Raw genomic sequence first — 56,992 nt, 5'->3', positions numbered from 1 at the left:
TGGACACTTTGGGCGCTGTTCTGATCCATGGCTCGTCTTGCTTACAGACACCCAGTGCAGATTGTTCGGATGGCCCGGGCACTGCGTTCCTGAGCCCGTCGTTCGATCTCGGTTTGAGGGCCAATTTTCGCGGTGCCTGGATTGGGAACCGTCGCGCCAGTCCGAGCGAAACTCCGCCCAGCCACTTCCACCATCCTCATTGGCTGGACCGATGGTGATGTTTGCTGGACATAAGACTGAGATTGTGCCTGAGCCGTTGTGATGGTGCCCGTCACCGCAGCGACAACAACGCTGACAGCGAGAATACTCCGGTTCAATCTAGCGAGTGTGTTGATTAACTTCATGATGAACTCTCCCGCTCTCGACAGCGAATGGCTGATCTCAGCAACACAACTCGAGCCCAGCCCCGATCCAAAAGATACAGATCTGTATCGTTAATCAGTGATGTAGACTGGTCTGTATCGTTTTGCAAGCCCCAGATTCAAAAAACGGTCTTGGCGGGAGAGTTCAGGCGGAGCTTGGTGGTTGTGCGCCCGTGGGCTCAGGCTCAAGCTTGGCTTCAAGCGCCGCCTGAACGTCAATCGCTCAGCAGGGCTGGCTTAACGCAGACGAATAGGCCGCTGCCCCTCCGAACCAAACTGCCCAGCCGCTATCTGGTGAGCGCCTGAGGCTCGATGCTCGGGCGGATGGTCGGCTTGTCTGGCTTTAAACCCCATGCGAATCGTGCCGTGTATTTGCGCACATACGGTTCAGAAAACACTGAGACAATTTCTGCTCAAATCTGTACCATTCCGTCCGAACTCAGCCCCAGGATGTAAGCCGGGAGACGCTGATGACAGTTCCATTGCGGCACGTACCAGTTCCCGGCACCTCGCCCGTGCAGGCGGGTGAAACCTGGTTCGTGCATTCCGAGCGGAGCCTCTTCATCATCGCGGTTGAGCCGGCGAACTCCGTCATCAAGGCCATCAATCTGGCGCATCAGGGTGCCACCGGCCTGGACCTCTGCACGGGGCAATCATGAGCCCGGACGACGCTGCGATCCTGCAGATTCACAACCATACCTTGCGGCTGAATCACCAATGGGACACCCTGATAGGCGAGCACGTGGTGCTGCCGCGCCCCAAGCCGCATGAGTTCACGCTGCATAGCAGCCGGCACTTCCTTGCCCTGGTGAACTTCCAGCGCAAGGACGGGGAAACCACCGCTGATGGGATTACGCGATCCACCTTGCGGGACGTTCGCGGCCGGCTGAGCTTCATTCCGGCCGGCTGCCGCATGCAGGGATGGACCCACCCCTCGACCAGGCCCATGGTCATTACGACCGCTTATCTCGATCCAGCCCTCTGCCCACCTCTGGATGGCGGGGAGCGCCAGCTCTACCCGATGCTGTATTTCGAGCATCCATTCTTGGCCCAACTGATGCTGCAGCTTGACCGGATCCTGGCGCACCCGGAGAATTACTCGCGCGTGTATGTCGAGTCATTTTCCATCGTTCTGCTCTTCGAGATCATGCATCTTCAGACGGTTGGCCCCCTGACGCCCCCTCGTGAAGCGAGCCGGGCGAAGGGCGGGCTCGCGGGTTGGCAGCGCAAGGCAGTGTGCGAGTACATTGAGGAGAACCTCCACCAGGATATTTCGCTCATCGAGCTGGCGGCAATCGCACGGCTCAGCCCGTACCATTTCTGCCGGGCCTTCAAGGAGACCGTCGGGCAGCCGCCGCACCACTACCAGATAAGCCGCCGCATCGAGCGGGCCAAGGCGCTGCTGGCCGAACCTACCCAGTCGGTCACTGATGCCGCAGCGGCGGTTGGCTACAGCAGCCCGAGCCGGTTCTCGGCCCTCTTCCGACAGATCACAGGCCTCTCGCCCCGGGAGTACAGGCGGACGATTATCTAGAGCATCGGACGAACAGGCGGATCCACGACATCCCACCCCTCTCCCCTGGGCAGAGGTGGAACCAAGCGGGTCGGACAAACCGTCAAATGCTCTAGTGGTTGGCTCAACGGTTTGAGAGACCCGTCAGGGTGCCTGGTGCAGAATGTCGGTGTAGAGCTCTGATGGATCGGGCTCCAGATCCTTCGTGGCGAACTCGGCCGCCTCGTTGACAATTTCGCGCACTTGGCTGTCGATGGCCTTGAGCTCGTCTTCCGACACCTTCCAGCGCTCAAGCAAGCGGCGGCGGGATTGCTCGATGGGGTCGCGCTCCTCGCGGATCTGGTCGACTTCCTCCCTCGTCCGGTACTTCGCCGGATCCGACATGGAGTGGCCACGATAGCGGTAGGATAGCATCTCGAGGATGTAGGGGCCCTTGCCGGTGCGGGCATGCTCGATGGCGCGCTGGCCGGCGGCGTAGACCGCACGGACATCCATGCCGTCCACCTGCTCGCCCGGGATCCCAAAGAACACGCCGCGTTTCGAGAAGTCCGTCTGCGCCGAGGCGCGGCTCATCTCCGTGCCCATGGCGTATCGGTTGTTCTCGATCACGTAGACCACCGGCAGCTTCCAGACTGCCGCCATGTTGAAGCTCTCCGAGACCTGGCCCTGGTTGGCCGCACCCTCGCCGAAGTAGGTCAGGCAGACATTGCCGTTCTCGCGATAGTGGTTGGCAAAAGCAATGCCGGTACCGAGCGACACCTGGGAGCCCACGATGCCGTGACCGCCGTAGAAATGCTTTTCCTTCGAGAACATGTGCATCGAGCCACCTTTTCCTTTTGACAGGCCGCCGCGGCGCCCCGTCAACTCGGCCATGACGCCCTTCGGATCCATGCCGCACGCCAGCATGTGACCGTGATCACGGTAGCCGGTGATCATCTGGTCGCCCTCTTTCGTCGCCATCCCCATGCCAACCACGATGGCTTCCTGGCCGATATAGAGGTGGCAGAAGCCGCGGATCAGGCCCATGCCGTACATTTGGCCAGTCTTTTCCTCGAAGCGCCGGATCAGCAGCATCTCGCGATACGCGTGCGCCTCCTGATCCTTAGTAAATTTCTGCTGATCCTTATTGGATTTTAGTGCCATGGTGCTCTCCCGACTCCTGGTGTCAGGCCAATGTGCTTCGCCCACGATTCACTCCGCTGCGAGAGGTGGCTGGTGCTCATGCTGGTACGCGACGATCCGCTCCAACAACAGCGGACGAAAGTGGCGGATCAGTCCCTGCACGGGCCAGGCGGCGGCGTCGCCAAACGCACAGATCGTATGGCCCTCCATCTGCCGCGTGACCTGCTCCATCAGGTTGATCTCATCCGGATCGGCACGGCCCTCGACCATCCGGTACACCACCCGCATCACCCAGCCGGAACCCTCCCTGCAAGGGGTGCACTGGCCGCAGCTTTCGCGCTTGAAGAACGCGCTCAGACGGGCGATGGCCGCAATCAGGTTCATCGATCGATCCATCACCACGATCGCGGCGGTGTCCAGTCCGCTTTTGGGCTCACTGAGGGTGTCGAAAACCATCAGCAAGGTATTACAGAGATGCTTTCGCACCAGCGGCATGGATCCACCTCCGGGGATCACGGCCAGAAGGTTGTTCCACCGTCCCCGCACGCCCGCCGCATAGGTGTCAATCAGCTCGCGCAACGGGATGCTCATGGCTTCCTCGACATTGCAGGGCCTGTTCACATGGCCTGAGATCGAATAGATCTTGGTGCCGGAGTTGTTCGGCCGGCCAAAGCCCGCAAACCAGGCCGCGCCACACAGCAAAATCGTCGGTACGACGGTAATGGTCTCGACGTTGTTTACAGTGGTCGGGCAGCCGTATAGGCCGATCGCCGCCGGGAACGGCGGCTTCATGCGGGGCATCGCCTTTTTGCCTTCGAGGCTCTCAAGGAGGACTGTCTCTTCCCGGGCGATATAGGCGCCAGCCCCACGGTGGAGATAAAGATCGAAGTCCCACCTGGAGTCACAGGCATCTCGGCCGATCAAGCCAGCACCGTAGGCGTCGTCAATCGCCTGCTGCGGATGAGCGGCTTCCTGGATAAACTCGCCGCGGATGTAGATATAACAGGCATGGGCGCCGATGGTGAACGACGCGAGCAGACAGCCTTCGATCAGTTTGTGCGGATTGTCGCGTAGGATTTTGCGGTCCTTGCAGGTTCCAGGCTCAGAGTCGTCGGCATTGACCACAAGGTAGCTGGGCAGCCGATCGGACGACTTCGGCGTGAACAACCATTTCAGGCCTGTCGCAAATCCCGCGCCCTCCCGCCCGCGGAGCCCCGATGCCCTGGTCTCATTGATAATCCAGTCCCGTCCCCGCGCCAGCAGCTCGGACGTTCCATCCCAGTCCCCGCGCATGCGGGCGCCGGCGAGCCGCCAATCGTGGAAGCCATAGGGGTTCGTGAAGATCCGGTCCCTGTCGCTGAGCATGACCAGGTCCCCTCGTGTTGTTCGAGGTCCCCATCGGCCCGTCCACCAGGGCAGCCGAGCAGGCGTTGCCATACCCTACTACAATCAGGGTCAAGGTTCAGGCCGGGCGCTCCAGATTGCCGCAATTTCCGATAACTCGGCGCAATTCTTGAACTGTCGTTGCTCCTCGCGGGCGGTACAATACTTCAGTATTGCGTCATGTTTTCTGCACCAAAGACGTAGGTGGGATGCGGACGCATCTCTTGCCGAGCATGACCTCTGCGTAATGGCGCAGACACCGGACGATCCCATCTGGTGGAGGCAGCGGAACCCATGACAATCCCTCAAGCCCCAAAGCAGGTTCATCGGAGCGGGCCCCTTCCATGGCAGCGGCGGGGCCGTGTTCGCGTATGCCGCGCCATGGCGGGGCTCCGGTACCAATGTGTGCTCACCGTGCTTGGATCATGGTTTGCGGCAGGAAGTCTGGCCTTTGCCCAGGGTGGTCCTGCTCCGCCGCCCGTGACGGTCGCCAAGCCTGTGGTGAAGGACATTGTCGAGCGGACCGACTTCATCGGGCGCTTCGAGGCGGTCGATCAGGTTGACATCCGCGCGCGGGTCTCAGGTTATCTCGACAAGGTTCATTTTCAGGACGGATCCCTCGTGAGGGCGGGGACCCTCCTCTTCACCATCGATCCACGCCCCTATCGCAATGCGCTCGAGCAGGCGCAGGCGGCCGTCACATCCGGCCAGGTCCGACTGGATTTTGCCCAGAGCGACCTGGCTCGGGCCGAGCAGTTGCGGATGACCGGCAACATCCCTGACCAGATCTTCGACCAGCGGCGACAGGCCTTCCTGACCGGGAAAGCGGAACTCGACCGAGCCCAGGCGGCCCTGCGGCAGGCGCAGCTCGATATTGAGTTTACAGAGATCAGGGCACCCCTGACCGGCCGGATCTCCCGCAAGCTCGTGTCCGAGGGCAACTTGGTCAACGCCAACGAGACACTCCTGACGAACATCGTTTCGCTCCACCCGATCCAGTTCTATTTCGACGTGGACGAGCGCTCCTTCCTGGCCTATGCACCCCAGCCCCAAGGGGGCGCGAGGACAGCCGCCAACGGATCGGCTAATGAGGCTCTGCTCACGCTGACGGATGAGCGCCTGGGGCAGCGCAAGGGACAGATCGATTTCGTCGACAACCGGCTGGATGAGGCCAGCGGCACGATCCGGGTGCGTGCGGTCTTCGACAACAAGGATATGCTGCTGACGCCCGGCTTGTTCGGCCGCGTGACGATCGGGGCTTCGGATCCTTATAAAGGCGTTCTCCTGCCCGATGAAGCCATCGGCAGCGATCAGGATCGGCGGGTGGTCTACGTGGTGGGCGAGAACAATGTCGTCAACCTTAAGCCCGTGCGCATCGGTCCTAGGATCGACGGCTACAGGGTTATTCGCAACGGGCTGACCGGCAACGAGACGGTGGTCGTGAACGGCCTCGTCCGGGTTCGGCCCGGGGCGCCGGTCACCCCCGAAATGACGACGCTTCCCCCGACGCGGGAGCGAAACGGCACCTGACCTCGCCATTGAGGACGCCTCCATGCGCATGGCCCATTTTTTCGTCGATCGTCCTATCTTCGCGACCGTCCTGTCAGCCCTTTTCTTGATCATTGGCGGCATTGCCTACACGGCCCTGCCGGTGGCTCAGTATCCGGACATCACGCCTCCCACCGTGGTGGTAAGAGCAAGTTACCCCGGGGCCGATGCCCAGACGGTCGCGGCCACCGTCGCCACCCCTCTGGAGCAGCAGATCAACGGCGTCGAGGACATGCTCTACATGTCCTCCTACTCCACCGGCGATGGCGCCATGGCGCTGACGATCACCTTCAAGCTCGGCACCGATCTCGACAAGGCGCAGGTGCTGGTTCAGAACAGGGTGGCGATTGCGACGCCGCGCCTGCCCGAGGAGGTGCGCCGCCTCGGGGTCACGACCCTCAAGAGCTCGCCCGACCTGATGATGGTCGTGCACATGCTCTCCCCGGACGACTCGTACGATCAGCTCTATGTCTCGAACTATGCCCGCAACTACGTCCGCGACATCCTGTTGCGGCTCGAAGGTGTAGGAGACCTCATCATCTGGGGCGAGCGGCAATATTCCATCCGCATCTGGCTTGATCCGGAGAAGCTTGCCTCCTACGGCATGTCGTCGAGCGAAGTCGTGCAGGCGATTCAGGAGCAGAACGTCCAGGTCTCCGGCGGAGCCCTGGGGCAGGAGCCGACACCGACGGACGCGGCCTTCCAGCTGACGGTGACGACGCAGGGCCGCTTCGAGGATCCGCGTGAGTTCCGGCAGATCATCGTCCAGGCGACGCCGCAGGGGCGCCTCGTGCGGCTGCAGGATGTGGCCCGCATCGAGTTAGCGGCCCAGGATTACGTGACGAACTCCTACCTCGACGGAAAGCCCGCGGTTGCGCTCGGGATCTTCAGCCGGCCCGGCACAAACGCCCTGGATGCAGCAGGTCAGATCATCGACAACATGGAGCGGCTCAAGGCCAAGTTCCCACCAGGCATCGAGTACCGGATTGTCTACAATCCCACAGAGTTCATCGCTGCGAGCGTGCACGAGGTCTATAAGACCCTGCTCGAGGCCACGGTGCTCGTGGTGATCGTCGTGTTCGTGTTCCTGCAGAGCTGGCGCTCAGCGATCATCCCCATCGTGGCGATCCCAATTTCGTTGGTCGGCACCTTCGCCTTCATGGCAGCCCTTGGCTTTTCCGTGAACACGCTGACCCTGTTCGGCATGGTGCTGGCCATCGGCATTGTGGTCGACGATGCCATTGTGGTGGTTGAGAACGTGGAGCGAAATATAGCCCTCGGGCTCTCTCCGCGCGATGCCGCCCATGTCACCATGGACGAGGTTGGCACGGCCCTTGTGGCCATCGCGCTGGTCTTGGCCGCAGTCTTCGTGCCGACAGCGTTCATTCCCGGCATCTCCGGCCAGTTCTACCGGCAGTTCGCGCTGACCATTGCCGTGTCGACCGTCATCTCGGCCTTCAACTCTCTCACCCTGTCGCCGGCTCTCGCCGCAATGCTGCTGAAGCCGCACAGCCACGAGCACTCCAGCAATCCGGTTTCCCGGTTCGGGCGAGCCCTCGCGGGCGGCTTCAACCGGGGCTTCGATGCCATGTCCAACAGCTATGCCAGAGCGGTTGGGGTGATCGCACGGCACAAGCTGATCGTGCTCTCAATCTATGTCGGCCTGCTCGCCGGGACCGCGTGGATTGTCAACCACGTGCCGCGTGGCTTCATCCCAACCCTGGACCAGGGCTATGCCATTGTCGTGGTGCAGCTGCCGGACGGCTCCTCCTTGTCCCGCACCGACGCAGTGGTGCAAAAGGCGTCCAAGATCATCCAGGAAGCGCCGGGTGTTCAGAGCGTGTCGGCCTTTGCCGGCTTCTCTGGTGCGACCTTTACCAACGCAACCAACGCTGCAGCGATCTTCGCTGTCTTCAAGCCGTTTAAGGAGCGGATCGAGACTGGGGATTTCGGCACCAAGATCGTTGAGGATCTCTTCGCCCGCATGCAGCCGATCCAGGAGGCGTTCATCATCGCCATCCCGCCCCCGCCCGTCCGCGGACTCGGCAGTTCGGGCGGCTTCAAGGTGCAGTTGCAGAACCAGACCGGCGATGACGTGCGCGGGATCCTCGCGGCCGCCTACCAGCTGATGGGACAGGCCCGGCAGAACCCGAACCTCTCTGGTGTGTTTACGACCTTCTCGGCCAACTCGCCTCAAGTGTACCTCGAGATCGACCGCCAGAAGGCGAGTATCTTGAACGTGCCGATCCCAAACATCTTCGAGGCGCTCCGGATCAACCTCGGCACCGCCTATGTCAACGACTTCAATGCCTTCGGCCGTGTCTATCAGGTGCGGGCGCAGGCCGATCAGCGATTCAGGGTGGACCAGGAGGACATCAACCGGCTGCGGGTTCGCTCCTCCACCGGCGCCCTCGTGCCCATGGGCACGCTGGTTGCGATGCGGGAAGTTTCAGGGCCCGATCTGATCCAGCGCTACAACATGTTCACTTCAGTGGCGCTGCAGGGTAACGCGGCTCCGGGCGTGTCCTCAGGGGATGCGCTCGATGCCATGGAGGAGCTCGTCCGGCAGAACCTCTCGCCCAGTATGGGCTTTGAGTGGACCGAGCTGGCTTTCCAGGAGCGGCAGACCGGCAACACAGCAGTGTTCATCTTTGCCTTGTCCGTGCTCTTTGTGTTCCTCGTGCTCGCGGCCCAGTATGAGAGTTGGTCCCTGCCGATCGCCATCATCCTGATCGTCCCCATGAGTGTGCTCTCCGCACTGATCGGCGTGATGATCCGGGGGCAGGACAACAACATCCTGACCCAGATCGGCCTTGTGGTTCTCGTCGGACTGGCGGCCAAGAACGCCATCCTGATCGTTGAATTCGCCAAGCAGGCGGAACAGGAGGGCAAGACACCCATGGCCGCGGTGGTGGAGGCCTGCCGCTTGAGGTTGCGCCCGATCCTGATGACGGCTTTCGCTTTCATCCTCGGCGTGGTGCCGCTGGTGATCGCCACTGGCCCCGGGGCCGAGATGCGGCAGGCCCTGGGCACGGCGGTGTTCGCCGGCATGCTGGGCGTGACCCTGTTCGGGCTGTTCCTGACGCCCGTCTTCTACGTAACAATGCGACTTGTGGCCCTGCGGCTGGACAGGAGGCGCCGCCCCAAACCTGCCCGGATCGCGGTTCCTGCGTCATCTCCAGCCGAATGACAGGCCAGAAATCCCGGGCCGCCCGCTCCATCTTGGGGATCGTCACCTGGGGCGACTTGAGCGAATGGAGAAGACCAATGGCAGAACCATCATCCCACCCAAGCCGGCGCAATCTCCTGGTTGCCGCGGGTGCATTGAGCCTGCTTCCGGCGGGCTTGGTCAAGGCAGCCGAAAGCGACGCCATTCGCCCCTTCACCGTCAACGTACCCGAAGCCGAGCTCGATGAGCTTCGGCGTCGTATCACCGCAACCCGCTGGCCCGACCGCGAGACGGTCAATGATCAGTCGCAGGGCATCCAGCTCGCCAAGATCAAGCCGCTCGTCGAGCATTGGGGCACCGGCTACGACTGGCGCCAGGCGGAAGCAAAGCTGAATGCCCTGCCGCAGTTCATGACTAGGATCGACGGCGTCGACATCCACCTCGTTCACGTCCGCTCGAAGCATCCCAACGCACTGCCGCTGATCATGACCCATGGCTGGCCGGGATCGGTGTTCGAGCTGCTCAAGACCGTCGGCCCGCTGACCGACCCACCATCCCACGGCGGACGGGCGGAGGACGCCTTCGACCTCGTTCTGCCCTCGATGCCGGGCTACGGCTTCTCCGGCAGGCCAACCGACACCGGCTGGGGCCCCGAGCGCATCGCGCGAGCCTGGGCGGAGCTGATGAAACGCCTCGGCTACAGCCGCTACGTCGCCCAGGGGGGCGACTGGGGCTCGCCCGTCTCCAGCGCCATGGCCCGCCAAGCGCCGGTTGGTCTGCTGGGCATTCATATCAACCTGCCGGCGACGATCCCGCCCGAGGTGGACCAAGCCCTGGCCGCCGGTGGGCCCGCGCCGGCAGGGTTGTCCGACAAGGAACGCGCGGCCTTCGATGGGCTCAGCGCCTACGCGAAGATGGGGAGCAGATCCTACGCGGTGATGATGGGCACCCGGCCGCAGACGATCGGCTTGGCCATCACCGACACCCCGGCAGGTCTTGCGGCGTGGATGCTCGGGCATCCGGGCTTTGCGACATGGACCTACAGCAGCAGTGACCCCGAAAAGACTCCGGACGAGGTGCTGGACGACATATCGCTGTATTGGCTGACGAACACCGCGGCCTCGGCCGCCCGTATCTACTGGGAGAACAAATCCAACATTCTGTCGGCGACGTCGGAGAAGACCGCCGAGATCTCGCTTCCAGTGGCAATCACGGTCTTTCCGGGAGAGGTCTATCGGGCCCCGGAAACATGGGCCCGGCGCGCCTACCGCAATCTTGCCTACTTCCATGAGGTCGACATGGGCGGTCACTTCGCCGCCTGGGAGCAGCCGGAACTCTTCAGCGCAGAGTTGCGAGAGGCCTTTAGACCTCTCCGCAAACCGCTCTAGAGACGTTCGTACTAGGTTTCGTTCAAGTGCCATTTCCGGCCCACAGCTCGCTTACGGCCGTCGAGGTGCTCAAGTCGAGATCGGCTTCACGATGGTCTCTGGTGTCCGATGCAAAGGGAGGTAAATCCGATGAGCCCACTGCCTTTCAGCATTGATCGCGATGCCAAGGCATCGCTCTCGTCCCAGATCTACACAGGTCTTCGCGACGCTATTCATCAGGGCACCCTCACCCAAGGTTCACGGTTGCCGTCCTGGCGCGACCTCGCAGTTCAGCTGGGGGTATCGCGGGGCACGGTCCGGGTCGTCTATGAGCGCCTGCTCGACGAGCAGCTTCTCATCTCGCGCGGCGCCAGTGGTACATGGGTCTCGGATGCGCCGATTGCCCCCCCGGCGGTGCCGGAGCGGTCGATCAGCCACCCCTTTCCCGACTTCTGGCCAGACTTCGGCAATCGCCCGGCGACGTTCCAAATGGGCGTGCCCGCGCAGGACGCCTTTCCATTCAAGCTCTGGGCCCGCATGATGCTGCGGAACGCCCGGGCGGCCGCCTTGCAGCCGGTCAGCTACCCGGATCCGCGGGGCGCTCCCGCGCTCCGGCAAGAGATCGCCTCGTACTTGGCGATTGCCCGCGGCCTGCAGTGCACCGCCGACCAAGTGTTGGTCACGGCGGGATTTTCTGTGGCCGTCGGAATCGCCGCGAGGGCGCTGAAGCTGGAGGGCACCCACGCCTGGCTTGAGGATCCAGGCTTTCCCCTGACGCGGCGGGCCCTAGAGATCGCCGGCTTGACTGTCGTTCCAGTGCCAGTCGATGGCGAGGGCCTCGACGTTCAGCACGGAATAGCGATCTCCGACCAAGCTGCGCTCGCGCTGGTGACGCCGGGCCAGCAGGCCCCGCTCGGAATGACCATGACGCTCGCCCGGCGCAAGGCGCTGCTCGCCTGGGCGACACGCCAAAACGCCTACGTCATTGAGGATGACTATATGGGCGAACTGCAGCTGGAGGGGCGGGCTGCGCCGGCGCTGGCTTCCATCGACCGCGCTGGCCGGGTGTTGCATGTCGGCACGTTCAGCAAAACCATTAGTCCGTCTCTGCGTCTGGCCTTCATGGTGGTGCCGTCTCATCTGGCGCTGACCTTCGCGGAGGTCGCCGCCTGCCTGGCTCCTGCCCCCAATGTGGCCGTCCAGCAGACAGTCGCCGAGTTCATTCGCGAGGGCCATTACCTGCGTCATCTCCGGAAGATGAAACGCCTTTACGCTGCCCGGCAACAGAAGCTGGCCGATACGCTCCGCGAACTGGTGCCCTCAGGCTATGCCGTGGAGGCCCATGGCGGCTTTGCCGTGCGGCTCATCCTTCCTGATGACTCTAATGATGTTGCCGTGGCGGAACGAGCCCTGCAATACGGCCTGGCGCCCGTGCCGCTGTCACCGTGGTACCTGATAGCGCCGGCGCCCCGGGGCTTGCTGCTGGGCGCCACGAACTATGCCGAGCGGACGCTGCGGAAGGACTGCATCAAGCTCCTGGAACTGGTTGAGGCAAGCGGAGGCGGCAGACGTGGGCAGGCGCATGCGGGAGGGCCAAGCTGAGCGCCAGTCCAAGCCGTGTTCGACCCCAGGCGGTTGCAAAGTGATCTATGCACAGGTTCAATGTGCACGCTATTCGATCACTTCGCATGTGAGCGTCGGGACAGGTAAGACCCGCACTTTTACTGTGCGATTGCGTTAGAGCATCAGACCTATAAGTCGGTTCGACGCTCCCACTGCTGTCTGGCGCATCATTGGGTGAGGACCGAAAGTCCGGATCAGCGAACAACGGATTCGCCTTTCCGCACGCTGTGCCGGCACCCGGCACGTTCTGGCCGATCTCATGCGCCCGGGGCGGAGGCTGCCGCCTGCGGCGGGACGCGAAAGCTGATCGCCAGGCGGTTGTAGGCGTTCATCAGCCCGATCGCGATCGTCAGGTCGGCGAGTTCCTTTTCGCTGAACGTGGCACGGGCCTCGGTATAAGCCGCCTCGGGCACATGGGTGTCGCTCACCCGGGTGACCACCTCGGCCCATTTCAGCGCTGCACTTTCTCGGTCGTCAAACAGAGGCCGGGCGTCGTCCCAGGCCGGCACGAGCACGAGCTTCTCGACCGGCATGCCGGCCTTGAGCAGCGCGCGGCAGTGCATGTCGATGCAGTAGGCGCAGCCGTTGATCTGCGACACCCGCAGGTAGACGAGCTCGATCAGGGTGGCCGGCAGACCGCTCTGGGCCACATAGCCGTAGACGACGCCGAGAGCCTTCGTGCCGCCCGGGGCGGCAGCCGCATAGTTCATGCGCTGGGTCATGGTCGCGCTCCTTGCCTCTGTTCCGGCTCACCCAGTAATGCGAGCCGGGGGTTCTCGTGGGTCTGCAAAGCGGCCGGGGCGTGCTCTCGGTCGACAGCACTGCACCCCAGTCGTCCTGCATTTTGGCCACATGCCGGCCTGGAAGCGGGCTAGCTCGACATGAGCGGCTCGCTCGGCGTTCTCTCGCAGATCCACTTCATGGACTTTCGGGCACGCTGAGCGAACGGCTTATCGAAGTCATGTGGCTGCGTGATCGGCAGCTGCAGACAGATGCTCTGAGCCGGCAGGACCTGACACCAGTCGTGGATCAGTTGCCGGTAGCTGCGCCCGACCGCTCTAATGTTGCGGTCGAGATCGTACAGGCCGAGCGGGTTGACGGTGCCGTTCTCCTCCCGCAGGGCGGTGTCCCAGTCGACCTGATCGGTGAGCGAGTACCAAGTAAAGCCGATCATCGGCACGCCGGAGTTGCGAACGCGCAAGACGTTGGACCATTCCTTCCAGAGCCACTTGACCGCCTCGTCGCCACGTGGGCCTTCTTTGACGTTTGTCTCCGTGTGCATGACCGGCAGCCGGTAGCGGTCGTGGTACTGTCGCGTGATCTCGGCATAGCCGAACACCTCATCGGAGGCACTGGAGTGGCCGTTGGCCGAGACGAGGTGTTCGTTGGTCACGTAGTAATCGTTGCCCATGATGCAGTGGCGCTTGAGGTTGGCCTGCATGAAGAACTCGTATTCATCCCGGCTCATGCCGTTATCCATCAGATAGACGAACATGTCCGAATCCACCCGGCGACTGTAGTTGAGATCGAGCGGGAGAAAGCGGCGCGCGTTGTAGAACTCAGCAAGTGGGATCGCATTAGGACAGTCAGGGTGGAAGTGCTCCGAGGACTCGCTCTGAATGAAGATGGCGTCGGCGCGGACGTCGAGGATCACCCCCATGGCGAGCACGTTGGCTTTCACGATATGCTTCAGGGCGGTGACGAAGGCTTGGTCGCTCTGCAGCTGCTCGTTCCACCAGCCATACGCCGCCGAGAACGCGGCGCAGACGAACATCTCGTTGACCGGCGTGTAGAGCTGAACCCAGGGAAAGCGTTCGGCAAAAGCCTGCGCATACCCGGCAAAAAGCTCGGGAAAGTCCGGGTTCTGGAAGTCCCCGATCCAGTCGGGTACCCCAAAGTGACACAGGTCGACGATCGGCACGATGTTGCGCCGGTAGAGTTCGCCAAAGGTGATGTCCGAGAAGTCCCAGTCGTAGCGTCCCGGCCCGAGCCATGTCGTGTGAATCGGCGGACCGTAGCGGAGATAGCGGATGCCGACCTCGTCGAGCAGGTCGAAGTCCGCCCGCCAGAGGGTGTAGTGGCCGCATTTCTCCATCTCGTCGATGCGGGTCCGGCCACCGTTGATGGTGGGATAGCTGTTCTCGATTCCGGTGGCGAACAGAAACGTCGAAGCCGTCATGTTCAATCTCCCGTATCCTGCTCGATTCCGGACATTGAGCCCTTGTGGAGTCTGATCTTCGTAGCTCGGTTCGTCAAAACCTGTCTGCCCCTGACCGTGCTAACCGACACCGCGGCGGCATTACGGAACCAAGAACCACCTATTGCGACAGGGTCTCGTTGCGGAGTCTGGCCAGAACGGCGTCCTTTGTCAGAAACGAGTGAAGTTGGGCCACCGCCTGCGCCCCCTCCCCGACCGCCGCTGCCACACGCTTCACCGAGCCGGAACGAACGTCCCCGACGGCAAATACGCCATTGAGGCTCGTCTCCAATGACCGCCGCCCGGGAACGACATCGGCGCCGGTCAGAACGAAGCCCTTCGGAACTAGCAGTACACGGGACGGGTCCAGCCACTGCGTGTTGGGCGAGGCGCCGATGAACAGGAACAGGTGATGGATCGATCGCCGAACCTCCTCCCCCGAGGCCAAGCGCCAGCGCACTGCCTCCAACTGGCCGGGCTGTCCCTCAAGGCCGGTGACCTCGGCCTGGGTGATGACTTCCACATTGGCGAGACCCTGGATCCGGTCGACGAGATAGCGTGACATGCTCGCCCCAAGATCCCGCCCCCGCACCAGCAGCCACACCTTCGCCACTCGGGCGGCAAGATAGACCACGGCCTGACCTGCCGAGTTGCCGGCACCTACAAGCGCCACCTCCTGGCCGGTGCACAGCTTCCCTTCTAGTGGCGAGGCCCAGTAGTGCACGCATGAGCCCTCAAACCGCTCCAAGTCCGTCACCTCGAGCCGCCGGTAGTGAGCGCCGGTGGCGATCACCACCGAGCGGGCACGGACCCGCTCCTGGTTGAGCAGGATCACTACGTACGGACCGACTCCCGACGGGTTGCCGGCCTCAAGGCCGACGGCCTCGTCCGGCATCGCCATCTCGGCCCCAAACTTCTGCGCCTGGGTATAGGCGCGGGCCATCAGGGCCATGCCGGTGATGCCGGTCGGGAAACCAAGATAGTTCTCGATCCGCATGGAGGCGCCCGCTTGGCCGCCGAAGGTCCGGCAGTCGAGCACCAGGACCGAGAGCCCCTCCGAGGCCGCATAGACGGCGGCGGCGAGACCGGCCGGGCCGGCGCCCACGACGGCCACGTCATAGACCCGGTCCGGATCGAGCGGCCCCACCAGGCCGAGGCAGCGGGCCAACTCGTCCTCAGTCGGGTTGCGAAGCAGCCGTCCGTTCGGGCAGAGGACGATCGGCAATTCGATGGCATCGCCCCCGAACCGCTCGATAAGCACCCGCGCCTCTGGATCGGTCTCCGGATCCAGGTTCAGGTGGGGGTGAGCATGGCGCGACAGGAACCCGGCCAGCCGCAGCACGTCGCCGTGGTGCCCCGGTCCGACGACCACCGGTCCGCCGGTGCCGAGATCGAGCAGCCCCATGCGACGCAGGATCAGCGCCCGCATGATCCGCTCGCCGAGTTCCGCCTCCGCGACCAGCACGGCCCGCAGCTTCTCGGGCGCGATGACCAGCGCCTCGACCGGCTCGACGGCATCGACATCGACCAGGGCGGGACGACCTGAGAGCTGGGCGATCTCGCCCAGGAACTCCCCCGGCACATGGATGGCGATCAGGCGGCGCTGTCCGGCCTCAGGCTGGCTGATCTCCAAGCGCCCGGTGAGCACCACCGTGAGGCCATGGCCGACCTCCCCGATCCGCCACAGGGTCTGGCCCGCCTCGTAGCGGCGGACCTCGCCAAACCGGCGCAGGCGCTCGATCTCGGCGGCGTTCAGAACCGGAAAAACCTGATCCCGGCGAGTTTCGTTGATCAATGGGCCTCTGACTGTCATGAGGGGCCTCGCTCCCTCTTGAGCCAAGCTTCAGGTCATCTGCCGCCAGTAGTCGCGGGGCGAGTAGCCGACGACCCACCGGAACCGGACCGAGAACCGACCTGCGTTGTTATAGCCGAGAAGTGCTGGACAAAGCTCCTTGTTCCGAGGAGCGGAGCAGTCTGAAGTTCCAGTCTCCCAAGCCGAGCGGCAAAATTCCGCAATTGGAGGCGGGTTGTGGCAATCGCCGTGCTACCGCCACACCCGCAACTGGCGGTAATTTTCTTCGTAACGGGACTCCGTGGAGTGAGGAGCAACAGCGCTGCCGACGTGGATGCGCTCATCGTTTGTGGCATCGCTCTGGTGTCACCACAGGCAAACCAAATGTTTTGTACCCTGATGTATCGGGCGGGCTGAAGCTGACTTTGTCTTACGTTTCTCAACGCTCTTGAAACATGCGGGACACCTGGACCGGTCATCTTATGACTCCGCTGAAGGTTTCGCCCCGACAGCCAGGTTCGACCGGGCTGACACGGCTGACTTTCCATTTTTGGAGAATGAACATGCCGGCAACATCACTGCCCTCCACCCGACGTAGCTTTCTGGCCAGCTCAGCGGCCGTGTTTCTTGCCACCTCACTGGCAGGAGGTGCGGTCAGCCTGCTACCTACGCCGCTGACCGCAGCAACTGCAAAGGCCAGCACGGTAGCCGAGGAGACGGCCATCCGACCGTTTACCTTCCAAGCCCCGCAAGCCGCGCTCGATGAGCTCCGCCGGCGCATTGCCGCCACGCGCTGGCCTGAAAAGGAAACCGTCGCGGATTCGTCGCAGGGCGTGCCACTCGCCACGATGGAGGAACTCGCACGCTATTGGGCAACTGATTACGACTGGCGCAAGGCGGAAGCGAAACTCAATGCCTTCCCGCAGTTCGTGACCAAGATCGACGGGCTGGACATTCACTTCATCCATGTCCGGTCGAAGCATCCCAGTGCCCTTCCGCTGGTCATCACGCATGGCTGGCCGGGCTCGATCCTCGAGCAGATCAAGCTCATCGGCCCGCTCACCGATCCGACCGCACACGGTGGGAAGGCCGAAGACGCGTTCGACGTCGTCATCCCGTCGATGCCCGGTTACGGGTTCTCCGGCAAGCCGACGAGCCCCGGCTGGGGCCCTGAGCGCATGGCGCAGGCCTGGGCGGAGCTGATGCAGCGCCTCGGCTACACCCGCTACGTCGCCCAGGGCGGCGACTGGGGCGCGTTTGTCGTCGACCAGATGGGCTTGCAGGCACCTCAGGGATTGCTCGCCATCCACACCAACATGCCAGCCACGGTTCCGGCCGATGTCGACAAGGCTCTCCTGGCCGGAGCCCCGGCGCCATCAGGTCTCTCCGCGGACGAACAGCGCGCCTATGAGCAGCTGGTGAGAACGTTCAAGCAGGTCGACTATGCCCGATTGATGGCATCGCGGCCGCAAACCTTGTACGGCATTGCCGATTCCCCTGTTGGCCTTGCCGCCTGGCTTCTCGACCACAACGACGCGGATGGCCAGCCGGCGGCGGCGGTCGCCACGGCTCTCAACCGGACCACAAGCACTACCGGCGAACTGACACGGGATGAGATCCTCGATAACATCACGCTGTATTGGCTGACGAACACGGGGGTCTCTGCGTCGCGTCTCTACTGGGAATACAAGGGCGGCTTCTTCAACGCCAAGGGAGTCACGATACCGGTGGCAGTGACCGTCTTTCCCGGAGAGCAATATGAGGCTCCGCGGAGCTGGACCGAGCGCGCCTACCCCAAGCTCATCCACTACAACCGGGCTGAAAAGGGCGGCCACTTCGCGGCCTGGGAGCAGCCCACAATCTTCACTCAGGAGCTACGGGCGGCCTTCAGATCGCTCCGGTAAGCCAAGGGGCGCGGACGGGTTACGTCCCGGCTCCCCGCCGTCCGCGTCCTTACTCCTCGAAGTTCACAGGCCTGCCGGCAGCGTTCTTGTTTCCCTTCTCAGATATGGAGAATGATCATGTCCGGACTCGACTCGACGATCGGCAGTCGTCATCGCCAAGCGGTCTCCGCATTGGCCGGAGCGATTGCAATCGTCCTTTCGACGGCTGCCGTCCGTGCTGAAACGACGTCCCTAGCGCCAAGTGGGGTCGAGAGTGTGGCTCAGGCATCCGTGAGTTCGAACCCTGGCGACACGTCGATTCGGCCGTTCCAGGTCCATGTGGCCGACGAGGTTCTCGCAGATCTCCGTCGGCGGATTGCCACGACAAAGTGGCCCCGACGGGAAACGGTCACGGATGCATCACAGGGCGTGCAGCTCGCCACGATGCAGGACCTCGCACGCTACTGGCAGACTGACTATAACTGGCGCAAGGTGGAAGCGAAACTCAATGCCTTGCCTCAATTCACGACTAACATCGACGGCGTCGATATTCATTTCATCCACGTTCGATCGAAACATCCGCGCGCGTTGCCAGTGATCATCACGCATGGGTGGCCTGGCTCAATCATCGAACAGCTGAAGATCATCGGTCCGCTCACGGATCCGACCGCCTACGGAGGCCAGGCGGAGGACGCTTTCGATGTCGTGATCCCATCGCTGCCGGGCTACGGGTTCTCGGGCCAGCCGGCCACCACCGGCTGGGACCCGCAGCACATCGCCCGCGCCTGGGTCGAGATCATGAAGCGCCTCGGATACACGCGATTTGTGGCCCAAGGCGGCGATTGGGGCGATGCCATCTCGGAGCAGATGGCTTTGCAAGCCCCGCCGGAATTGCTCGGCATTCACACCAACATGCCAGCCACAGTCCCGGATGACATAGCCAAGGCTCTCGAGTCCGGCGAGCCGGCGCCGGCGGGGCTCCCGGCGGATGAGAAGAAGGCCTACGACCAGCTCGACTATTTCTATAAGCATGGCCTGGCCTACGCACAGGAGATGAGCAATCGTCCTCAGACGCTGTACGGGATCGAAGACTCCCCCATTGGTCTCGCCGCCTGGATGCTCGATCACGACATCCGCAGTTACGAGCTCATCGCCCGGGCCTTTGAAGGTCGACCTGAGGGGCTGACACGAGAGGATATTCTCGACAACATCACGCTGTATTGGCTGACGAACACGGCGGTCTCTTCGGCGCGTCTGTACTGGGAGAATAAACTCGCCTTTTTCGCCCCGAAGGGCATCACCATCCCAGTGGCTGTGAGCGTCTTTCCCGACGAGATCTACGCCGCCCCGCGGAGTTGGGCCGAGAAGGCGTTTCCCAGGTTGATCCATTACAACAAGCTCGATAAGGGCGGCCACTTCGCCGCCTGGGAGCAGCCGGATCTCTTCGCTCGGGAACTCTGGGCTGCGTTCAAACCGCTGCGTTAGACCGAGGTGGCACGAGCCTGCCCCACACCTGTCAGTAACCCAAACCGTAGGAGGGTGACATGAACGATACTCAGGTCCTCAGCGAAACAGCGACCAAGACCGCGAGAGCGCAGCCGGTCGACATGAAGCTTGAGGTCGTCGTCATTCCGGTTGCGGACGTCGATCGCGCCAAGAGTTTTTACGATGGCTTGGGATGGCGGCTCGACGCCGACTTCGCCGCCGGTGACGACTGGCGCGTGATCCAGTTCACGCCGCCGGGTTCCGGGTGCTCGGTCATCTTCGGTAAGAACGTGACCGCGGCGGCTCCTGGCTCCGCTCAGGGGTTGTACCTCATTGTCTCCGACATCGAGGCCGCCCGGGCTGAGTTGCTTCGGCGCGGCGCCAAGGTCAGTGAGGTCTTCCACGCCGGCGAGGAGCATACTGGCACCGATGATCCGTACCTGTTCGGGCGGGTCCGGGTGAGCGGTCGGGATCCCGAAAACCGCACCTACCGCACGTATGCCTCGTTCAGCGATCCGGACGGCAACGGCTGGCTGTTGCAGGAAGTCGTCGAGCGCCTGCCCGGACGGGTGGACACGAACGGTGCGACCTTCACCTCGCCGGCAGACCTCGCAGCCGCACTCCGCCGTGCAGCGGCGGCGCACGGCGAGCACGAGAAGCGAACCGGCGTGCATGATGAGGGCTGGCCGGACTGGTACGCCGGGTACATGGTAGCAGAGCAGACCGGGCAGCCGCTGCCGACGTGAGCAGCAGGCCCAGCGGTCTACGCTTTCGTTCGGGAAAAGGGCCAGCCGGGGAACACCATGGTTACCCCCGGCCAGCATTGAGCATGGAGCCCGTATCATGACCCAGGTCTTTGACGCCATCGTCATCGGAGCCGGACAGGCCGGACCATCCCTGGCTGGACGGCTGACCGCCGCCGGCATGCGGGTTGCACTCATCGAGCGCCACCTGTTCGGCGGCACCTGCGTCAACACCGGCTGCATGCCGACCAAGACACTCGTCGCCAGCGCCTACGCGGCCCATCTTGCCCGGCGAGGCGCCGAGTACGGGATCGCAAGCGAGGGGCCCGTCAGGATCGACATGAAACGGGTCAAAGCCCGGGCCGAGACCGTCTCGACGACTGCCCGCACGAATGTCGAAAAGTGGCTGCGTGGCATGGAGGGCCTGACCGTCATTGAGGGGCACGCCCGGTTCAAAGGTCCGGACGTCGTCCAAGTGGGTGCGAGCCTGCTGACATCGACCCGCATCTTCATCAACGTAGGCGGTCGCGCGAACGTACCCGACATGCCGGGGGTCGGCACGGTCGACTATCTCACCAACACCTCAATCCTCAAGCTCGAGACGGTCCCACGGCACTTGGTCGTGATCGGCGGCAGCTATATCGGGCTCGAGTTTGCCCAGATGTACCGCCGATTTGGCGCCGAGGTCACGATTGTCGAGATGGCGCCGCGGCTGATTGCCCGCGAGGACGAGGACGTGTCCGAGGCGGTGCGCGAGATCCTGACCGATGAGGGGATCGCAGTCCGCACTAACGCCATGTGCATTGGGTTCCAGCCGCATGCGGACGGTGTGGCGGTCGACGTCGATTGCACATCCGGAGCCCCCGTGGTGGTTGGATCGGATGTGCTGCTGGCGGTCGGCCGTCGGCCCAACACCGACGATCTCGGCCTCGACAATGCTGGAATCGCGGTCAATGCCCGGGGCTACATCGAGGTGGATGACAGCCTCGCCACTACTGCCCCCGGCATTTGGGCCCTAGGCGACTGCAACGGCCGCGGGGCCTTCACCCACACCGCCTACAACGACTACGAGATCGTCGCGGCCAATCTGCTCGACGGGGCCTCGCGGCGGGTGAGCGACCGGCTCCTGGGCTATGCGCTCTACATCGATCCGCCTCTGGGTCGCGTCGGCATGACCGAGGCCGAGGCGCTGAAGTCAGCCCGGAAGGTCCTGGTGTCCAAGCGGCCGATGACCCGGGTCGGGAGGGCGATCGAACGCGGGGAAACCAAGGGCTTCATCAAGATCGTCGCCGATGCGGACACCAAGCAGATCCTCGGGGCTGCCGTTCTCGGTGTGACCGGCGACGAGGTTATCCACGGCATCCTCGACATGATGAATGCCGGAGCCGCCTATCCAACGCTGCAGTGGGCGGTGCCGGTCCATCCCACCGTCTCGGAGCTGATCCCGACCGTGCTCGGAGATCTAAAACCCGTCAACTAAGGAAGGCCTCCAATGGCCAAGATCCTGGCCCTCTATTACTCGTCTTACGCTTCCTGCCCATAACACAGTTACGCGCCAGTGGCTTGGATAATGGTTCTCTTCGGCTCCAGATCTCGTCCAGGATCATGTCCGTTTCAGGAGCATTCGGCTAGGCAGCCACGGAATGGGAGCGAAGCGGCAATCTGCTGCGTCCTCCCGCCACCCTGGGTGCAGTCCGCCATAGACTTCTTCGGCCCCAATCGGCACCATACCGTCGGCGGGAGGGAGCTATGGACGAGCCTGACCGTAGATTGCTGGTCATTGTTTGTGCCGATGTGGCAGGCTACACACGGCTGATGAGCGAGAATGAAGAAGGCACTTTCGCTCAACTCCAAAGCCTGATGGGTGAGATTGTCGTCCCGGCTGCGCTGCGGCACCGGGGCCGTATCGTTAAAACGATGGGTGACGGATTTCTCGCGGAGTTCCGAAGCGCCGTCAAGGCCATCGTTTTCGCAACTGAGATTCAGCGGAGATGTGCAGAGGCCGACAGCATTCTTCGCTTTCGCATCGGCATCCACCTCGGAGATGTCATTACCAAGGACGGGGACTTGTTTGGCGATGGCGTCAACATCGCCGCCCGGCTGCAGGCGATCGCCGAACCCGGCGGCATTCTGGTCTCACGCCCGGTCCGTGACCATGCACGGGATCACTTCCCCTTTGAGGATGCGGGAGAACAGAGGCTCAAGAACATCCCACGTCCTGTCCGCACATTTCGGGTCGCGGGAGAACGGACGGCGCTTGTAAGACCACGTGAGGCGAGGATCCCGCGGCGGTGGGCGCCTTCCTTCCTCATGATCCTGGTGATGGCACTGAGCATAGCACTCTTTGCAGCGCTCTATTACGCCCGCGATCCACCGCCGGTGGGCTTCCAGCAGGGCAAGCCGAGCATTGCTGTGCTCCCTTTCATCAATCGCTCCGGAGATTCGTCCCAGGAGTACTTCAGCGATGGTCTTGCTGAGAACGTCCTGACTGCCCTGTCCCGACATCCCGATCTATTCGTCATTTCCCGCAACTCAACCTTCGCCTATAAAGGGAAGGCTATCACTCTCGCTGAGGTCGCACGCGTCCTGGGCGTGCGCTATGTCCTTGAAGGCAGCGTGCAGAAGTCCGGAGATCAGCTCCGGGTCACTGCCCACTTGGCGGACACGCAAAGCGGCGCTCAGGTTTGGGCTGAGCGGTACGACCGCTCGCTTCAGGACCTCTTCGCCGTGCAGGATGAGATTGCTGACAAAATCGCCTCCCGGTTGGGAGCCACCCTCAAGAGTGTTGAGGTCGCAGCCAGCTCACAGAAACCGCAGCCTGATCTCACGGCCTATGACTCCTATTTGCGCGGGCGAATGTTGCGACAAACGAACAGCAAGGAGCAAATGCTCGAGGCCCGGGCTTTGTTCGAGAAGGCTGTTGAACTCGACCCGATGTTCGCCCCAGCGTTGGCCGAGTTGGCCTCTGCCGCCTCTCGCGAGGTGGCTATGGGCGGGGACCCGGCCAACCGCGAGGCTGCGCTGACAAGAGGTCTGGCATATGCGGAAAAGGCCCTTTCTGCCGACCCGACCCTGCCCATGGCCCACATGGTCATGGGTGATCTTCTCATGCGCAGGCGAGAACATGATGAGGCGGTTCGGCGGCTTAAACGGGCTATTGATCTGAATCCCAACGCGGCCGAGTACTATGCTGGGCTCGCCAACATCCTGACTGCCACCGGGCGGTTCGACGAGGCCATCGTTCTTATGCAGAGAGCCTTCCTTTTGGATCCACTGCATCCAGCGACCTATGATATGTTTCTCGGACGCGCCCTCCTTCTGAGCCGCCGGTTTGAGGAGGCTCTCCCCCATCTCCGCGACTGCTCGCGCCAGTCGCCTGACTACTGGCCGTGTCACTTGTTTCTGGCCATCACATACGGGTACCTCGACCAGCAAACGGCGGCAGTCTCCGCCCTTGGAGACTTGCGTCGCACCTCAGAGATCCGTTCCGTCAAAGACTACCTGCGCACAGGGGACTATTTGCCTGAGCCGGCGCTGGGCGTCGTGCGGGATGGGCTTGCGAGGGCAGGACTGCCGCCGGAATAAAAGAAGCTAGTTCAACCGTTTGGACACGCTGACTTCTGGTGCCTGCACATCGCAAGGTCAGTGCAAGTCAAACTCTGCCATGCCTGCTCTCACGCTCAAGGGTCAGCCAATGCACCTGTTGCTTGTGAAGGAAGGCGACTGGGCCGGCATCCTCACCATGGTTTCGGCCTGTCGGCGCGGCAGATCGTTCTCACGGACAGCAACACGCGTGCGGCTGTGGGCCAGGGCTGATGAGGCCGTCACCTTCAATGTGGCGGAGGACTGACCTTATACGGACCCGGGCAAGTCCCGTCATGGTGCGTATCGGCCGATGGTACAGTCCTTCTGCTCGGTCTTAGGCCTGTTCTGGAACCCATACCGACGGCACAGTGCCCCTGCTTTCATAGGGCCGACAGGATGACCTGCCCGGCTCTGGTAAACCAGGAGGGGCATCATGCCCTGGACAACGAAACGTCGGTGCTCGTGTTATCATGCTGAAGATCGGCACGCGTGTGATCCTGCCGAGGAATCTCCTTTCATGCCGCGGGCAAGCTTTGTCTGGCTTGCGCGAGCCGTCGCGATCACCCTCTTTCTGCTTCTCGTGCTTGTCGGTGGCCCACACGCCAATGCGGCCGAGAGCCATCAGCCCCGTGAGGCCTGGATTCCGGTCACGGAGGGCGGTGCTCAGCCGACCACGGCCTGGAGCGAATTCTGCGAGCGGTTTCCCGCCGAATGCGCGATCAACCCGGCCGAGCCTGCCACGATCCAGCTCGACAAGCGCGTGTGGAAGGCGATCGTGGCGACCAACAAGCACGTCAATGCCACCGTGTCGCCGCGTGAGGACATCGATCACTGGGGCGTGATCGACCGCTGGGACTACCCGAACGACGGCTATGGCGATTGTGAAGACTACCAGATCCTCAAGCGCCGCCTGCTGGTCGAGGCCGGCCTGCCGCGACGGGCCCTGCGCATGGTCGTGGTGCTGGATGAGCTGGGGCAGGGCCACGCCGTTATGGCGGTCCGGACCAACCGGGGCGACTTCATCCTCGACAACAAGCGAGACGCGGTCCTGCCGTGGCACCAAACCGGGTACGTCTACATCAAGAGCGAAGGCGACAAGAGCCTCGCCTGGGTCACGCTCGGCAACCAGGTCGTCATCACGTCAGCAGTCAGCCGGTAATCAACGACCATAGGCAACAGACGATCCACTGAACTCTGAAACCGTAGCTTTCCATCCCTTCGATCCCGTCGGACCGAGCATGGAGCTATCCCTGACTTTGCGAGCAATGGAGGCTCACGTGTCACGATCAACCAAAGGAATCCACGAGCGCATCCTCATCGTGGACACCAATGCGGCCCTCCGGGAGAGCCTCGCACAGCGCTTGCGAGTGAACGGATTTGAAGTGGTGGCGGCTGTCAATGGTGAGCAGGCGTTCTACCTTCTTCGCGATTGGCGGCACCCCATTGATTGGCTTTACACCCGGGCCACCCTGCCCGGCCTGATTGATGGATGGATTTTGGCTGACGAGTACCATGACAGCCATCCCGATCGAGCTGCAGTGATTGCCACCTCCCACGAGCGTCTCTCCGGCCAGGGCCATCTTGTCCTGAAGGAGCCGTCCCTGGCCAATGCATTGGAGGCCATTCGGGACGTCGCCGTGGCGCAGAAACCTGCAGTTCCCGCGGACGCCAATCCGCTGAGCCTCGCTGCCTGAACCGAGCCACTTGACCGCACCAGCGGGCAAGCAGCGCCTTTGATTTGGAGAGAATAACAATGTTCACCCCGGTAACCGTACAGTTCACCCATGCCGTCGCAGAGCACGCATGCATCGACTCGCCACTTGTGTCGGATCTCTGCGCTGATGATGTCAAGCAGCGCATTATGCGGGCCTATGTCCACCTCGTGTTCCGGGCCGAGGACACCGCTACCGCGCGCTCCTTTGTCATGATGCGGATCGGGCGGCTTGAAGTCCACCTGATCGAACTGCGTCGGGCAGACATCACTCCTGACGTGCCGCCATTCTGGATCGAGGTCGTCGACTGGCTGCACCAGACGTCCATCGACAGCATCGGAAGCTACGAGTTCAGCCAGAGCGAGCTCGCTGCTGCTGTCGAGATGATCGTGGGCGCAGCGCAAGAGACCAAAACGCGGAACATCTCATCTCAAAACGGACAGGCAACCTGAACAGCACGGCTGCGCCGCCACGCGAGTGAGGACAATCCTATGGACCACAATAATGACCAAGGTTCCCTCTGGGCGTCGGTTACTGCCGTGCTCACGCTGATGCTCGTGATTGGTGGACTCTATCTGCCACTGTTTCTCTAGGCCAACTGATTGTCTCGACAAGGCGCGGCTCACACAAAAGGAAGCCAGCATTCCGATGAGAGGGCCAAGTTGAGGGAAGAAACAGGCTACAGACCCTAGCGGAGGTGGCCACCTGCAGGGAAGGGACTTAGTGGGGTCTTCAACTACGTCCTGCAGGAAAATGTTGAGAGGACGGAGATTACCGCAATCCGGGGCGCAACGGCGCAATCCTTGGCTAGCTCTCGTCCAGGCTGGACTGACTGAATGGTGTATGACTCACAGATACGCCCTGCTGATCGAATAGATTGAGGGCAGCACAGGAGGCAGGACATGGCCAACTCCGATGCCTTGAAACAGCTCTTTCCTCAGGACAGCGAGATCCGGGCTGAGCACCGCCCTCCTCCGCCCATTCACCAGCGGACCTGCCTCGTGAATGGCGAGCTCAAGGCTTGGGAGGGCCCCATCGACCCCGTGCGGTCGCCGGTCTGCGTCCGCAAGTCGAACGGCAAACTCGAGCAGATCGAACTCGGAAGCGTACCCTCCGGCGGCGAGCAGGAGGCTATCGAGGCCCTCAACGCTGCCGTGGCCGCCTATGACGACGGCCGCGGTCTGTGGCCCACCATGACGGTGGCCGAGCGGATTGCCTGCCTGCAGGACTTCACCAACCAGATGATCAGCCGGCGGCAGGAGGTCGTCGAACTGATCGTGTGGGAGATCGGCAAACCCAGAGCGGACTCCGCGAAGGAGTTCGACCGGACGGTCGACTACATCCGGGCAACCGTCACCGCCCTGAAGGAGCTCGACAACAGCAACTCCCGGTTCACGATCGTCGAAGGCACCATCGGCCAGATCCGGCGCACCCCGCTCGGGGTGGTGCTGTGCATGGGACCATACAACTATCCCCTCAACGAGACCTTTGCGACCCTGATCCCGGCCCTCCTCATGGGCAATACCGTGGTTTTCAAGCCGCCCCGGTTTGGCGCACTTTTGTTCTACCCGCTGATGGAGGCTTTCCAGAGCGCCTTCCCCAAAGGCGTGGTCAACATGGTGTACGGACGCGGCTCGGTGGTTGTGCCCCGTCTGCTCGACACAGGCCAAGTCAACGTTCTGGCCCTGATCGGCTCGAGCAAGGTCGCAGATCATCTCAAGAAGCTGCACCCGAAGGTGAACCGCCTGCGGGCTATTCTCGGCCTCGACGCCAAGAATGCCGCCATCGTCCTGCCGGATGCCGACATCGAGCTCGCGGTCAAGGAGTGCCTGATCGGAACCCTGACCTTCAACGGCCAACGCTGCACGGCGCTGAAGATGCTGATCGTCCACCGATCGATCGTCGAGCCGTTCCTGCGCCGGTTCAGCGAGGAGGTGAGCAAACTCAAGGTTGGCATGCCGTGGGAGAAGGGCGTCAACATCACGCCCCTGCCTGAGGCTGGCAAGACCAGCCACATGACAGCTCTGGTGGAGGACGCCAAGGCCAAAGGGGCTCGGGTTGTAAACGAGGATGGTGGTAGTGTCGCCGGCACCATATTCTATCCGGCGGTGGTTTATCCTGTCGAGGAGGGCATGAAGCTCTATCGCGAAGAGCAGTTTGGGCCTGTCGTGCCGGTGATGCCGTTCGAAGATCTTGAGATGGCGCTCGAGTACGTCACCACGTCCGAGCATGGCCAGCAGGTGAGCATCTTCAGCTCTAACCCGGATCAGATCGGCCGGCTGGTCGATCCGCTCGTCAATCAGGTGTGCCGGGTCAACATCGACTGCCAGTGCCAGCGCGGCCCAGACGTCTTCCCCTTCACCGGGCGCAAGGACTCCGCCGAGGGCACGCTGTCGGTGACGGATGCGTTACGCTCGTTCTCGATCCGCTCGATGATCGCCACGAAGGAAACACAGCCCAACAAGGATCTGCTCGAAGCAATCGTTGCTACGCAGGCCTCCAACTTCATCAACACCCGGTTCATCTTCTGACACACGGTTGACAGCTATGGGCTCTTCGATCTCGATGATACGGAACTGGTTGCCGCCTCCAAGTTCGTCCCCGGGGCTGCACGTGAGGCCACAAGCATGATTGCTTCGGACTTGCATTAAGCCGCCGCTACAGAGCGCTGCAGACTTCGGCAGAAGGGGCAGAAAAGCTACATCTCACCGTGGTAGCTGATGACCCGAAAGCCAAGGACACGACTGGGCGCGGTCAGTGCAACTCGGCAAGGATGACAGGCTCTCAATCTCCCTTGGCGCCTGCAAGACCAGGTCTCTGATGAGGGCGACCAAGATCAGGACACCTGAGCTCGCTGTCTGGGGCCTTCTCTCCGGGCGGACGATGGCTCGCCGATCTGCCCTTCCGCGGCGAGCAGTTGGGCCGCCATGCGCTTGGCCTGCCGGGCGGGCTCGGCGGTGCGGGTCATCTGGGCCACCGCGGTCGCCCCCTCGTGCAGCATGTTGATCTCGGCCGCCATCCGCTTCGGCTCGGCAAACCGCGCCGCGTGGGCAAGCTCCTCAAAATACGCCAGCGTCAGGCGCTTGTGCAGCGCCGCCGCGCGGAACACAGGGTTGGCAGTGTCCTTATGCTCCCCGGCCGCACTGACGAACGGGCAGCCGCGGAACTGCTCATCCCGGAGCCAGGCCTCAAGGTAGTCGAACGTCGCCAGCAGGCGCCCGACCGGATCGCTCGCACGCTGCTCGACAAAGGCCCGCATGGCGTCACGGGCCTGCTCGTCCTGCCGCTCGAGAGCCGCCAAGATCAGGTCCTCCTTCGTCTCGAAGTGCCGGTACAGGGTCGTCTTGGCGACCTTGGCCTCAGCGATGATCAGATCGACGCCTGTCGCGGTATAGCCGTGCTGGTTGAACAGCCGCAGCGCGGTCTCAAGCAGGTGATCCCGGATTTCGGAACGGCGCATATCCGCCTCATCGTAATGAACAAATCTGTATCGTTATGTAGCGGCGATCTCAGACAAAAACAAGCTCGGACCGTGACATTCGCAGCAAACGTGCAAGACCTGGCCTCCAAAAATGCAACCACAGCTGGCTTGCTAAATGATACAGACCTGTTTACTTAAGACGTTATCGATACAGATCGGTATCGTTCGTCCTTCGGTAAGCCGTCGGATCGCTCAACGCGCACCACCCAGGAGAAGACCATGTCTCATATATCTGTCCATATCGCTCCAGCGTATCCGAGCCTCGCGGGCCGCGGCGCTACCCCTCTCGATCTGGTCGACCGCTACGGTCGAAGCGTCACCACGGCAGGCCTCTATGCCTCGCTGGTCGTGGTGTATGCTTGGTTTGGCGGCATGAAGTTCACCGCCTATGAGGCGCAGGGCCTGACCGGCCTCGTCGGCAACAGTCCGTTTCTGAGCTGGGCTTATTCCCTCCTCAGCGTGCGGGGCTTTTCCAGCTTCCTCGGTGTGATCGAGCTTAGCATCGGCGCCTTGATCGCAGCCCGGCTCGTCAGCCCGGTGTACTCGCTCGCCGGCGGACTGCTCTCGGCCGGTCTTTTCGTGACCACGCTCAGCTTCATGGTGACGACGCCGGGCGTGTTCGTGGCGGATATGGGCTTTCCGGCAATCTCGGTCGCCCCCGGGCAGTTCCTGCTCAAGGACATCGGCCTGCTCGCCCTCTCGGCCTGGATTGCCGTCGACTCGCTCGCGGCGCTCCGCTCCACCCGCGTCTGACTGGCCCGGACAATTCAGTGGCACCCATCCGGATCTTGAGCGCACAGGAAGCTGACTATGACGCAACGCATTCCCACGGTCCAACCTAATGCCGTCGGCAAGACAAACGGTCGATTTGACAGTGTCACGGCCAAGATCGGCGTGGTGCAGGCCTTACGCGACGCTGGATATTCCGATCAGCAGATTATCGAGATCGTGCTCAACATCGCCGCCAACGGAGTCCCCTACGAAGGCAACAAGGCGTTCAGGACTGAGCTCGACCTCCCGCGAGTGACTCCTGCGGCCCGCGCCGCCTGACCGAAGACTGGGCGGAGCCTCCCCACGGCTCCGCCCTCCCCTCGACGATCCGTCCATTTGAGGATTGCGGATCATTGTGGTGAGGGCGGGACACCCTTCCTCATATCGGCCGTGTTGGCCGGTTCAACATTAGGAGTTTCCCATGTTTGTTACTTTTCTTCTTTCCAAGATCCGCGCCTACCGGCGCTATCGCGAGACCGTCCGCGAGCCGATGCAATTCACCGATCGCGAACTTGATGATCTTGGCATTGCCCGGCACGAGATCGATGCGATCGCACGCCAGAACGCAGTCTCGTAAACCACTTCCTGAACCCATCGTTCTCACGACGGAAAGAGTGCAGCCGATGAAGACCTATCACAGAAACCCCGAGGTTGTGTCCTGTCTGACCCCTGAGCAGTACCGGGTGACGCAGCAGGACGGGACCGAACGGCCATTCGCCAATGCATATTGGGACAATAAGGAGCCTGGACTCTATGTCGACGTCGTGTCGGGCGAGCCCTTGTTCGCCTCGTTTGACAAGTTCGAGAGTCGGAGCGGCTGGCCCAGCTTCACCAAACCGATCGATGTTGGAAACGTCGTCGAGAACCGCGACACGAGCCACGGGATGGTGCGAACCGAGGTGCGGTCAGCCCACGGTGACAGCCATCTCGGACACGTGTTCCCAGATGGACCGCAAGAGGCCGGCGGCCTACGCTACTGCATCAACTCGGCCTCGCTACGGTTCGTCCACCTGGATGAGCTGGAGAGCGAAGGCTACAGCGAGTTTCGCAAGCTCTTTGCAGAGAAAGGAGAATGAACATGACTGGTGTAACTGAGCGGGCCATCCTGGCCGGAGGGTGCTTCTGGGGCATGCAGGATCTCATCCGACGCCGCCCTGGTGTCGTCTCCACCCGCGTCGGGTATTCCGGCGGGGACGTGCCGAATGCGACCTACCGCAACCACGGCACGCACGCAGAGGCGATCGAGATCATCTTCGATCCGCAGAAGACGAGTTTCCGCGACCTGCTGGAGTTCTTCTTCCAGATCCATGACCCGAGCACGAAGAACCGGCAGGGCAATGACATCGGCCTGAGCTACCGCTCGGCAATCTTCTACACCTCGGACGAACAGCGCCAGGTGGCCGAGGACACGATCGCCGATGTGGATGCCTCGGGCCTATGGCCAGGCAAGGTGGTCACGGAACTTGAGCCGGCGGGCGACTTCTGGGAAGCCGAGCCAGAGCATCAGGACTATCTCGAGCGGCTTCCGAATGGCTACACCTGCCACTTCATCCGACCGGGCTGGAAGCTGCCGCGCCGCAGCACTGCCGCATAGGACTAAAAATACTGGGCAATGATCTCTACCCAAGAGCCTGTAATTTGCCTCTACACGGACGGGCCCGGAGCACTCCGGGCCCGTCCTACCCAGACTATCTGTCTGATTGGGGACATTGGCCGCGGTGATACGATCCGCGTCGACAATATCCGCAAGCTCCGACAAGCTCCCGCAATTTCGGGACAGTCGCTGACTAGGCGTCGATGGGCATTAGGCTCATGATGTCGCGACCAAGACCTCTGGGAGCTTCCGGCGCTACGCCGACACCGGCATGCTGACGACCAGCGGGGCATTTGAGTGCCCGCGGCCGCGGCGCGAGTCTCACCAGGTCCTCACGCTCTCGGCAGGTCTACGCTTGTGCCGGTTCGCTGAAGGGATCTGATCTCATGTTGAAATCTGGCAGGACCTCCCTCGTGCCCTTGACCATCATCGAAGTCTGATCTCAGGGCAGGCCGGTGAACACAACCATATCTCTCACAACCATTGCGGCCACAGTCGCTCGAACCCTAAGCAACAGGAGATACACATGGGTACACAGACATCTCTAGGTACCGCCCTGATCACCGGCGCCTCGTCCGGCATCGGCGCCATCTATGCCGATCGCCTAGCCCGGCGCGGCTACGATCTGATCCTTGTGGCGCGCAACCAGAGCCGCCTCGAGCAGCTGGCGACCCGCTTGCGCGACGAGACCGGCCGTTCGGTCGAGATCGTGCCAGCTGATCTGAACGACGACGCAGATCTCCGTCGGGTCGAGACGGTCCTGCGGACCAACGGCACGATCTCGATGCTCGTGAACAACGCCGGAATCGGCGGAGCGGCGCCGCTGCTGGCCTCGAATGTTGACGCGATGGACCGGATGATCCGGTTGAATGTCCTGGCGCTGACCCGCCTGACCTACGCGGCCGCCCCGGCTTTTGTGGAGCGCGGCAGCGGCACGATCATCAACATTGCCTCCATCGTCGCGATCTCGCCGGAAACCCTCAATGGTGTCTACGGAGGATCCAAGGCGTTCGTGCTCGCCTTCAGCCAGTCTCTGCAGCACGAACTGGCGGACAAGGGCGTGCGGATCCAGGCGGTCCTGCCTGGGGCGACAGCGACGGAGTTTTGGGACGTCGCCGGGCTGCCGGTGAGCAACCTCCCTTCAGAGATCGTTATGGCGGCGCCGGACCTGGTCGATGCTGCGCTGGCCGGTCTGGATCAGGGCGAGACCGTTACCGTCCCCGCACTGGAAGATAAGTCCGAGTGGGATGCCTACGATGCAGCTCGGCGGGCGATGGCCAACAAGCTCTCGCGGACCAAGCCGGCTAAGCGGTACAATATAGTGAGCGAGCAGGTCCGCCGGGCCTCCTAGGAGCCTGCCCACTCATAGCACCGATCAACCCTTTTGGATCGGCCCTGCCGGGAGAGCGCAAGGACGGGCGGCTGTTCAGGCTTGAACGGGCTTCCGCTTTGCCCGGTTCCTGGGTGCGTCGGGCGAGTCTGCAATCTGGGGCTTCCGCGTCCTACCTTCCATGCGCTGAGCGGACGCAATCAGCTGATCAAGAAGGCCTGGAAATTGGCCCTCGATGTCATCACGGCGCAGCGCCAGGAAGCGTGATGTCCCCTCGTTTCGCAGGCTCACCAGCCCGGCCTCACGCATCTTGGCGAAGTGATAGCTGAGATTGGATTTAGTGGCCAAGTCCGTGAAGTCGCCGCATCGGACGTCCGCGTCCGCTTCTGCCAAGCGAAGCAGAATGGTCAGACGGGTCGGGTCGCTCAGCGCGGCCAGGATGGCCGCAAGGTCGAGCGAGTCGGCAGATGGGTGAAAAGGTTCGCGCATGAGCCTGATGTAGCCTTAGCAGTCCACGATTTCAATGTTCAACAATTATTGAATTAGGTCTTGCCAAACCCGCACCGGCGGCTCACATGTTCAACAACCTTTGAACAATGGAGAGTTCCTGTGACCTCACCCCTAATTTGGCTGGCGCTTGGCACCTTCGTGGTTGGAACGGAAGGTTTCGTGATCGCTGGCCTGCTGCCAGACATCGCCGCGGAAGCGGGCATTTCCGTCGCTCAGGGCGGAACCCTCGTCACCGCTTTTTCTGTTTCCTACGCGTTCGGTTCGCCTGTCCTGGCCACACTGTTCGGAAACATCGACCGCCGTCGCATTCTGACCGCCACCATGGTCCTGTTCGCGGTGAGCAACCTGGCTGCGGCCCTCACCTCCTCGTTCGAGGCTCTGCTCCTGACCCGTGTGGTCATGGCACTCTCTGCGGGCCTTTATGCCGCCACCGCACAGGCCACAGCCATTGCACTCGCTCCTCCCGAACGCCGGGCCCGCGCGATCGCCGTGGTCGTGGGTGGCACGACGGTGGCGGTCGCATTAGGGGCTCCGATCGGTGCACTGCTGGCGACCCTGACGGGCTGGCGCGGCACGTTCGCGGCGATTGCGGCCGTGAGTGTCGTCGCTGCGGTGGCTATTCTTTCCAAGATTCCCGCTCATCTGCGGGGGACCCGCATCCCGCTGCGGGAGCGCGCCACGACGATCGTGAAGCCTGGAATACTGCCGATTCTGGCCACGACCCTCTTGGCCATGACCGGCGGCTTCAGCGTCTTCACATATCTCGCACCGCTGGCCGTCGAGGGGGCTGGGCTGCCGGCAACAGTCATCCCGGGCCTGCTGCTGGCTTGGGGCGTGGGCGCCGCTCTCGGCAACTTCGTCGGCGGTCAAGTCGCGGACCGGTACGGTGCACGGGCCACCGCGATCTTCGCTGTTTTCGGCCTCGGCGCAATCTTGTCGATCATATCGCTGGCTACCAAGTTCCTTAGTTCCGCTCTCGCTGGGCCGGTCGTCATTGGGCTGACCGTCCTGTGGGGGATCATGGGCTGGATGACGCTGCCGGCGCAGGCGAGTCGTCTTGTGGCGCTCCACCCTGCAAGCGCCCCGGTTTCGCTGTCGCTCAACGCCTCGGCTCTTTACCTGGGTGTCGCGCTCGGGTCGCTTCTCGGCGGTGCGGTGATCAACGTGGGAACCTCGGCTGACCTGGGTTGGGTCGGAGCGATCCCGGTCGCACTCGCACTCCTGATCGTGCTTGCCACAGGGCGGCTTCCCGCTCTCGGGAGATCGCCTGCGCTTTCGGAGGGTTCGGTGCCTTGACCGAGGGCAACGAACTCAACGGAGACGCACCCAGTCAACTTCCCTGGGTGCCTCTCCTTCCAAAACGGTGAAGCACCTTCGCCGAGTCGAACGTCATCCCGGCCTTTATTTGAGAGCTTCTGCAGTCGGCCGATCACTGGGGCGGCAGCCATTCAGGAACAGGCTGGCGCATATCCTGGCTCGTGTGGCGATCTCGTCCGCATCGAGCGGGTGGCGTTGGCCCAGCATCACGGCCCTCTGCGGTTCCATGACCATCATGCCGCGCAGCATATCGGCCGCGACAGCAGGATCGCTGAGCACAAGCAATCCGGCCTCGCGTTGCCGCCGCAGCCAACTCTCGATAGCCTCTGTGGTACGCTTCAAAGCACCCTCGGAGAAGGCTTTCCCGAGTTCCGGGAAGCGGTCGCTTTCGCTAATGACAAGTCGTGTGGTGGCGATAACCTCGGAGTCGAGCGCCAGGCTGCCGTAAGCACACAGAATGCGTTCAAGCGCCGCCTCAAGCTCAACGGTGCCAACAACTGTCTCATCAACGGCGAGCATGAACCGGCCAATCCGCTCGGAAACCATGGACTTGAACAGATCCTCTTTGGTGGGGATGAGGCGGTACATGGTCTTGGTCGAGACCCCGGCCCGCTGGGCCACAGCCGCCATGCTGGTCGAAGCATAGCCGTTTGCCCGGAACTCCAGCGATGCGGCCTCGATGATCAGGTGCCGGGTTTCCTCATCGGGGCGGATGGGCGGCCGCCCCCTGGAGCGTCGGGTCTTCTCTGCAATTACGCGCATAACCGTTTTCCAAATTTGTGTTGACAGCCAGCATAGAGCGCTTATTTTGGAAAACAACAAGTTTCCCAAACATGCGGGCCCGGATGTCCAGGTCCTCCAGTTGGAAAAGGGTCTTGCAATGTCCCAACCCTCAGCTGCTCCTTTCGGCAAAAAGCCTGTATTGGCACTCCTCAGCCCAAGCCCGAGCAACCGCGCGCCTGAGCAGGGTCCCAGCGCTGCACCTTCTCAGGCTGATGCCGCCGGCCGCCGGTCGGGCGCCAAGCGCCGGCTGCGCACCCTGCTGCTCGCTGGAGCGGGTTTCCTTGCCCTGGCGGGAGCGGCCGATTACGGCTGGCATTACTGGGCAGTGGGCCGCTTCACAGTGTCGACGGACGACGCCTATGTCCGGGCCGACAACACCACGATCGCCCCCAAGGTGCCGGGCTACATCACAACTGTGCTGGTCGCCGATAATGAGCGCGTCAAGGCTGGCCAGATCCTGGCCCGGATCGACGATCGCGACTATGCGGTGGCTCTGGTGCAGGCCAAGGCCGATGTCACCGCGGCCCAGGCGACCGTCGACAACAAGCAGGCCACGCTCGCCGCTCAGCAGTCACTCATCGATGCGGCACGCGCGACAATGGCCGTCGACCAAGCCAATGCCGCCTTCGCCGAACAGGAGGACCAACGCTACACCTCCCTCGCGACGAAGGGGTTCGGCAGCATCCAAAGCGCCCAGCAGGCCTCCTCCCGGATCGCGGCTGCTCGGGCGGCGGTCACACGCGACGAGGCAGCCCTCGCGAACGCAACCCGGCAGACCGATGTCCTGAAGGCTGAGTTGGCTCAGGCACAAGCGGTGCTGGCCCGGAGCGGGGCGGCGCTCAAGCAGGCCGAGCTCAACCTGTCCTACACGACCATTGCCGCGCCCGTCGATGGGGTCGTTGGCAACCGGACGCTGCGGGTCGGCCAGTACGTCCAGGCCGGAACACAGTTGATGGCCGTGGTGCCGGTGGACGCGACCTATGTCGTCGCCAACTTCAAGGAAACGCAGCTGACCGACGTCCGAACCTGGCAGCCAGTCGAGATCGAAGTCGACACCTTCCCGGGCGCCACCTTCAGCGGTCACGTCGACAGCATCGCGCCGGCCAGCGGACAGGAGTTCGCCCTGCTGCCGCCCGATAATGCCACCGGCAACTTCACGAAGGTGGTGCAGCGCATTCCGGTGAAGATTATTCTCGACCGCGGCAGCCCCTTTGCCGGGCAGCTCAGGCCCGGCATGTCGGTCACGCCCAGCATCGACACCAGAATGCCAGAGCACCGGGTGGCATCGAAGGCTGCCGTCTACGAATAGCCCGGAAGCAGGACAACCCACTCGGCAGAGGCACGGCCATGTCCGATATGACGCTCAATTCCCCGCATTCTCCCTCGTCCGCCGCCCGCGCCGCGGATAAGGCCAGCCTGACCGCGTGGGTGGCCGTGCTGGCCGGCATGATCGGCGCCTTCATGGCGATCCTGAACATCCAGATCACCAATGCCTCGCTTCTTGACATCGAGGGGGGCATCGGCACCGGCGTCGACAACGGGGCCTGGATCTCGACTTCTTATCTGATCGGCGAGATCGTGGTGATCCCATTGACGGACTACCTGAGCCGCGTCTTCTCGTTCCGACGCTACATCATCGCCAATACGATCCTGTTCCCGCTGTTCTCGATCGCCTGCGCCTTCACCCATGACCTCGGCTCGATGATCGTCATGCGCGGCCTTCAGGGTTTCGCCGGCGGCATCCTGATCCCGATGGCGCTCACCATGGTCCTGACCAAGCTGCCGAAGCCGCAGCAGCCGATCGGGCTGGCGCTGTTTGCTCTGTCGGTCACCTTTGCCCCGGCCATCGGCCCGACCATCGGCGGCTATCTGACCGAGAACTATGGCTGGCAGACAATCTTCTTCATCAACCTGCCGCCCAGCATCATCATGGCGGTGGCGCTTGCCTTCACCCTCGAGCGCCAGCCGATGCAGCTGTCGCTCCTGAAGGATGGCGACTGGGCCGGCATCCTGACCATGGCGATCGGACTGTCGGCGCTGCAGACCGTCCTTGAGGAAGGCAACAAGGATGATTGGTTCGCCTCACCCTTCATCGTCCAGCTCGCTCTCGTGGCCGCGGTGTTCCTGGCCGCCTTCGTGGCGATCGAACTCACGATCAGGAAGCCGCTCATCAATTTGCGGCTGCTGGCCCGCCGCAACTTCGGCGTCGGCGTCCTCGCCCAGGTGTTCGTCGGCATTGCCCTGTTCGGCACGGTCTATATCCTGCCGCAGTATCTCGGCCAGGTGCAGCGCTACAATGCCGAGCAGATCGGTAACGTGCTCGCCTGGACGGGATTGCCGCAGCTCCTGCTGATCCCGCTCGTACCGCTTCTCATGAAGCGCTACGATCCCCGCTACATCGCGATCGCGGGGCTCAGTCTGTTCGCGGCGAGCTGCTTCATGAACACCACGCTGTCGCCCGACACCGCCGGCGACCAGCTTTGGGTGCCGAACATCGTGCGGGCGATCGGTCAGGCCTTGGTGCTGACGCCGATCACCACCATCACCACAGCCGGTATTGCACCCGGTGAAGCCGGCGCCGCCTCGGGCCTATCCAACATGCTGCGCAACCTCGGCGGCGCGGTGGGGACCGCCGCCCTCGGCACGATCCTGACCAAGCGTGAGCAGTTCCATTCGAACATCATCGGCCAGTCGGTAACCATCTACCGTGAGGAGGTGCGTCAGAGGATTGTCGATCTGACACACTACTTCGTGTCGCACGGCGTCTCCGATCCGGCCGTAGCGCAACACAAAGCTCTCGTGGTCCTTGGCTCCGCCGTGCGACGCCAGGCTCTGATCATGGGCTTCAGCGACACCTATGCCATCCTTGGTGTCCTGCTGGTCGTGGCCGCACTGTCGCTGCTGATCACCCGTAAAGTACAGGCTGCTGCCGGTGCGGGTGGGGCTCACTGAGGAGGATCGTGATGAATGATCTGCTCGCAGACGTGATCGAGGCTCACGGTGGCCTTGATCGCTGGAGATGCCTTACCCGTGTGGAGGCGACGATCGTCACAGGCGGAGGGCTGTGGGGCCTCAAGGGCCTGGTCCAGGACCCGAACCCACGCCGCATGACCGTGTCCCTTCATGAGGAGCGCGCCTCACTCAAGCCGTTCGGCGATCCTGACTGGCATACGGAGTATACGCCTGAGCGGATCGCAATCCTCCGGAGCGACGGCTCGGTTGTGAACGAACGGCTCGACCCGCGAGCCTCGTTTGGAGGGCACAGCTTTGACACGCCCTGGGACCCGCTGCACCGGGCCTACTTCAACGGCTATGCCATGTGGACCTATCTGACGACCCCATTCCTGTTCACGATGGAGGGGGTCCGGGTCCAGGAGGTCGAGCCCTGGACCGAAGGGAGCCGGACCTGGCGCGTTCTGCGGGTGGAGTTTCCCGACGCGATCGCCACGCACAGTCGGGTTCAGGTTTTTTACTTCGGAGAGGACCTGTCCCTGCGCCGGCATGACTATGCCGTCGATGTCGCCGGCGGGTTTGCGGCAGCGCAGATCGTCCACGACTACATCCAGGCGGATGGGATCCGCCTGGCCAGCAAGCGGCGTGCCTATCTGCGCGGGCCCGACCACAGACCGAACTTGGATGTTCTGCTGGTCTCGATCGACATCAGTGACGTGCGGTTCACCTAGACTCTCTCGCATGGCTCGACGGCGGCTGTGATCCCCCAACCGACGGGCCATGCCAAACACGATTTTCGCCGCCTCCGACTTATCGAATTAATGGGAGAAACGAATGAATGTGAAATTGAAACGGAAAATTGCCTTCGCCCTTCTGATGGGCGTCGTGACGACAGGGATCATCTCGTTCGTCCTTATCGCGCTCAATGTGGGCTTCTCTGAGATGTTCGCCCTATTATGGTTGCGGTCTTGGGGTATTGCTTATGTGGCTGTGGTTCCTGCGATCCTGCTGATCGGTCCAGCGCTCCAGGCGCAGATCGACCGTCTGATTCAATGAACCAACACCGAGACATGGAGGATGCCGACATGTTCAAGCTATCTTTGCCCGCGCTCTTTGCTCTTGTTCTCGGTTCCTCGACGGCCTGGGGATGCAACGTCACTCCTCCGGCGCAAGCACAGAAACTGGACATCGGCTATGTCGAGGTTGGTCCGGACATCACGCTCAGACGGATGGTGGGGCATGCCGCGAATCCAAAGGGAACCGTGCTTCTCCTGCATGGATTTCCTGAGACGCTGTGTGCCTGGAAAGACGTTGCCCTGGCGCTATCCACGGACTACGAAGTCCACGCTATCGACTGGCCGGGCTATGGTCTTTCATCGAGGCCCCCGGCCGACAAGTTTTCCTACGCGCCAAAAGACTATGCGCGTGTTCTGCAGGATTACATCAGGAAGGCGAACATTGCTTCATCGGGGCTCACGATCTACGCAACGGATATCGGAGCCCTCCCGGCGCTTCTCGCGGCTCTCGACGATCCGCACATCGCCAGGACCATCATTGTTGGGGACTTCGCGCCGTTCAACCGGCCCCAGTTCATGCACGACCGATTGCAAGGTCTGAAGTCCGAACCTTCGGCAAGTGCCACGCTCGCTGCCTACAAAAGCAGGACCGGCGGCGAGATCCTCGAAACTGCCGTGAAGGGAGGTCTTCCCAAGGACGCGCAGTTTGAGGTGCCGACTGAGCTCAAGGATGACGTTTCCAGCAGCTGGAGCCATGATGGATTGACACCGCCGGATGCCTTCTATCACTACTATTCCAACTTCACGCGAGATGAGGATTACCTTGAAGCCAACACCGGAAAGCTGAAAACGCCCGTGAAAGTGGTTTGGGGCGAGCAGGATATCTACATCAAAAAGGAAATGGGGGTCGAGTTCGCACAAAAGATCAATGCGGACATCCGTCTTCTTCCCGGCGTCGGACACTACGTCCACCTGCAAAGCCCGATGCAGGTTATTGACGAGATTCGCGCCTCATTCCTATGACCGCGTGGGTCCTGTTCTTAGGGCTCCCCCCCAGAGTCTTTGAGGACGCTGGGGCCGGGAGCAACGAGCCCGGAATCCCGACCTGCGGCCACGGTGCTGTTCAAGACCGATCCGACAGTACAGGAGCTTCTGGCGGTCTCCGTCAATCACAGTTCTCGGTGCCAACCTGGACGGATGAAGGCGTCTTTGCGGCCGTAATCGCAACGAGATTACCTTAAACTAACCGGAATTTTGTCAACTCCTGTATCCATTGCAGGGGCTGTTACAGATCGATACAAATCTCTCTGGATGGCTGTGGTTTCCTGGTCCATTGAACTGCTAAAATCAATTAGGCAGAGTTCGAGGATAGAGGGTATGGAGCATACAGACCACATCCTGATCGTGGATGACGACCGAGAGATCCGGGAACTTGTTTCCGGCTATCTGACGAAGAATGGCCTGCGTGTAACGGTTGCCGCAGATGGGCGGCAAATGCGGTCCTTTCTCGAAGCCGACCGGGTCGACCTGATCGTCCTCGATGTGATGATGCCCGGCGACGACGGGCTCGTGCTCTGCCGGGAGCTCCGGGCGGGCAAGCACAAATCCACGCCGATCCTGATGCTCACTGCACGGAGTGATGAGACGGACCGGATCGTCGGCCTGGAGATGGGAGCCGACGACTATCTGATCAAACCCTTCGCCGCACGCGAACTGCTTGCCCGGATCAAGGCGGTCCTCCGCCGTACCCGCATGCTCCCGCCAAACCTTCAGGTGACCGAAGTCGGGCAGTTGCTGACTTTCGGCGCGTGGCAGCTCGATACGACGATGAGGCACCTCCTCGATAAGGACGGAACCGCTGTTGCGCTAAGTGGCGCTGAATACCGTCTGCTTCGCGTTTTCCTCGACCATCCGCAACGGGTCCTTTCCCGCGATCAGCTTCTCAATCTAACCCAGGGGCGCGAAGCCGAACTGTTCGACCGCTCGATCGACCTGCTCGTCAGCCGGCTGCGGCAGCGCCTGCGCGACGACGCCCGCGAGCCAGCGTATATCAAGACCGTTCGCGCCGAAGGCTATGTGCTCGCCATGCCGGTTGAGATCACCACGGCCCGGCCATGAACGCAGTCGGCCGGCTTCAAAGGCTTTTTCATCTTCCGCGGACCCTGCGGTGGCGGCTGTTTCTCATCCTCTTTGCTGGACTGGCCGCCGCGCACGCCCTTTCCTTCGGGGTCCTGTTTCTCGAGCGCTACATGACCGCCAAGACGATGATGCTTGGTAATCTGGAAAAGGACGTCGGCACTTCGATTGCCCTGCTCGACCGCCTCCCCGCGAGCGAACGCCAGCAATGGATCACGATGCTGGAGCGGGGGAACTACCGGTATGAACTCGGCCCAGGTCTTCCCGGCGTTCCCGAGCTCAGCAGCCTTGGCACTGAGATCGCCGAAACCATCAATGAGGCAGCGGGACGGCGCTTTCCGGTCACCGTTGAAACCATCCCCGGCAACCCGTACCGTCTCCAGGCCCATGTGACGCTCAGCGACCAAACTCAGGTTACGATCGACCTGAAGCCAAGGGTGATGCCTTTGGCAGCCTGGCTCCCCTACGTCTTGTTCACACAACTCCTGCTCCTCATCGTTTGCACCGGCCTTGCGGTGCGGCTGGCGATCAGACCGCTTCTTCGGCTGGCCAATGCAGCCGAGGCATTGGATCCCGGCCAGAAGGCAGATCGGCTGGAGGAGACCGGCCCGAAGGAAGTTGCCTATGCGGCGACGGCCTTCAACGCCATGCGGGATCGGATTGCCCACTACCTGGAAGAACGCGTGCAGATCCTCGCCGCCATCTCCCACGATCTTCAGACCCCGATTACGCGAATGAAACTGCGGGCCGAGATGGCGGAGGAAAGCCCGGAGAAGGACAAGCTGATCAGCGATCTTTCCGAGATCGAGCGGCTCGTGCGGGAGGGCGTCACCTATGCCAGAACCGCCCACGGCAATGCCGAGAAGCCGGCCCGCATCGACGTCGGCTCTTTTGTCGAAAGCATTGTCTTCGATTATCAGGACACCGGAAAGGCCGTTACGGCTCCGGAGACGACCGACGCCGTGGTCGTGACACGGCCCCATGCACTGCGGCGCATCGTGACGAACCTCATCGACAACGCGCTCAAATTCGCCGGTGAGGCAGAGGTCAAGGTGGGGACAACCCCTGAGGGCCGAACCTGTATCACCGTGCTCGATCACGGGCCAGGCATTCCGGAAGCCCAGCTCGAGGCTGTCCTGCAGCCCTTCTATCGTCTTGAGCAGTCCCGCAACCGCAATACCGGTGGAACTGGGCTCGGACTGGCCATCGCGCACCAGCTTGCAGGGGTCATCGGCGGCTCGCTTCGTCTCAGGAATAGAGCTGAAGGCGGGCTTGCCGCCGAGATCACCCTTGGGGGACCCCACGGTTGTGCACCACCGGAATGACATCGACAGCCGTGAATTCGGTTGGTTGACCCATAGCCTCAACCGATCGACAACCCATTCACCTCCGATAGGTGGATCGGTTGCTTCCCCTACACTTGGTTACAATTCTGGCTCTCCAGGAAACATGCAGGATACTTTGCGCTGATCACCTCTGAAGCGAGTTCAAGACCGGCCGAAACAAGGTTTCGTATCGGCCGCGCCGAGGGGATCAACCATGACACTGCTTGTAATATCCTATCTGGCGGGAGTGCTGACCATTGTCAGCCCCTGTATTCTTCCAGTTCTGCCGTTTGTCTTTTCGCGGTCAGGCCAGCCCTTCGTCCGCAGCATTCTGCCGATGATGGTCGGCATGGCGGCGACCTTCGCGGCGGTCGCAACGCTCGGTGCCGTGGGCGGAAGTTGGGCGGTGCGTGCGAACGAGATCGGACGCTGGGCCGCCATTGCACTGCTGGCGGTGTTCGGCCTGACCCTGATCTCGTCGTGGGCAGCAGCCATCCTGACCCGCCCGATCGTCGCCCTCGGCGGACGGCTGTCGGGTACAGCTGCCACTGCAAAGCCGAACGTGGGCGGATCCCTGCTGCTCGGCATGGCAACAGGCCTGTTGTGGGCGCCCTGTGCTGGTCCGGTCCTGGGATTGGTTCTGACGGGCGCCGCTCTCCAGGGCGCCAATCCGCAGACCTCCTTCCTCTTGGCCACCTACGCCGCCGGCGCGGCAACATCCTTAGCTCTGGCAGTACTGGCAGGGGGCCGGGTGTTTGCGGCGATGAAGCGCTCGCTCGGTCTCGGTCACCGCATCCGGCAAGGTTTGGGTGCCGCGGTTCTCGCCGGCGTGGCAACCATCACCCTTGGCCTCGACACCGGCCTTTTGACGCGTCTGTCCTATGCGAGCACAGCCGGCATCGAACAGTCCTTGCTGGACCGAGCCAATGCGAACTCCAACGCAGCTTCGACGAGCATGCAGCTGGCCGCGAACGATGCTCGCCAGAGCTACCGTAGCAGCCTGCCAATCGAAGGCACGCTTCCGTCCCTCAATGGTGCTGTGCAGTGGTTGAACTCCGAGCCGCTAACGGCTGAGCAGTTGCGCGGCAAGATCGTTCTCGTCGACTTCTGGACGTACTCCTGCATCAACTGCATCCGGACAGTGCCCTACGTGCGCGCCTGGGCTGAGAAGTACAAAGACCAGGGTTTGGTTGTGATCGGCGTCCATGCCCCCGAGTTTGCCTTCGAGAAAAAAATCGACAATGTGAAGCGAGCCATCCAGAACTTCGGCATCACCTACCCGGTGGCGATCGACAACGACTTCAAGATCTGGCGCGCGTTCGGGAACAGCTATTGGCCTGCCCACTACTTCATCGATCGGGATGGGCGCATCCGGCACCATCACTTCGGCGAGGGGGACTACGAGGAGTCGGAGCAGGTCATCCAGGAGTTGCTGGCCGAGGCAAAAGGCGGCCGCAGAACCGCTGGCGGCTTCGTGGCCCCGGATGCACAAGGAGCGGAAGCCGCCCCCGACCTTGACCAGGCGAGATCCGGCGAGACCTATATCGGCTACCAGCGGGCCACGGGCTTCGGCTCGCCTGCTACGATCGAAGCCGATGAGGCACGCGACTACACAGTGGGCCGGTTGCGGCTCAACCAGTGGGGCCTCACCGGAAACTGGACGGTTGGAGCCGAGCAGGCTGTGCTCAATCAGGCCGGAGGGGCAATTTCTTACCAGTTCCGGGCGAGGGACCTGCATCTTGTTCTCGGCCCCGGTCCCGACGGCAAACCAATACGGTTCCAAGTCACCGTTGATGGCAAAACCCCGGGCGCGAGCCGCGGTGCCGACATTGATGCCAGCGGCAACGGGACAGTCTCGGAAACCCGGCTGTACCAGTTAGTCCGACAAGGGGGTGAGGTCCACGAGCGGACCTTCGAGGTTCGGTTCCTCGATGCTGGCGTCTCGGCTTACGTGTTCACATTCGGCTAAGGAGAATAGCAATGCTTATTGATGATCGGCATCCTCCCAGACCTCGCCGGAGATCGAACAGCGTGATGGTTTTTGGCGCAATGATCGGCCTTCTCGGCTTTGCCATGGCCGGCCAACTGCCGTCAGCCGCAGAGGTTCCTCGGCTGGTGCCCGCTACTCTGGTCGATGTGCCCCCGGAGAACGGGACGCAGACGGCGGTTCTGGCTGGCGGCTGCTTCTGGGGCATCCAGGGTGTGTTTCAGCATGTGGAAGGCGTCGTCAGCGCGACAGCCGGATATGCGGGAGGAAGCGCCGAGACGGCCACCTATGAGCAGACGGAAACCGGCCTGACAGGTCATGCCGAAGCGGTCCGTGTCGTGTTCGATCCTCAGAAGATCAGCTATGGAACGCTGCTGCGCATCTTCTTCTCGGCCGCCCACGATCCGACCCAGCTCGACCGTCAGGGGCCGGACATTGGTCCCCAGTATCGCTCCGCGATCTTTCCCATGGACGACCAGCAGGCGAAGGTCGCGAAGGGGTACATCCAGCAACTAGACGACACCAAGGCGTTCAAGTCAGCAATCGCGACGACGGTTGAGCTCGGGAAACCCTTCTATGAGGCAGAGGACTATCACCAGGACTACATGCACGACAATCCCGGGCAGCCTTACATCGCTATCCATGAGCGGCCGAAGATCGAAGCGCTGAGGCGCTTCTTTCCCACCCGTTACCGGGCGCAATCGATCCTGGTTTCGAAACGCGCAGGCTGACTTGCCCGGACGATCAAGCGACTAACAGTCGCGGCGCTGCAGTTCCGTTCAGCGCCGCTCTCTTGTGCGAAAGCAAGCGCCCTGCCTTCTACATGCCGATACAGTTTGCAAGCATTTAAACATAATCCAGATACGAGTAGGTGGCAGGCTCAACCAACCGATGGAAGGTTGAGAGAAAATTGGCGTCACTGCCGAGCCACTCGAACACCATCCTGACCCGGTTCTTACACGGCACACGTGCGCTCTGAACTGCGTCCTCCATTGCAGGGAGGCCCCACCGAAGGGTGGGCACCCAAAAGGAACGAGCAATGCCCGATGCAACAAACATAGCCGAGACGATCGATATCCTGGGTCCGCAGATCCGATTTTTGACTCCGCTGGCCGACGATCCGGATGAATACTGCGTCATTTCCTCCGTTGTGCCACCAAATGTTGTCGTGCCGCTGCACAGCCATTCTGAGCGCGAGACCTTACTGATCCTGTCCGGTAATCTTGAGGCGTTCGACGGGTCGGTGTGGAGCACCTATCGGGCGGGTGATGTCTTCGATGTTCCGAGCTGGACGAAACATGCCTTTCGCAACGCATCGCTAAAGCCTGTATCGGTCATGCTCGTCACTAGCGTGAGCATGGGACGGTTCTTCCGCTACGTCGGCCGTCAGGCAGCCGATGTCCCACCCAGCCCGCCGACAGCTGAAGCCATCGAGGCATTCATGACGGAGGCAGTACGGCACGGCTATTGGCTGGGGAATCCGGCGGAGAACGCAGAGATCGGGATCTTGCTGTAGTTCAGGAGACATGCCGTTTCTGCCGATGAAATGTGATCAAATCGGAATGCCTGCAGGGTGATTTAGGCAAGAATGCGAGACAGCCGTAGCCAGTCTGAGGATTGAAACGTCTGTATCGACTCCCGCGCCACTGCATTATCCGGCCTCTCCTCTCATCCCAGGATGAAGTGCCACGTCGTTCTACGACACTTAACTCACACGTTGATCGAAGGAGAGCCATATGATCGACACTAAAGAGCTGCGCCGCACATCAGGCGCACGCACGGTCTTCGTCAATGAATTGACTAATGGCATCCTTGACCCGGCAGCGCCTATGCTCGGGCCTGTGGCCGATGGTGGGACGATCGTTGCAAACACCGCTCCCGGCTGTTGGGGACCAATGATCACGCCACAGATCCGGGGTGGACACGAAGTCACTCGTCCTGTCGCAGTGGCAGGCGCGGAGGTCGGCGATGCGATCGCGATCCGCATACGGTCGCTTGTCGTTACTTCGGCAGCCACAGCGTCGGGGAACGACAAACCTATGCATGGTCGGTTCAATGGGGACCCCTTCTGCGCAGCAGTTTGCCCGCAATGCAGCACGGAATGGCCACCGACGCGTGTCGAAGGCATCGGCCAGACGGCTATCCGATGCGCGAAATGCGGCACCGATGCGACGCCCTTCACAATGACCAACGGCTATACAATCGCTTTCGATGAGGAGAGGCAGATTGGCCTCACCGTCGGGAAGGCCGAGGCGGAGACGTTCGCACAGGATGCGGAGCGCCTGATGGCGCTGCCGGATGCTTCGATCCAAAACCCCATCCTGACGTTCGCCCCTGCGGATCTCGTTGGTGTCGCGACGCGAGTGCGGCCGTTCCTTGGACAACTGGGAACAACGCCGTCGAAGGCCATGCCTGACTCGCACAATGCGGGCGATTTCGGTGCATCCCTAGGCGGTGCCCCACACATCTATGCCCTCACGCCTGAGGAGCTCGCCGAGCATAAAACTGACGGTCATCTCGACGTGAACACAGTCCGCCAAGGTGCTGTACTAATCTGCCCGGTCAAGGTGCCTGGGGGCGGTATTTATATGGGCGATATGCACGCCCTTCAGGGTGACGGCGAGATCGCCGGCCATACCTGCGACGTAGCAGGAACTGTCACGCTTGAGGTGTATGTCATCAAGGGTTTGAACATTGACGGTCCGATCCTGTTTCCCGTCGTCGACGACGTTCCGTATCTTGCCCGTCCTCTCAATAAAATCGAGCGTCTGCGGGCGCGAGCGTTGGCGCATAAGCACGGCGTGCAGGAGATCGAGGCCGATGCTCCAGTGACGTTCATCGGAACGGGGAGCAACCTCAATGAGGCAACGGCGAATGGGTTGCAGCGCGCCGCCGATCTGCTGGGTGTCAGCGTTCCGGAGGTCATGAACCGGGCTACGTTGGCTGGTGCGATCGAGATTGGCCGCCATCCGGGTGTCGTTCGGGTCACATTCCGCGCACCGTTGAAGCTGCTGGACGCGAAGGGTATCGGCACGTTCGCGAGAGGACTGTACAATCTTTGAGGCCTCATCCCGCTCGGCTGAACTCGTAGGGATGAGCGCCTGGTTGGACAAGCGGTTGCGGAGCGGGGACGGTTCCAAAGGGCTTAATCCAAAGCCCGGGAACAAGAGAAAAGACCGACTACATTGTGATACAAGTTTTGGGCCATCCGAACACAAGCAAGATACGAGCGCTAGTCAATCTTAACCTGACGCTTCGACGCTACGGCGGGCCGCGAGGCCGCGTCACCGCGTCTTGGGCATCTCCGTCATTGGCTGGTCCAGGAGAGTTTAGGCGTCCCCTATCAGATCTAAAGGAGACAATGTAATGACCACGCTCATTAGGGCGCTTGCCGCAGCTGCGGCTGCCACCGTGCTCGCCACCGGAGCCTTAGCCCAGGGCGCCGGAAATGCCGGTAACCCGCCCGTGTTCTTCCCCATCAAGGACGAGCCCGCCCCCAAGCTGATCGTAGATGCCCCGCTTCCTGGGCCGCTGGCGCGGGGTGCCGTCCTCATCCCGTACCGGACGGAGAACTTCCGCATCCTGCCGTTGTTCGGAGAGGCCGCCAGCAACGTCTCCCCGCGCGTCGGGCATCTACACGTCACTGTTGACGATGCTCCTTGGCGTTGGGCGGACACGGGGGGCGGCACCAATACCATTGTGGTGGTTGGGCTGCCGCCGGGCCTGCACAAGGTGAAGCTCGAGTTGGCCAGCCCTGAGCACAAGGTCTTCACTGGGGAAACGGTGACGTTCACCGTGCCTGAGGCCGACTCCCATAAGCACTGAGGATTGTACAGTCTCCGCGTGAGGGCTTCCGATGGGGCCCTCACCAAAAAATGCACCGGCTCCCCTCGGCAGGTTCGGATTCTATGGTCTGCCGGCGAGGATGGGACTTCCATGCAGCCCTTACTGTTGTGGCAGCGCGGGTACACCCTTCTTCCACTCGGGCCAGTGAGATACAATGTGATCAACCAGTCGGCTGCCGACTACCGCAATGTTGTCGACCGTCTCGGCAAATCCGCCCGCCGTCTGGCCCGGGGCTGGATCGAGATGCTGGAGAGTCGTCTCGTTCGGGTTGCCCTGGTCGAAGTTCACCGCGCCCCGCAGGCTCAGAAGCCGTTGGTCTCCCAGCGTCCGCTGAACCACCTGGGCGATCCCAGCCGCCTCCATCTCGGTGATGAGGTAGTCATCCGCTCGGTAGAGCTTGGCAATGTATTGGGCCTGGGCTGACATGCCTGGACCATGGAAGAAGGTGTCGCCCGTCATATGGGTGCCAGTCTTCACCGCCGGGGCTCGCCGGGCAGCCTCCTGCGGGTAGCGCATCCGGTAGGACTGCGCCGCCTCCGAATCCTTCAGGCTCATCTTTCCCGTCAGTTTCATGGCCCAGCCGACGAGATCGGGATTGAGCTGGAACAGCCGGACCTTCTCGTAGCCCTTACGCGGCATAAACGTCGGAGCGCCTGGCTCCCCCTCCTCTGGCGCCCAGCGATGGCCGAGATCGTAGTCGACGAGCCAGGTCCCCCAGCTGACGTCCGCGATAGTGCCGCGTTCCGGCGGGATGCCGGCGACGCCGCTGACGATGACGTAGGCCTCCGACATGTCCAACTGCGAGTTTAGGATGATCGCTTGAACCGACGCGGACGAAGCGACCTTCCCCATCCCGAGGACGGATCCGCAGATGCCGTCATCGTTGCAGTAGACGGGATTTAGGGCCCCTTTGACGATGATTGGCTTGCTCTGGCTGAAGTAGCGTTCGTACCAGGGCTGGAACTCGCCGGCCCGGTCGCCGGTGTTCTGGCCGATCTCGAACATGGCGCCGATGAAGACCTTCACCTTCACAGGCTCATCGGCAGAAGCGGACGATGCCATGGCAAACGTGAGTGAAAGGGCAGCTGCGGCGATTTTGGCTGACTTGTGAAATGACATGAGAAAACTCCTTGCGGCGAGGCTCACGGCTAAGCACGTCGCCAGTCAAAGGCCAAGGTTGACGAACGCGCGCCACACCAATCTTTGAATAGCCGAAGGGATCCTCTCAGGATCTCGTATTCAGATAACCGATGATGCGCCCTCTTCTGCAGCTGGTGCTGCCTTACCCTCGCATCAGGCGAGTATCGTCTGAGCCTACTGGTCTCTCCGTCGCGATCGCATGGGGTCGCCGGCTAACCGAATGCCTCATGAGGATCAGGGTGGCACTGCCTCGATCAGGTCCCATCAAGACCGGAGAAGTCGACATGGACCTGCCGTCCGGTGTCTTCCCCGGTACGCTTCTCTACCGCTGGGACATAGCCAACCCCGGCGGTGTTCACGAGGAAATCGATGGATCCGAATCGGGCCTTGCCTTCCTGGATGACGCGAGCGATGTCGTCCGGCTTTGTGCCATCGAGGGCGACGATGGCTGCCGTATGTGGGAAGGTATTTGCCAGATCCTGCACTGCCGCCGTATTGCGGGTTGCGAGGACCGCCAGATGACCCTGCCTGAGAACGGCTTTAGCCAAGGTTAGGCCAAGACCACGGGAGCTCTCGGCAATGAGCCAAACTGGACCTTTTGGTTTCTTCCTCGCAGGAGCGATGCCGCTGACATCGCCGGTTCGTAACCAGATGGGAACACCCATGATAGTCTCCGTTATGTCTACAGGAAAGCCACAGTCGACTGAATCCGCATCTCTCACTTGAATGTCACGAGCGGCTTTCCCTTCTCGACTAGGTACGTGGCGAGCTCCGACGCCTTGCCGGGGCCGACATTCCTGACCCAGTGGGAGGTTCCGGCCGGAATGAACAGGGCTTCGCCCGCGTTGAGCGTGACCGGGGGCCTACCCTCGAGGTTATATTCCAGCGTCCCTTCGAGGATGTACGCGACCTCTTCGCCCGGATGGGTGTGAGCGGCGGCCGTCGCTTCATGGGGGAAATCGACGCGGGTCTGGATGACCTCCCGCCCGGGTTGGCTTAGATCGTTCTGCAAGACATCGGTGCGGCCAATACCCGAGAACTGCATGACTTGGTTGGTCGGCTGCTGGGCCTGCGCCGACTGCAGCGTCAACCCGCTTGCAACGACCAGCACCGCTGCCGTGATCACTCGAGTTGCTTTCATGAGTTTATCCTTTCCTTGAGGCATGTGTCGGTGCTTCCATATGTAATCCGACGATCATTGATCGAAGTTTAGGACGCCACTTGCAGCCACGCGCTGAAGTGTTCCCGCTGTTCCCAGGAGGAGAACTGACCACCCCTGCCGACCTCGAAGACTACCGAGTGAAAAGAGCAACAATCGCGGGCAATTCCCTCGGGTCGGTGTCCCATGCACACGGCGCTACGGCAAGCGCCAGCACGGCTACGGCCGCTACGAAAATTCGTATCGATGGGTCCCTTCTCCTGTGCTCATGTTCGGCGGCTGGGCGCCGCCTGTGGAGCGACCCCGCGGCGGCACCCGAAGGGCGGCGTCACTTAGACGAGCGCGATCGTGACATCAATGTTGCCGCGCGTTGCCTTGGAATAAGGGCACGTCTGGTGCGCTTCGTCGACAAGGGCCTGCGCCGTTGCAGTATCGATGCCTGGCAGGCTCACCTTGAGGCGGGCCTGGAGGAAATAGGCGTCGCCAGTGTGTCCTACGTCGACCTCCGCATCAACCGCGTGGTTTTCGGGAAGAGCTATCTTCCTTTTGCTGGCTGCGATGCCAATCGCGCTGAGAAAGCAGGCCGACCACCCGGCGGCAAAGAGTTGCTCCGGATTGGTGCCGCTGCCTGTACTCCCGAAGTGGGACAGCTTGACATCAAGACGAGCGTCGTCGCTTCGGGACGCACCATCGCGGCCGCCAGACGTGTGGGTCTTACCTGTATAGAGGACCTTTTCGATGTTCGGCATGGTAGAGTATCCTTGCTGTGATGCTGACGGATCCGTCGATCAGCGGAGCCATGGAATGCTCGGACCAAGTATCCGGCATGTTTTCCGATCGGCCGAAAATGTAAGCCAGAGTTGCTTTCTACGTGTCTGACACATAATGCTACAAACATTCAGCTTGCGAGAACGGTACCGAGACTTCCTCGTTTCAGCTATGCTCCAACAGGCAGACCCTGAATGACCGTATTTGTATCCCTGTGTATCTGTGCTGCTCATCACTACAGAACCTTTCAGAAACCTCCCTGCAGAAACACACTGGAGACACATTGGCATTCGTTTCTGCGGTTCCGGTTCATTCAGCGGGGACAAATTATGGCAGAAAAGATCGACCATTTCCGTCGGCGCCTTGTGAGTGCTACAACATTAACCGTTGCGGCTGCTCAGCTCGGTGTCATAGGCGCGCGAGCCCAATCGGGCAGCCAGGCACCTTACCGCCTTCCAGCGGTCACGCCGGGCACCAACACGTCGTTCGCCTCCCTCAAGCAGGTCAACGCAGGCGTGCTGAATGTCGGCTATGCGGATATCGCCCCCCCTAATGGGACGCCGGTGATCCTCCTGCACGGCTGGCCTTACGACATCCATACCTATGTGGATGTGGCACCGCTGCTCGCCGAGGGAGGCTACCGGGTGATCGTGCCCTATCTCCGCGGCTATGGAACGACGCGTTTCCTGTCTGACGACACGCCCCGGAACGGCCAGCAGTCGGCGATCGCTGTCGACGTCATCGCCCTGATGGACGCTCTGCGGATCGAAAAAGCCGTCGTCGCGGGCTGCGACTGGGGGGCCCGGACAGCCAACATCCTCGCGGCGCTCTGGCCGGAACGCGTCAAGGCGATGGTTTCCGTCAGCGGTTATCTGATCGGCAGCCAAGAGCTCAACAGGATGCCCTTGCCGCCCAAGGCCGAGCTGCAGTGGTGGTACCAGTACTATTTCGCAACGGAGCGCGGTCAGGCCGGGTACGAGAAATACCGGAGTGATTTCGCGAGATTGATCTGGGAACTCGCTTCGCCGAAGTGGAACTTCGATGACGCCACATTCAACCGGAGCGCTGCGGCCTTCGACAACCCGGATCACGTCGCGATCACGATCCACAATTACCGGTGGCGGCTCGGATTGGCGGAAGGCGAGGCCAAGTACGATGCTCTCGAGAGGCGGCTCGCCGCGTTCCCGGTGATCGGCGTTCCGACGATCACCCTGGAAGGAGATGCCAATGGTGCACCCCACCCCGATCCGGCGGCTTACGCCAAGAAGTTCTCGGCCACGTACGAACATCGGCTGATCTCCGGTGGGATCGGCCATAACCTGCCGCAAGAGGCGCCGCAGGCCTTCGCGCAAGCCGTGGTGGACATTGATCGCGCCTGATACGGGGGTAGCAGCTCCATTGGCTGAACTCGCCGGTGCCTGGGTGATCGAGACCACCCACTCTCGAGAAACGGGCACCGGCGTGCACGCAATGAACCATAAAACATTGGTCAATTAGAACTGGGTCGCAATATCTCGAAAAGAGACGAACGGGATACTTGTTGACTTCAGCGGATACGCTCCACATTCCGTTCTCCGGGGTGACGGCAGGAGAGCCTCGACTGACTGAAGAGGTAACAGATCCAAAGGTTCCTCTGACCCTAAATTTGTTCTTCGCTTGACGGGTCTGCCAAAATTAGCCGGACGCATCGTTGGGCGGAAACTAGCTTCCTAACCAACCTTTCAGCACCAGCATCGTCGATGTCAGGTTCACGAGCGCTATTACAACAGTGATCATCAAGACAATGCGGCAGGCCTGAGGAGTTTCCCCGTTTCGGTTGCGCAAGTCGTTTCTTGAACTTTCGTTGTCCCTGATCGTCTCAGCTAAGATCCAAGCACTATCACTGGGTAATCCCACGGATTGCGTTACTTCGGTCATCAGGAAGCCGCCCACGTCATATGTTGGCGTCTTCACAGAGTGCGATGATCCTTCCGATCTTTGTGTCAGCAATGTCGGCAAGGACGCTGTTGGGTGAACTCGCTCGCACGCGACGCACCAGCGCGCTCAACTCGGCCAGCAAAGCTGGTGGATACTGCGAGTCGTCAACCCTGAACAAGCGGCCCATCGCATCAGGAAGCACTGATCGTATCTCGGTAACTTTGGGAGGGGATTCATTCAGGGGTTGGGACGAAGATGGATCGCCGATTATAGTTGTGGCGCTCGGTGTCGCCAGAAAACGATTAGAGTGACAGTTAATCTCTTCAGACATGTGTCTCTTCACTATGTTAAGTTGAGTGGGAAATAGCGGTCACAAGTATCTCCTTTGTTTCACGAACCGCAAAAATTGCATGCTGATGTATCATCCCGTACAAATGCGCCGGTCATGCCAGAGTTCGATCGTTTCCTATTCTGAAGGGCCGTCGCCTCTACAGTTTGGCTAGTTATGCAGACGCTTGGTCGCAATCCTTTTTGCCGCGTGATCGAAATCAATCAATCCGATGCCGCAGCTTGCTCGGGATCCCCAGCCGCTGCAAAGAGCCTGTGGGTCCGATTGCAACAAGAAGCTGCTTCCTTGGAAGCAGTTCCAAGCAAGCGGGGCTCAAGTCCGCGTCACGCCTCGGTTGTGTGAAACGAGTAGACGAAGCGGCCAGGCAATACAGCCGTAAGGGCAGAGCGCGAAACCAGCCGCTTGTGTGTTCGACAGCACTGCCCTGTACGGGTGACCTTCCGAACATGGCCGTGCTTCTCCTAGGGGAACGATCACTACCAGCCAAGCGCGAGCAATGCACCATGGGCGATTTTCCAGCCGCACCTCGGGAGCGGTGTGACGAAAAGCGGCCTCAATCCTACACGGAAAGACAGTTTTTGCTATCCCCAGACACAATCGAGATACGAGCCAGCGTCAGGGTCAGAAGCAACCCGCCTCACGCATGGAGAGGTCGGACGATGGAGAGCAAACGGTCTGGCCTCAGGAATCCGATTGAAGGATGTTATCATGCTTTTGCTTGGTTCTGTTGTGGCAGCGATTGCGCGGGTCGCCCGTCGCTACACTGTGGCAACCCCTGCTTCATGGCTCCTGCATCGCACAAAGCCTCAGGTATTCGGCGATGACGCGGTTTCCGGCGCAAAAAGATTTTTGACGCTCGACATTACGAATTTGGCCTCGGGTGAAACCAGCTCTCTCGGTTTGTTTCTTATGCCTCGGCCGTCCATCCTGCATGGCACAAGAGTTTACGGGGCAACAATTATCCATCAGGACTCCACCGTCTATTCCGCCTGGTTTATCACAGATGGATCTAACTGCCTGATCGTCTTCGTTGGCGCTACAATAGCCTCAAGTATCGAATTCAGGATGAAGCCTTGGTCGCGCAGAATCGCGATCGCCGGCTTGCTTCCAGATTCAGTTCCATTCTCCAGTAGCGACGATGCAGCCTCCACCTGCGTCTGGAGGTACTGCGCCGCAGCGCGATCAATCATCGATGTGGAACATCCGACGACCCGATCCGACCTCAGGCGAGTTCGCCGGCGTATAGCCAAGCTCCTTCATCCCGATCTGGTTTCGGGAAGCACGGTTGCCTGCCGCGCCCGCGCTATGGCGATCATGAATGCGGAACTGGACGAACTCGGGCTGCAGTTTCCAACGTAAGTGAATCCAGCCAATGATGGTTTCGCTCCGCCGAGTGTTCAATTCTGAAACCCCTTCGCCATGAGCTGCCGCTCAGCCGGAGTCGGGTTTCCGAGATCGACGATCCGGCCGCCTGTTTCCCTCCCCTTCACCATTGCTACGGCCCGTGATCCATCGGCTGCGATCAGGAAGGCGAGGTAATTGTCAGCGCACTTATCTTGTCAGCGCACTTATGCGGCTTGCAAATCCCACCCGCAAAGTACACCTTGCTATCCACCTGTACCTGCTCAACCGGCATGCCATTTCCTTCAAACCGGCCGAGCCAAGCGGTGCGTTTCAACCGGGCCGGCAAGATGTGCAGATAGGCTTGGTAATGAATCGGCATCTTCTTGCGGAGGTCCCATGGATAATCAGGGAAGCCAGCGGAAGCCGCCTGGATGGGGGTCCTCGCGCACAGGAGGGATCCCGCAGCCACAAGGCCGACGCCGAGAACGTACCTGAGAAACTGAATTGTCATTGCCGCCCCTTTGATCGCCTGCCGACCTTCTGGCCATGTCACGGATCGCCCGGGAATTTACCCAGGCAGCGTGGTCAGTCTACGCTGCGGACCAAGCCAAACTGCCGGTAGGGTAAATGCCGAGGCTGATCCCACCGTTCGCAGCAACCGCATCGGGCCGCTCTAAGATTCCTGATCAACCCGAACTCTCCTGTCGGCGTGAAACAGCTACTCGTGTGGCTTGCGAAAACGTTCTGGCATCTGGGAATTACTGGCAGGGTCTGTGTCGTGCCGCGACAAACGTGTGATCCGTGTACCATCCACCAAGGGCTGTAATCAGCCTCTAGGGCGTCAGCCCCCTCCTTCGGATAGGCGTTGTCACGTTAACCCGGACGTGAGATCGAGCGGTGTAGATGGTCTGCATGAGTCAGCCTATCAGTTACAAACGCCATCGATTCCCACCCCAGATCATCGCTCATGCGATCTGGTTGTACTTCCGTTTTCCTCTGAGCCTCCGGCTCGTCGAGGAGATGCTGCTCGAGCGCGGCATCCTCGTCTCCTATGAGACCGTCCGGCGCTGGGCGCTGAAGTTCGGGCCGGCGTACGCTTGCCGCCTTAGGCGCAAGGCACCCAGTCGCCGCGACATATGGCACCTCGATGAGGTCGTGGTCACGATCTCCGGCCAGAAGCACTGGCTCTGGCGGGCGGTGGATCAGGACGGCTATGTGCTCGATGAGGTTGTCCAGACCCGCCGCGACACCAAGGCCGCCAAGCGCTTGTTGAGGCGTCTCTTGCGCAAGCAGGGCTGCCCACCCCGGCGGATGATCACCGACAAGCTCGGCTCTTATGCTGCCGCCCGGCGTCAGGTCATGCCAGACGTCGCACACCGCTCGCACAAGGGGCTTAACAATCGCGCGGAAAATTCACATCTGCCGTTCCGGCGACGCGAGCGGGTGATGCAAGGCTTTCGATCGCCCAGGTACCTGCAGCGGTTCGTCAGCGTGTTCTCGGCCGTCCGCAACCTGTTCGTTCCACCCCGCTCCCGCCGCTCCGCCCGTGCGACCTACCTTCACCGCCTCAACGCCATGGCGGAATGGAAGTCTGCGGCCAACATTATTGCTTGAGCCTGTCCGGCGACCAAATCGGCCTTAATGCGCCTGGCGGCGGTTAACGTGATGTCGTGGATGGCGCCCTCCACCAGCGTCGGACATGCCAGAATGGGCATGTTGAAGAACCGGAGAGGATCCACGCTCATGTCTGAGATTGTCACAATCGGCCTTGATATCGCGAAGA

The 56,992-nt window shown here is 61.7% G+C and carries 52 protein-coding genes; 38 read left to right on the top strand and 14 right to left on the bottom strand.

Annotated elements, in window-relative coordinates; translation table 11 throughout:
- The first annotated feature begins 832 nt into the window (after positions 1 to 832).
- Together NF876_RS20915 and NF876_RS20910 are read left to right on the top strand one after the other, a co-directional pair.
- Positions 833 to 1,021: a hypothetical protein gene (locus NF876_RS20915; protein WP_262270568.1), complete on the top strand. Its 189-nt coding sequence runs from the start codon at positions 833 to 835 to the stop codon at positions 1,019 to 1,021.
- On the top strand, positions 1,018 to 1,896 hold the full coding sequence (locus tag NF876_RS20910) for a helix-turn-helix domain-containing protein (RefSeq protein ID WP_262270567.1): 879 nt from the start codon (positions 1,018 to 1,020) through the stop codon (positions 1,894 to 1,896). Before NF876_RS20915 ends, NF876_RS20910 begins: the two co-directional genes overlap by 4 nt.
- A gap of 123 nt (positions 1,897 to 2,019) precedes the next feature.
- Here the strand turns inward: NF876_RS20910 and pdhA are convergent, their stop codons facing one another.
- Positions 2,020 to 3,018, bottom strand: coding sequence for a pyruvate dehydrogenase (acetyl-transferring) E1 component subunit alpha (gene pdhA, locus NF876_RS20905; RefSeq protein ID WP_262270566.1), 999 nt, complete (start codon positions 3,016 to 3,018; stop codon positions 2,020 to 2,022).
- A 48-nt stretch (positions 3,019 to 3,066) separates the two neighbouring features.
- Entirely contained in the window at positions 3,067 to 4,362 is a 1,296-nt protein-coding gene (gene nuoF, locus NF876_RS20900) for an NADH-quinone oxidoreductase subunit NuoF (RefSeq protein ID WP_262270565.1), read from the bottom strand.
- Positions 4,363 to 4,761: 399 nt separating this feature from the next.
- On the opposite strand from nuoF, the gene NF876_RS20895 reads away from it, so the two are divergent.
- The 4 genes from NF876_RS20895 to pdxR all read left to right on the top strand — a co-directional run bounded on the left by NF876_RS20895 (position 4,762) and on the right by pdxR (position 12,066).
- Positions 4,762 to 5,910 carry an efflux RND transporter periplasmic adaptor subunit gene (locus NF876_RS20895; protein WP_373696698.1) on the top strand — a complete coding sequence of 383 codons (1,149 nt, stop codon included), beginning with the start codon at positions 4,762 to 4,764 and terminating at the stop codon, positions 5,908 to 5,910.
- 22 nt (positions 5,911 to 5,932) lie between these two features.
- Positions 5,933 to 9,118 carry an efflux RND transporter permease subunit gene (locus NF876_RS20890; RefSeq protein ID WP_262270563.1) on the top strand — a complete coding sequence of 1,062 codons (3,186 nt, stop codon included), beginning with the start codon at positions 5,933 to 5,935 and terminating at the stop codon, positions 9,116 to 9,118.
- Between the two features lie 77 nt (positions 9,119 to 9,195).
- On the top strand, positions 9,196 to 10,485 hold the full coding sequence (locus tag NF876_RS20885) for an epoxide hydrolase family protein (RefSeq protein ID WP_262270562.1): 1,290 nt from the start codon (positions 9,196 to 9,198) through the stop codon (positions 10,483 to 10,485).
- Positions 10,486 to 10,614: 129 nt separating this feature from the next.
- Positions 10,615 to 12,066, top strand: a complete 1,452-nt coding sequence (gene pdxR / locus NF876_RS20880; RefSeq protein WP_262270561.1) for a MocR-like pyridoxine biosynthesis transcription factor PdxR — start codon at positions 10,615 to 10,617, stop codon at positions 12,064 to 12,066.
- A gap of 278 nt (positions 12,067 to 12,344) precedes the next feature.
- Here the strand turns inward: pdxR and NF876_RS20875 are convergent, their stop codons facing one another.
- The 3 genes from NF876_RS20875 to NF876_RS20865 form a co-directional block, all read right to left on the bottom strand.
- Positions 12,345 to 12,809 (bottom strand): carboxymuconolactone decarboxylase family protein, encoded by a 465-nt coding sequence (locus NF876_RS20875; RefSeq protein WP_262270560.1) that lies wholly within the window; start codon positions 12,807 to 12,809, stop codon positions 12,345 to 12,347.
- A gap of 149 nt (positions 12,810 to 12,958) precedes the next feature.
- Entirely contained in the window at positions 12,959 to 14,266 is a 1,308-nt protein-coding gene (locus tag NF876_RS20870) for a family 1 glycosylhydrolase (RefSeq protein ID WP_262270559.1), read from the bottom strand.
- A gap of 139 nt (positions 14,267 to 14,405) precedes the next feature.
- Entirely contained in the window at positions 14,406 to 16,097 is a 1,692-nt protein-coding gene (locus tag NF876_RS20865) for an FAD-dependent oxidoreductase (RefSeq protein ID WP_262270558.1), read from the bottom strand.
- A gap of 542 nt (positions 16,098 to 16,639) precedes the next feature.
- Between NF876_RS20865 and NF876_RS20860 the strand changes: the two genes are divergently transcribed.
- The 10 genes from NF876_RS20860 to NF876_RS20815 all read left to right on the top strand — a co-directional run bounded on the left by NF876_RS20860 (position 16,640) and on the right by NF876_RS20815 (position 28,015).
- Positions 16,640 to 17,980 (top strand): epoxide hydrolase family protein, encoded by a 1,341-nt coding sequence (locus tag NF876_RS20860; RefSeq protein ID WP_262270557.1) that lies wholly within the window; start codon positions 16,640 to 16,642, stop codon positions 17,978 to 17,980.
- A 183-nt stretch (positions 17,981 to 18,163) separates the two neighbouring features.
- On the top strand, positions 18,164 to 19,444 hold the full coding sequence (locus NF876_RS20855) for an epoxide hydrolase family protein (protein ID WP_373696697.1): 1,281 nt from the start codon (positions 18,164 to 18,166) through the stop codon (positions 19,442 to 19,444).
- Positions 19,445 to 19,503: 59 nt separating this feature from the next.
- Positions 19,504 to 20,190, top strand: coding sequence for a VOC family protein (locus tag NF876_RS20850; protein ID WP_262270555.1), 687 nt, complete (start codon positions 19,504 to 19,506; stop codon positions 20,188 to 20,190).
- A 97-nt stretch (positions 20,191 to 20,287) separates the two neighbouring features.
- Entirely contained in the window at positions 20,288 to 21,667 is a 1,380-nt protein-coding gene (locus NF876_RS20845) for an FAD-containing oxidoreductase (protein WP_262270554.1), read from the top strand.
- A 269-nt stretch (positions 21,668 to 21,936) separates the two neighbouring features.
- The gene (locus NF876_RS20840) at positions 21,937 to 23,772 is read left to right on the top strand and encodes an adenylate/guanylate cyclase domain-containing protein (protein WP_262270553.1); all 1,836 of its coding nucleotides are present in this window, start codon (positions 21,937 to 21,939) and stop codon (positions 23,770 to 23,772) included.
- 109 nt (positions 23,773 to 23,881) lie between these two features.
- Positions 23,882 to 24,037: a hypothetical protein gene (locus NF876_RS20835; protein ID WP_262270552.1), complete on the top strand. Its 156-nt coding sequence runs from the start codon at positions 23,882 to 23,884 to the stop codon at positions 24,035 to 24,037.
- 252 nt (positions 24,038 to 24,289) lie between these two features.
- Positions 24,290 to 24,931 carry a transglutaminase-like cysteine peptidase gene (locus NF876_RS20830; RefSeq protein ID WP_262270551.1) on the top strand — a complete coding sequence of 214 codons (642 nt, stop codon included), beginning with the start codon at positions 24,290 to 24,292 and terminating at the stop codon, positions 24,929 to 24,931.
- A gap of 118 nt (positions 24,932 to 25,049) precedes the next feature.
- A complete protein-coding gene (locus NF876_RS20825) occupies positions 25,050 to 25,466 on the top strand; it encodes a DNA-binding transcriptional response regulator (protein ID WP_262270550.1) in 417 nt (138 codons plus the stop codon).
- Positions 25,467 to 25,525: 59 nt separating this feature from the next.
- The gene (locus NF876_RS20820) at positions 25,526 to 25,936 is read left to right on the top strand and encodes a hypothetical protein (protein ID WP_262270549.1); all 411 of its coding nucleotides are present in this window, start codon (positions 25,526 to 25,528) and stop codon (positions 25,934 to 25,936) included.
- A gap of 450 nt (positions 25,937 to 26,386) precedes the next feature.
- Positions 26,387 to 28,015 (top strand): NADP-dependent glyceraldehyde-3-phosphate dehydrogenase, encoded by a 1,629-nt coding sequence (locus tag NF876_RS20815; protein WP_262270548.1) that lies wholly within the window; start codon positions 26,387 to 26,389, stop codon positions 28,013 to 28,015.
- Between the two features lie 305 nt (positions 28,016 to 28,320).
- Here NF876_RS20815 and NF876_RS20810 read toward each other — a convergent pair whose 3' ends face one another.
- Positions 28,321 to 28,944: a TetR/AcrR family transcriptional regulator gene (locus tag NF876_RS20810; protein ID WP_262270547.1), complete on the bottom strand. Its 624-nt coding sequence runs from the start codon at positions 28,942 to 28,944 to the stop codon at positions 28,321 to 28,323.
- A gap of 240 nt (positions 28,945 to 29,184) precedes the next feature.
- On the opposite strand from NF876_RS20810, the gene NF876_RS20805 reads away from it, so the two are divergent.
- From NF876_RS20805 to NF876_RS20780, 6 genes are all read left to right on the top strand, one after another.
- Positions 29,185 to 29,718, top strand: a complete 534-nt coding sequence (locus NF876_RS20805; RefSeq protein ID WP_262270546.1) for a YkgB family protein — start codon at positions 29,185 to 29,187, stop codon at positions 29,716 to 29,718.
- Positions 29,719 to 29,775: 57 nt separating this feature from the next.
- The gene (locus NF876_RS20800; RefSeq protein ID WP_262270545.1) at positions 29,776 to 30,015 is read left to right on the top strand and encodes a carboxymuconolactone decarboxylase family protein; all 240 of its coding nucleotides are present in this window, start codon (positions 29,776 to 29,778) and stop codon (positions 30,013 to 30,015) included.
- Between the two features lie 142 nt (positions 30,016 to 30,157).
- Complete coding sequence (locus NF876_RS20795) at positions 30,158 to 30,313, top strand: DUF1127 domain-containing protein (RefSeq protein WP_262270544.1); 156 nt, start codon at positions 30,158 to 30,160, stop codon at positions 30,311 to 30,313.
- A gap of 46 nt (positions 30,314 to 30,359) precedes the next feature.
- The gene (gene msrB, locus NF876_RS20790; protein WP_262270543.1) at positions 30,360 to 30,812 is read left to right on the top strand and encodes a peptide-methionine (R)-S-oxide reductase MsrB; all 453 of its coding nucleotides are present in this window, start codon (positions 30,360 to 30,362) and stop codon (positions 30,810 to 30,812) included.
- A 2-nt stretch (positions 30,813 to 30,814) separates the two neighbouring features.
- Positions 30,815 to 31,330, top strand: coding sequence for a peptide-methionine (S)-S-oxide reductase MsrA (gene msrA, locus NF876_RS20785; protein WP_262270542.1), 516 nt, complete (start codon positions 30,815 to 30,817; stop codon positions 31,328 to 31,330).
- A 526-nt stretch (positions 31,331 to 31,856) separates the two neighbouring features.
- Positions 31,857 to 32,681 carry an SDR family NAD(P)-dependent oxidoreductase gene (locus NF876_RS20780; protein ID WP_262270541.1) on the top strand — a complete coding sequence of 275 codons (825 nt, stop codon included), beginning with the start codon at positions 31,857 to 31,859 and terminating at the stop codon, positions 32,679 to 32,681.
- Between the two features lie 75 nt (positions 32,682 to 32,756).
- Here the strand turns inward: NF876_RS20780 and NF876_RS20775 are convergent, their stop codons facing one another.
- Positions 32,757 to 33,149 (bottom strand): ArsR/SmtB family transcription factor, encoded by a 393-nt coding sequence (locus NF876_RS20775; RefSeq protein ID WP_262270540.1) that lies wholly within the window; start codon positions 33,147 to 33,149, stop codon positions 32,757 to 32,759.
- Positions 33,150 to 33,269: 120 nt separating this feature from the next.
- Here NF876_RS20775 and NF876_RS20770 point away from each other — a divergent pair, with 120 nt between their 5' ends.
- Positions 33,270 to 34,466 carry an MFS transporter gene (locus NF876_RS20770; RefSeq protein ID WP_262270539.1) on the top strand — a complete coding sequence of 399 codons (1,197 nt, stop codon included), beginning with the start codon at positions 33,270 to 33,272 and terminating at the stop codon, positions 34,464 to 34,466.
- Positions 34,467 to 34,571: 105 nt separating this feature from the next.
- On the opposite strand, the gene NF876_RS20765 is transcribed toward NF876_RS20770, so the two are convergent.
- Positions 34,572 to 35,249 (bottom strand): TetR/AcrR family transcriptional regulator, encoded by a 678-nt coding sequence (locus NF876_RS20765; RefSeq protein WP_262270574.1) that lies wholly within the window; start codon positions 35,247 to 35,249, stop codon positions 34,572 to 34,574.
- Positions 35,250 to 35,409: 160 nt separating this feature from the next.
- On the opposite strand from NF876_RS20765, the gene NF876_RS20760 reads away from it, so the two are divergent.
- From NF876_RS20760 to NF876_RS20705, 12 genes are all read left to right on the top strand, one after another.
- Positions 35,410 to 36,579, top strand: a complete 1,170-nt coding sequence (locus tag NF876_RS20760; RefSeq protein ID WP_262270538.1) for an HlyD family secretion protein — start codon at positions 35,410 to 35,412, stop codon at positions 36,577 to 36,579.
- A 47-nt stretch (positions 36,580 to 36,626) separates the two neighbouring features.
- Positions 36,627 to 38,222: an MDR family MFS transporter gene (locus tag NF876_RS20755; protein ID WP_373696696.1), complete on the top strand. Its 1,596-nt coding sequence runs from the start codon at positions 36,627 to 36,629 to the stop codon at positions 38,220 to 38,222.
- Between the two features lie 11 nt (positions 38,223 to 38,233).
- Positions 38,234 to 38,953 carry a hypothetical protein gene (locus NF876_RS20750; protein ID WP_262270536.1) on the top strand — a complete coding sequence of 240 codons (720 nt, stop codon included), beginning with the start codon at positions 38,234 to 38,236 and terminating at the stop codon, positions 38,951 to 38,953.
- A gap of 103 nt (positions 38,954 to 39,056) precedes the next feature.
- Positions 39,057 to 39,278 (top strand): DUF2798 domain-containing protein, encoded by a 222-nt coding sequence (locus NF876_RS20745; protein WP_262270535.1) that lies wholly within the window; start codon positions 39,057 to 39,059, stop codon positions 39,276 to 39,278.
- A gap of 29 nt (positions 39,279 to 39,307) precedes the next feature.
- Positions 39,308 to 40,261, top strand: coding sequence for an alpha/beta fold hydrolase (locus tag NF876_RS20740; RefSeq protein ID WP_262270534.1), 954 nt, complete (start codon positions 39,308 to 39,310; stop codon positions 40,259 to 40,261).
- 354 nt (positions 40,262 to 40,615) lie between these two features.
- Complete coding sequence (locus tag NF876_RS20735) at positions 40,616 to 41,356, top strand: response regulator (RefSeq protein ID WP_262270533.1); 741 nt, start codon at positions 40,616 to 40,618, stop codon at positions 41,354 to 41,356.
- Positions 41,353 to 42,699, top strand: a complete 1,347-nt coding sequence (locus NF876_RS20730; RefSeq protein WP_262270532.1) for an ATP-binding protein — start codon at positions 41,353 to 41,355, stop codon at positions 42,697 to 42,699. The genes NF876_RS20735 and NF876_RS20730 overlap by 4 nt, the downstream gene beginning before the upstream one ends.
- A 214-nt stretch (positions 42,700 to 42,913) precedes the next feature.
- Positions 42,914 to 44,668 (top strand): cytochrome c biogenesis protein DipZ, encoded by a 1,755-nt coding sequence (locus tag NF876_RS20725; protein WP_262270531.1) that lies wholly within the window; start codon positions 42,914 to 42,916, stop codon positions 44,666 to 44,668.
- Positions 44,669 to 44,733: 65 nt separating this feature from the next.
- Entirely contained in the window at positions 44,734 to 45,417 is a 684-nt protein-coding gene (gene msrA, locus NF876_RS20720) for a peptide-methionine (S)-S-oxide reductase MsrA (RefSeq protein WP_262270530.1), read from the top strand.
- A 308-nt stretch (positions 45,418 to 45,725) separates the two neighbouring features.
- Positions 45,726 to 46,202, top strand: a complete 477-nt coding sequence (locus tag NF876_RS20715) for a cupin domain-containing protein (RefSeq protein WP_262270529.1) — start codon at positions 45,726 to 45,728, stop codon at positions 46,200 to 46,202.
- A gap of 220 nt (positions 46,203 to 46,422) precedes the next feature.
- Positions 46,423 to 47,748 (top strand): acetamidase/formamidase family protein, encoded by a 1,326-nt coding sequence (locus NF876_RS20710; protein WP_262270528.1) that lies wholly within the window; start codon positions 46,423 to 46,425, stop codon positions 47,746 to 47,748.
- A gap of 304 nt (positions 47,749 to 48,052) precedes the next feature.
- On the top strand, positions 48,053 to 48,511 hold the full coding sequence (locus tag NF876_RS20705; RefSeq protein ID WP_262270527.1) for a DUF6130 family protein: 459 nt from the start codon (positions 48,053 to 48,055) through the stop codon (positions 48,509 to 48,511).
- Positions 48,512 to 48,631: 120 nt separating this feature from the next.
- Here the strand turns inward: NF876_RS20705 and NF876_RS20700 are convergent, their stop codons facing one another.
- From NF876_RS20700 to NF876_RS20685, 4 genes are all read right to left on the bottom strand, one after another.
- Complete coding sequence (locus NF876_RS20700) at positions 48,632 to 49,651, bottom strand: purine-nucleoside phosphorylase (protein WP_262270526.1); 1,020 nt, start codon at positions 49,649 to 49,651, stop codon at positions 48,632 to 48,634.
- A gap of 275 nt (positions 49,652 to 49,926) precedes the next feature.
- Positions 49,927 to 50,337, bottom strand: a complete 411-nt coding sequence (locus tag NF876_RS20695; RefSeq protein ID WP_262270525.1) for an SDR family NAD(P)-dependent oxidoreductase — start codon at positions 50,335 to 50,337, stop codon at positions 49,927 to 49,929.
- 53 nt (positions 50,338 to 50,390) lie between these two features.
- The gene (locus tag NF876_RS20690; RefSeq protein ID WP_262270524.1) at positions 50,391 to 50,813 is read right to left on the bottom strand and encodes a cupin domain-containing protein; all 423 of its coding nucleotides are present in this window, start codon (positions 50,811 to 50,813) and stop codon (positions 50,391 to 50,393) included.
- 350 nt (positions 50,814 to 51,163) lie between these two features.
- Positions 51,164 to 51,580: an organic hydroperoxide resistance protein gene (locus tag NF876_RS20685; RefSeq protein WP_262270523.1), complete on the bottom strand. Its 417-nt coding sequence runs from the start codon at positions 51,578 to 51,580 to the stop codon at positions 51,164 to 51,166.
- Between the two features lie 348 nt (positions 51,581 to 51,928).
- Here NF876_RS20685 and NF876_RS20680 point away from each other — a divergent pair, with 348 nt between their 5' ends.
- Positions 51,929 to 52,978 (top strand): alpha/beta fold hydrolase, encoded by a 1,050-nt coding sequence (locus NF876_RS20680; RefSeq protein ID WP_262270522.1) that lies wholly within the window; start codon positions 51,929 to 51,931, stop codon positions 52,976 to 52,978.
- Positions 52,979 to 53,532: 554 nt separating this feature from the next.
- Here the strand turns inward: NF876_RS20680 and NF876_RS20675 are convergent.
- Positions 53,533 to 53,847 (bottom strand): hypothetical protein, encoded by a 315-nt coding sequence (locus tag NF876_RS20675; RefSeq protein WP_262270521.1) that lies wholly within the window; start codon positions 53,845 to 53,847, stop codon positions 53,533 to 53,535.
- Positions 53,848 to 54,573: 726 nt separating this feature from the next.
- Here NF876_RS20675 and NF876_RS20670 point away from each other — a divergent pair.
- Entirely contained in the window at positions 54,574 to 55,224 is a 651-nt protein-coding gene (locus tag NF876_RS20670; protein ID WP_262270520.1) for a hypothetical protein, read from the top strand.
- A gap of 163 nt (positions 55,225 to 55,387) precedes the next feature.
- Here NF876_RS20670 and NF876_RS20665 read toward each other — a convergent pair whose 3' ends face one another.
- A complete protein-coding gene (locus NF876_RS20665) occupies positions 55,388 to 55,720 on the bottom strand; it encodes an Ivy family c-type lysozyme inhibitor (RefSeq protein ID WP_262270519.1) in 333 nt (110 codons plus the stop codon).
- A 401-nt stretch (positions 55,721 to 56,121) separates the two neighbouring features.
- Between NF876_RS20665 and NF876_RS20660 the strand changes: the two genes are divergently transcribed.
- Complete coding sequence (locus tag NF876_RS20660; protein WP_262270518.1) at positions 56,122 to 56,823, top strand: IS6 family transposase; 702 nt, start codon at positions 56,122 to 56,124, stop codon at positions 56,821 to 56,823.
- Positions 56,824 to 56,992 lie beyond the last annotated feature (169 nt).

It is taken from the genome of Microvirga yunnanensis, from assembly GCF_025460875.1.
Note: the sequence above shows the minus strand (reverse complement) of the source record. Positions and strands in the feature narration are given on the sequence as shown.

Bases quoted from the DNA above. Each gene is read 5' to 3' on its own strand.
- NF876_RS20740 (WP_262270534.1), top strand. From the start codon at position 39,308: ATGTTCAAGCTATCTTTGCCCGCGCTCTTTGCTCTTGTTCTCGGTTCC.
- NF876_RS20670 (WP_262270520.1), top strand. From the start codon at position 54,574: ATGCTTTTGCTTGGTTCTGTTGTGGCAGCGATTGCGCGGGTCGCCCGT.
- NF876_RS20690 (WP_262270524.1), bottom strand. From the start codon at position 50,813: ATGAAAGCAACTCGAGTGATCACGGCAGCGGTGCTGGTCGTTGCAAGC.
- NF876_RS20800 (WP_262270545.1), top strand. From the start codon at position 29,776: ATGACGCAACGCATTCCCACGGTCCAACCTAATGCCGTCGGCAAGACA.
- NF876_RS20725 (WP_262270531.1), top strand. From the start codon at position 42,914: ATGACACTGCTTGTAATATCCTATCTGGCGGGAGTGCTGACCATTGTC.
- NF876_RS20700 (WP_262270526.1), bottom strand. From the start codon at position 49,651: ATGTCATTTCACAAGTCAGCCAAAATCGCCGCAGCTGCCCTTTCACTC.
- NF876_RS20830 (WP_262270551.1), top strand. From the start codon at position 24,290: ATGCCGCGGGCAAGCTTTGTCTGGCTTGCGCGAGCCGTCGCGATCACC.
- NF876_RS20755 (WP_373696696.1), top strand. From the start codon at position 36,627: ATGACGCTCAATTCCCCGCATTCTCCCTCGTCCGCCGCCCGCGCCGCG.
- NF876_RS20795 (WP_262270544.1), top strand. From the start codon at position 30,158: ATGTTTGTTACTTTTCTTCTTTCCAAGATCCGCGCCTACCGGCGCTAT.
- NF876_RS20660 (WP_262270518.1), top strand. From the start codon at position 56,122: ATGAGTCAGCCTATCAGTTACAAACGCCATCGATTCCCACCCCAGATC.
- NF876_RS20765 (WP_262270574.1), bottom strand. From the start codon at position 35,249: ATGCGCGTAATTGCAGAGAAGACCCGACGCTCCAGGGGGCGGCCGCCC.
- msrA (WP_262270530.1), top strand. From the start codon at position 44,734: ATGGTTTTTGGCGCAATGATCGGCCTTCTCGGCTTTGCCATGGCCGGC.
- NF876_RS20860 (WP_262270557.1), top strand. From the start codon at position 16,640: ATGCCGGCAACATCACTGCCCTCCACCCGACGTAGCTTTCTGGCCAGC.
- NF876_RS20665 (WP_262270519.1), bottom strand. From the start codon at position 55,720: ATGACAATTCAGTTTCTCAGGTACGTTCTCGGCGTCGGCCTTGTGGCT.
- NF876_RS20805 (WP_262270546.1), top strand. From the start codon at position 29,185: ATGTCTCATATATCTGTCCATATCGCTCCAGCGTATCCGAGCCTCGCG.
- NF876_RS20865 (WP_262270558.1), bottom strand. From the start codon at position 16,097: ATGACAGTCAGAGGCCCATTGATCAACGAAACTCGCCGGGATCAGGTT.
- NF876_RS20780 (WP_262270541.1), top strand. From the start codon at position 31,857: ATGGGTACACAGACATCTCTAGGTACCGCCCTGATCACCGGCGCCTCG.
- NF876_RS20695 (WP_262270525.1), bottom strand. From the start codon at position 50,337: ATGGGTGTTCCCATCTGGTTACGAACCGGCGATGTCAGCGGCATCGCT.
- NF876_RS20840 (WP_262270553.1), top strand. From the start codon at position 21,937: ATGGACGAGCCTGACCGTAGATTGCTGGTCATTGTTTGTGCCGATGTG.
- NF876_RS20885 (WP_262270562.1), top strand. From the start codon at position 9,196: ATGGCAGAACCATCATCCCACCCAAGCCGGCGCAATCTCCTGGTTGCC.
- NF876_RS20915 (WP_262270568.1), top strand. From the start codon at position 833: ATGACAGTTCCATTGCGGCACGTACCAGTTCCCGGCACCTCGCCCGTG.
- NF876_RS20845 (WP_262270554.1), top strand. From the start codon at position 20,288: ATGACCCAGGTCTTTGACGCCATCGTCATCGGAGCCGGACAGGCCGGA.
- NF876_RS20675 (WP_262270521.1), bottom strand. From the start codon at position 53,847: ATGTCTGAAGAGATTAACTGTCACTCTAATCGTTTTCTGGCGACACCG.
- NF876_RS20750 (WP_262270536.1), top strand. From the start codon at position 38,234: ATGAATGATCTGCTCGCAGACGTGATCGAGGCTCACGGTGGCCTTGAT.
- msrA (WP_262270542.1), top strand. From the start codon at position 30,815: ATGACTGGTGTAACTGAGCGGGCCATCCTGGCCGGAGGGTGCTTCTGG.
- NF876_RS20705 (WP_262270527.1), top strand. From the start codon at position 48,053: ATGACCACGCTCATTAGGGCGCTTGCCGCAGCTGCGGCTGCCACCGTG.
- pdxR (WP_262270561.1), top strand. From the start codon at position 10,615: ATGAGCCCACTGCCTTTCAGCATTGATCGCGATGCCAAGGCATCGCTC.
- NF876_RS20850 (WP_262270555.1), top strand. From the start codon at position 19,504: ATGAACGATACTCAGGTCCTCAGCGAAACAGCGACCAAGACCGCGAGA.
- NF876_RS20820 (WP_262270549.1), top strand. From the start codon at position 25,526: ATGTTCACCCCGGTAACCGTACAGTTCACCCATGCCGTCGCAGAGCAC.
- nuoF (WP_262270565.1), bottom strand. From the start codon at position 4,362: ATGCTCAGCGACAGGGACCGGATCTTCACGAACCCCTATGGCTTCCAC.
- NF876_RS20745 (WP_262270535.1), top strand. From the start codon at position 39,057: ATGAATGTGAAATTGAAACGGAAAATTGCCTTCGCCCTTCTGATGGGC.
- NF876_RS20910 (WP_262270567.1), top strand. From the start codon at position 1,018: ATGAGCCCGGACGACGCTGCGATCCTGCAGATTCACAACCATACCTTG.
- NF876_RS20775 (WP_262270540.1), bottom strand. From the start codon at position 33,149: ATGCGCGAACCTTTTCACCCATCTGCCGACTCGCTCGACCTTGCGGCC.
- pdhA (WP_262270566.1), bottom strand. From the start codon at position 3,018: ATGGCACTAAAATCCAATAAGGATCAGCAGAAATTTACTAAGGATCAG.
- NF876_RS20685 (WP_262270523.1), bottom strand. From the start codon at position 51,580: ATGCCGAACATCGAAAAGGTCCTCTATACAGGTAAGACCCACACGTCT.
- NF876_RS20730 (WP_262270532.1), top strand. From the start codon at position 41,353: ATGAACGCAGTCGGCCGGCTTCAAAGGCTTTTTCATCTTCCGCGGACC.
- NF876_RS20835 (WP_262270552.1), top strand. From the start codon at position 23,882: ATGCACCTGTTGCTTGTGAAGGAAGGCGACTGGGCCGGCATCCTCACC.
- NF876_RS20895 (WP_373696698.1), top strand. From the start codon at position 4,762: ATGGCGGGGCTCCGGTACCAATGTGTGCTCACCGTGCTTGGATCATGG.
- NF876_RS20735 (WP_262270533.1), top strand. From the start codon at position 40,616: ATGGAGCATACAGACCACATCCTGATCGTGGATGACGACCGAGAGATC.
- NF876_RS20715 (WP_262270529.1), top strand. From the start codon at position 45,726: ATGCCCGATGCAACAAACATAGCCGAGACGATCGATATCCTGGGTCCG.
- msrB (WP_262270543.1), top strand. From the start codon at position 30,360: ATGAAGACCTATCACAGAAACCCCGAGGTTGTGTCCTGTCTGACCCCT.
- NF876_RS20710 (WP_262270528.1), top strand. From the start codon at position 46,423: ATGATCGACACTAAAGAGCTGCGCCGCACATCAGGCGCACGCACGGTC.
- NF876_RS20815 (WP_262270548.1), top strand. From the start codon at position 26,387: ATGGCCAACTCCGATGCCTTGAAACAGCTCTTTCCTCAGGACAGCGAG.
- NF876_RS20890 (WP_262270563.1), top strand. From the start codon at position 5,933: ATGCGCATGGCCCATTTTTTCGTCGATCGTCCTATCTTCGCGACCGTC.
- NF876_RS20810 (WP_262270547.1), bottom strand. From the start codon at position 28,944: ATGCGCCGTTCCGAAATCCGGGATCACCTGCTTGAGACCGCGCTGCGG.
- NF876_RS20875 (WP_262270560.1), bottom strand. From the start codon at position 12,809: ATGACCCAGCGCATGAACTATGCGGCTGCCGCCCCGGGCGGCACGAAG.
- NF876_RS20870 (WP_262270559.1), bottom strand. From the start codon at position 14,266: ATGACGGCTTCGACGTTTCTGTTCGCCACCGGAATCGAGAACAGCTAT.
- NF876_RS20680 (WP_262270522.1), top strand. From the start codon at position 51,929: ATGGCAGAAAAGATCGACCATTTCCGTCGGCGCCTTGTGAGTGCTACA.